This window comes from Microcoleus sp. MON1_C5 (assembly GCF_036701875.1).
In the GTDB taxonomy this organism is placed as follows: domain Bacteria; phylum Cyanobacteriota; class Cyanobacteriia; order Cyanobacteriales; family Microcoleaceae; genus Microcoleus.
In genome coordinates, this window is the sequence record NZ_JAUBRN010000021.1 from 1 (window position 1) to 57,671 (window position 57,671).

Consider the following 57,671-nt stretch of genomic DNA (forward strand, 5'->3'; position numbering starts at 1 on the left):
AGACATAGCAGCTCCCGGGCATGAGTACGATACTTTACTACTATATCCACTACTCAAATAGAATGAAATAGCCCTGGGCATAATAGCGTGTTTTTACGATTTAAAACTCAATATGATCGCCCCGTCAAGCGATAATAAATATTCAGAAAACCCACAATATATTTCAAGCATCAATAAAGGGCAGCTCCATTACTATGCAGAGTACGGTCAATTTAGCGATTCCATTGCAGAATTGGGTCTTGGAATGAAAGAACACACCAAGAACTATCATTACACGATCGTCTCATCAATGGGCCCGGTTCAAACTAGGCACAATCACCGCGAACCAGCACAATTTGAAAGCGCGATCGCGATCGCGATCGCCAAACCTACTGACAGGAGCCCCCCCGGGAAATCCTACACTGGCGCAGTATTTGCTTACAAAGAAAAGGGTAGCAATCTAATAGAATTGATTAGTGCTATATGCGAGAGCGATCGGAAGAACGCAAGTTATGCAGAAATTTGGAGTTCGCCAACTTTTGACGGAAAAAAAATTCACTGCCAGCCCGGAACAACGTTATGGCCAAGAAAATTCACTGCGAGCCCGGAACAAGGTTAAGGTAAGACCTTGAAACTATTTTGCGTCACTTTTTGACCGTCTAAGTAAAATTGAAACTGCCAATTGCCAGGTTTGTCATCTTGTTTAAAATTGTACCAGCACCAAGTATTTAATCGATCGCCCGTCGTTTTTAAATAAGATTGACTCTGGGCTGCGAATAGTCCTTGAGGGTTGACAACCTTACAATAACTTCTATATTCTCCTTCTGGCAAGTTAGCAGCACTTACAGCAAAATAGACTTTTTTGTTTTGCTTCAAAGACCAAAAATCTCTAGTTTTTGTCGATTCTAGTTCGTCAGTTAACATCACTTGAGTCTGAGGATTTAACTTTACTTGGTTGATTACTGGTTTGATATTGACTGCTGTTTGAGGTTCGGGAAAATTCCCGAGCAAAGGAATAAAAATAGCAGCAATTGCTGTTAATAATCCGACTGATATCAGTGCGAGTTTTGACTTGTTACGCTGCTGAACTACCTCTAGGGGAATCAAAGCATTGAGGGCAGCATCCGCCGAAGGATAGCGGTGTTTGAAATTAGGTTCCACCATTTTTTGCAGCCAGTCAAGAAACTCGGGAGTTAGCTGCGGCAAGCGATGTTTAAAATTAATCCGCCCGGTATCGTCCATCAAGCTGCCAACTTCGGTAGAATTGATGCCGATTAGCAAGCAAATTAGCGTCGCGCCGAGACTGTATAAATCCGATGCAACAGTTAGCTGCCGATTGAACATTTGTTCTGGCGGCATAAAGCCCAAAGTGCCTTTAACAACGCTGCTGGCGGCCACTTCTCCCCCGCCGATTCTAGCAAATCCGAAATCGACAAGGCTGACATTCATCCGGTCATTTACTAAAATATTTTCGGGTTTTAAATCTCTGTGGATGACTGGCGGAACCCGATTTTGCAGGTATTTGAGTATTTCTAACACAGAGATAGCAATTTGCTTGATTTGTTCGGGCTTCCAGCGGTTAGAATTTGCCAAGGAAGGGGCATTTTTGTATTCTTGCACCATGCAGAAACCCGATGCAGTTGGGAAGGAATCTAAATAGCGGGGAATGCTAGGATAGTCGAGTTCTCGCAAAATCTGAATTTCTTGTTCGCAAGCTTGATATTGATCCCAATTAGCGCCTGTTTGGGCAAATTGAAATTGTTTGACGACGACGGAACGTTTGGTATTAATTTCGGTAGCGAGATAAGTAACTCTACCGCCAGCGCGATTGTGTCCGAGTTCGCGGGTTATTTGATAGCCGTAGTTGGAAAAGTCAGGAAAAGCATTCATAGGTAAATAGTTGATAGTTAGTAGTTGAGAGTTGTGAGAGTTAATAGCGAGGTTTTTAAGAGTTGGATTTAAAGCGAACTCTCGAAACAATCCGCCAACAACAGGCAGGAATGCAGACTCTTAATGTTTGGTAAAGTTTTTAGTGAGGACTTCAGTCATTGAGGTGGAAAGTCCTTGCTGCGAACATTTTTTTACGGTTTAATTAAATTTGGTCGGGATTTGCGATAGTTGGCAAGCATTCTTTTTGGTTTAAAAACGATCGAGTCAATTAACGGAATTCCAGTGACGGCTAGAGATGTCATTATCGTTCCTCCTACAACTAATATTTCTCTGGGTTCAACCCATTCTAAGTGAAATTTTAAATTTAAAAAGTTTATAAATGCTACTGACAAACTCATACAAAATCCGGCAGTAAGAAAAGCTCTTTTGGTAGCATCTACTTCAAAAATTTGTCTGGCTATCTGCTGGTCAATCAGCTTGTTAAATACCGAATGGACTATCTTGCCAATCAGGGATGCCAGCGTTATAATCAAGACGACTATAAAGCTCTTCGCATACAATGTAAATAATAAAAGTAGCATAATAACTACTGCTACTATCGTAATATTTTTGATCGTAACATTCGTAATCGTTCCTACTATTAAGGCGGCAAGTAAAGTTACTGCGAGCGAAACCAGCACTGACCCAGCATACACAAAATTCCTTAATTGATAATCGATCGTACCCTTCGCGATATCAAAAAGAATACTGGTTAATATGCTGCTAATAAAACTAGAAAAAATCACTCCTGTTAACCCTCCACATAAAGCTAGAAACCCATTAAAATCATATTTGTTTAATTTGGCTGTAATGGCGATTTCGGCGACTAAAAATCCCAAAAAGCCACTCGTACAACAGATGGGAAGCATGATAGTAGTAGTCCCCGGATACAAAAAGATGTCAACCTCCAGATAGGGGTAACTAGCATAATCAATCCAGTAAAATATCCAAACTATTAACAGCAAACCGCACATACAAGTTGCTAAAATCAAACACCACATAAAAGTCAGCATGAATACAGACAAAGAATTAGTTTTTTGCGGTACGGGCAGCGGGGCTGTTGTAGCTTGCAATTCTATTGTATGAGTTTCGGGTTCAGAATTTGCGCGCAAGATGATTTGGCGGTTGTAAGTTTGACTTGCCAGCAATTTACTCGTATCGACTGCGATTTTGCACTCGATATTATTGCTTTCAAATGCCTGCGGTTCAAAGGATATCCAAGAGTGGTCGTAGGGCGTGTGGGGCGGATCGTTCGGATGCGGCGCGACTTCCCACCTGCCACAAAGTATTGTATCGGGAATTGGGTTGCTAATGGCAATCGTCCCTGTTAAGATTTTTCCATATTCTGTGGCGGTGAATTGAATGCGATCGCGCTCAATTCTCACTTTCGGCAAGCTGCGGACATCCAAAGATTCTAGCGCAGTTAAAGCATCAGCCGCCGACTGATATCTATCTTGAATTCTCGGCGCTACCATCCTTTCCAGCCAGTTCATCCAACCTTGCTGCAACGGCGGTACTAAATGCCGAAAATGAATGCCATAATTAGCATCAATTAAATTACCGACATCCCCTGATTTTGTCCCTGTTAACAAACAAATCAGCGTTATCCCCAAGCCGTAAAGATCCGAGGCTTTGGTTAATTCTCGGTTGAACATTTGTTCCGGTGGCATGAATCCCATCGTGCCTTTGACAACGCTGCTGGCGGCAATGTTTCCGCCTCCTAACCGCGCAAAACCGAAGTCTACTAAGTAAACATTTAACTGTGCGTCGATTAACAAGTTTTCCGGTTTGATGTCGCGGTGAATTATCGGCGGTTTCTGAGCTTGCAGGTAAACTAAAATCTCTAAAGTGGCGATCGCAATTTGTTTGATATCCGGCGGCGAAAAAGTCCGCGCGACAGCAGATTCGGCATTTTTGTATTCCTGCACCATGCAGAAACCGCTGTCAGTTTGAAAAGAATCGAGATAGCGTGGAATGCCAGGACGATCCAGATTTTGCAAAACTTTAATTTCTTGTTCGTAAGCTTCGTATTCTGCCCAGCTAGCACCTAATTGGGCAAATTGAAATTGCTTAATTACAACGGATTTTTTTGTGTTAATTTTTGTGGCGAGATAGGTGACGCGGCCGCCCAAACTGTTGTATCCGAGTTCGCGACTTATTTGATAGCCATGTTGGGAAAAGTCAGGAAAAGCGTTCATAGGTAATTACTATGGTTTGTAGTAAGGACTTTAGTCCTGAAGCCGTTATCTTATAAGGACTAAAGTCCTTACTAAGAACGAAACGATCGCTATTACTAACATAACTTTTTTGAAAAAAGGCGGCAAGTGTGATAGGATTTGATTTCGCGATCGGTTCTAGCGGGGAGCAGTCGCTAGAGGAAACGGGGAAAGTTCGGTGCAAGTCCGGCGCTGTCCCGCAACTGTAATGAAACCCTAAGGGTTTTTCAAGTCAGAATGCCCGCCGATATCTAACTCACTTTTGAACGCATCTGCGAGGTACGGATGATGGATGGAATTAACACGGCTGTACGCACCAAGCACAGTCTACTTGTTTGCACTGCTTGCGCTAGTGTTTGGAAAAACGGCAAGCGCGAAGGCAAAAGCGGCGGTCAACAATTCATGGAAAATTTGTCGCAACTCGCTAAAGATTGGGAGTTTTCTGATAAGTTTGAGATTCAAGAGGTTGAGTGCATGAGTGCTTGCAGTCACTCTTGTGCGGTGTGTTTTGCTGCTGTGGGGAAGTACACTTATCTGTTTGGCGATTTACCAGCAAATGAGTCGGAAAGCGTCGAGGCTGTACTCGAATGCGCGGGTCAATACTATGCTAAACCGGACGGTTTGTTGCCTTGGTCTGAGCGTCCTCAAGCTCTGAAAAAAGGCGTTTTAGCAAAGATTCCACCACTACCAAATTAGATAGGTTGGTAGTAAGAAATTTAGTTTTTTCCCTTTCGTTCCTAGGCTTTGCCTGGTAACGCATACGCAGAGGCTCTGCCTCGTATTAAAAGCGCTCCTTTATTCCAGCGAGGCAGAGCCTCTAGATCGGTATTCCCAGGCAGAGCATCGGCACAAGATATCCCACTACCAAATAAGCACAAAATTATCAATGCACAAAATCCCTGTTACTGTCATCACTGGTTTTCTCGGTAGCGGCAAAACTACCTTAATTCGCCACTTATTGCAAAATAATCAAGGTCGCCGCATTGCTGTTCTGGTTAACGAATTTGGCGAAATTGGAATTGACGGAGAATTGCTGCGCGATTGCCAAGTTTGCGACGAAGAAGAAGATGTCAGCAGCAATATTGTAGAACTAACAAATGGTTGTCTTTGCTGCACTGTTCAAGAGGAATTCTTGCCGACTATGCAGGAATTGTTGAAACGCAGAGAACAAATTGATTGTATCTTAATTGAGACTTCTGGCCTCGCACTTCCTAAACCTTTGATTCAAGCTTTTCGCTGGCCGGAAATTCGCACGGGTGCTACTGTAGACGGTGTTGTTGCTGTTGTCGATTGCGAAGCTATTGCTAGCGGTTCTTTTGTCGGTGATATTGATGCTTTGATGGCACAGCGGCAAGCTGATTCTAGTTTAGATCACGAAACTCCGATCGAGGAATTGTTTGAAGACCAGTTAGCCTGTGCCGATATGGTACTTTTAACGAAGGTCGATCGCGTAGATGCTGAAACTCACAAGAAAGTCCAAAGCTGGTTGCAACAAGAGTTGCGTCCGAGTGTGAAAATTGTTCCGTGCAAAGGTGGCGAAATTAACCCTGATGTGCTAATGGGATTTAATGCGGCGGTTGAGGATGATTTGGAGTCTCGTCCGAGTCACCACGACACTGAGGAGGAACACGAACATGATGATGATATTAACTCGACTTTCTTTATTGCCGATCGCGAATTTGAACCTGAAGCATTGGTGAAAAAACTGCAATCCTTGATGCAGCAGGAGGAAATATATCGGATTAAAGGGTTTGTGGCGGTTCCCAAGAAACCGATGAGGATGGTGTTGCAAGGTGTGGGATCGCGGATAGAATATTTTTACGATCGCCCCTGGCAACCTTCCGAACTCCGCCAAACCAAATTAGTCCTGATCGGTCGAGAGTTAGAGCGCGATCGAATTGCAGCTATGATTAACAATTAATTGTCATCTGAGAGGGGCGGGTTGATCGATATTTGGAATTGCAGCAAATATTATTGGTCAAACTCGCCCCTACAAGCTCTCACGAACAATTTATTAACATTATTTAATATTGTGACCACTGCCAGCAAGTCTAGTGTAAAATAGCGATAATGGTTATCATTGTACAATAATCGAGGTCAAGTATGGTGACTGCTGGGGCGATCGAATCAGTTCCTGTTACCGTTCTCACGGGTTATCTCGGCGCAGGCAAAACTACGCTACTGAACCGCATTTTAACACAGGAACACGGCAAAAAAGTTGCAGTCATCGTCAACGAATTTGGCGAAGTAGGCATCGACAACCAACTGATAATTGATGCCGATGAAGAAATTTTCGAGATGAACAACGGCTGCATTTGCTGTACAGTCCGAGGTGATTTAATTCGGATTATCGGTAACTTAATGAAGCGGCGAGACAAATTCGATCACATAGTCATCGAAACCACAGGTTTAGCCGACCCCGCACCCGTAATTCAAACATTTTTTGTAGACGAAGATATGCGGGACAAATTGCTGCTAGACGCAGTTGTCACCGTAGTCGATGCCAAGCACATCTGGCAGCACTGGGACGCAGACGAAGCTCAAGAACAAATTGCCTTTGCTGATGTAGTTTTGCTCAACAAAACTGATTTAGTGAGTGAGGAAGAGTTGGCAGAATTAGAAAAGCGGATTCGCGCCATGAATGCAATGGCAAAAATTCACCGCACCCGCAACGCTGAATTAGCAATGGATGCTTTGTTGGGCGTTAAAGCATTTGATTTGAACCGGGCATTAGAAATCGAACCCGACTTTTTGGGCGAACACACTCACGAACACGACGAAAGTGTTACCTCAGTAGCCATAGTAGAATCCGGCGCCATTGACCGCAACAAATTTAGCGATTGGATGGAGGAATTGTTGCGAACTCAAGGTCCGAATATCTTTCGGACAAAAGGCATTTTGAATGTCGCCGAAGACAACCAGCGATTTGTTTTCCAAGGAGTACATATGGTGTTTGATGGCCGACCAGATAGACCTTGGAAAGCTACAGAAACTCCGAAAAATGAACTCGTCTTCATTGGTCGCAATTTAAACGAAAATCAATTGCGAGACGATTTTCGGAAATGTCTGGTTTAACTGACATATTGAAGCATTTTTAATAAGCCTTTTAGGAACAGGTAAGATGCCTGTTTCACAGGAATAAAATTCATCTCTTGTGGAAGGGAACAGGCAAGATGCCTGTTCCACAGGAATAAAATTAATTTCTTGTGGAACGGGCATCTTGCCCGTTCTTAAGAAGATTGCAACATCTCAGATTCAATAAATATGGCTAACAAAAAGACAAGTAAAAGTGAACAAACCCTGCAATTTCACGCTAAAGAAATGCTGTCTGACTACGTAACTTCTGTTACTTGGTCGCCGGATGGTACAACTTTAGCAGTCTGTTCTGCTGCGGGCGAAGTGATGCTGGCGGGAGTAGGGGCCGTTAATGAATTGTCCTTGCAAACGCTACAAAGTGCTACGGGTAAATCAGCCGATTGCTTGTCTTTTTCCCGCGACAGTCAATTCCTAGCTGCTGGCGGACAAGATGGAAAAGTGCGAATTTGGCGCGTTAATTCTGGGGAATTAATTGCTGATTTGGATAACCAGCGCGTCTGGGTTGACAAATTAGCTTGGAGTCCCAACTGCAACCAGTTAGCTTTCAGTATGGGCCGCTACGTTCAAGTATGGAATGCTGAGGATAAGGTTGTTGAAGTAACGCTGAATTTCGATTCATCATCTATCTTAGATTTAGCATGGCATCCTATGGTTCAATATCTGGCAGTTAGCGGCTATCAAGGTGTCAAAGTTTGGCATGGCGAAGACTGGGACGAAGACCCGGAAATTTTATCAGTACCCTCCGCAACAGGTGCAGTTTCTTGGTCGCCACAAGGGGAATATTTAGCTTGCGGCAATATGGACAATACTCTAATTGTTAATGAATGGGGCAATTTTGAACCGTGGGTAATGCAGGGTTTTCCGGGGAAAGTTCGAGAGTTAGCTTGGTCGGATAAAACTAATTCCTTGGGTGCGCCTTTGTTAGCTGCTGCGAGTTCGGAAGGCATTTCAGTGTGGGAAAAACACGCTGATGAAAGTGTCGGTTGGGATTCTTGGGGGTTAGAAGTTCATGAAAAAGTTGTAAATGCGATCGCGTTTCAACCTAACACATTTTTATTAGCTTCCGCCGCCGCAGACGGTCAAGTTTGTTTGTGGTCTGAAGCAGAACAATTGCTGCAAATTCTAGAAGGTGCAGAGGGCGGTTTTTCCTGTCTGGCATGGCATCCCGAAGGCCAGTTTCTCGCCGCTGGCGGATGCGGTGGCGAATTGCTGGTTTGGTCATAAATCTATGCGCGGCAAAGAGTTCGGGCTGAGCAAGCTGTTATAAGTAGGGCGTTAAATTACTTTTTGCGTAAGTAAGCGTAAAAAACGTACAACAGATAGAGCCTCTGCGTCCTGGACTGTTATCCTCTCTTTCTTGTCAAAATTCCTTGACTGGGACTGAACAGCAAAGCCCCTAAAAATAACCCAAAAATAACTAATACAATTGCCGCCCCAGACGGCATATTCAAATAATAGCTGAGATACATACCAGTCACGCTAGCTGTAATCCCAATAATTGCTCCCAATCCCATCATTAAATGTAGCTCTTTTACCAACAAATACGCCGTTATTCCGGGTCCGATTAACAGAGAAATTACTAACAGCGCCCCCACAGTTTGCAAACTCGCAACAATCGTCAGTGTAATCGCCGAAATCATCCCCAAATAAATCCAATTTACAGGCAAACCGGACGCTTGCGCCCCCAGCGGGTCAAAAGTATAGAATAGCAGTTCTTTGTAAAGGAGTTTAACCGCTACCAAAATAATCAAAGTTATGACAAAAGTCTGCTGCACGTCAGCAGGTGCAACTGACAAGATATTCCCGAACAAAAAACCGTCTAAATCTAATTTGGTTGTCCGCAACAGGCTAATTAGCGTAACGCTAATTGCTAAGAATGTAGATAAAATTAATGCCATTACAGCATCAATTTTTAGACGAGATTGAGATTGAATCCACGCCATAATTACCGCGCTGATAATTCCCGATATAAACGCGCCGAGAGAAATATTGAAACCTAAAGAAAAAGCTACTGGCAATCCTGCTAATACTGAATGGGCAATCATGTCAACCATCATTCCCATTTGCTGTACAATTAAATAGGAGCCCACAACGGCGCAGAGAATTCCTAGCAAAATGCCGACGGCGATCGCATTTCGCATGAACTCGAATTTGAGGGGCTCAATTAGTAGGTTTAACATTGAATTAGGTCAATAATAGGATTTTTTCAACTACAATCAACTGCACAGGCGGGCCGCCCGTGCCACAATCAACTGCACAGGCGGGACGCCCGTGTCACAATCAACTGCACAGGCGGGACGCCCGTCCCGCCATCAACTGCACAGGCGGGACGCCCGTGCCACAATCAATTTTAAAGATAAATCTTTTTTTGCTTACGCTGAAACTAAACTTAAATCGTATCCATAGGCTTTTTGAATATTGGCTGCCGTGAGCACTTCCCGGCAGGAACCAGTTGCAATTAACTGCTTATTTAGCAACAATAAATTGTCGTACTGTTTTAAAGTTTCCCCTAAATCGTGGCTGATTACTAGCAATGTTTTATTTTCAGATTTTAGTTCGGCAAAAATATCGAAAATAATTTCTTCGGTTGCTTTGTCGATCGCGTTAAAAGGCTCGTCGAAAAAGAATAAATCGGCTTGTTGGGCGATCGACCTTGCTAAGAAAATCCGCTGCTGCTGCCCGCCAGACAGTTCGCCAATTTGTCGATCGCGCAAATCCCACATTCCCACCCGCAGCAAAGCAGCTTTGACCAATTCTTGCGACTGCTTCGAGGGCGATCGAAACCAACCAGTCTTGACAGTTCGCGCCATCATCACCGCATTCCACACCGTAATCGGATAATCCCAGTCAATTTGCGATCGCTGCGGCACGTAAGCCACCCGCGACAACTGTTCCTTCAGCAGTCGCCCCTGATATTTCACCAAACCCCGACAGGCCGGGATCAATCCCAGCATCGCTTTCACCATCGTGCTTTTCCCTGCGCCGTTGGGGCCGAACACACCGGTTAATTGTCCGGGATCTAACTGGAAATTCACGCTGTTGAGGGCCGCAATTCCGCGATAATTGACAGCCAAGTCTTGCACTTCTAGCATAATTAGAGATTTTGAGAACGATTCTTGTTCGTAGCTACTAGAATAGGATAACTCGAAAAAGCAATAACGATTATCGTTCCAAAGGTGAAAATGTTAAAGAACTTGGCTGGAAAAACCCGCAGATTGTGGGGTACGGCTGTTTTGGCAATTGGCTGCGGAGTGGTTGCGTGCAGTGGAGGACAGAACGCAAGCAATCGGGCGCCAGAGAGTCCCGCCGCGACTCAAACTCCAGCCAGTCGGGCGGCCAACTTGCCAAAAGTCGTGGCCACGACGGGCGTTATCTGCAACCTAACTAAAGAAATCGCTCAAAGTTCGATCGACACCACCTGTCTGATAGAGCCGGGAGACGACCCTCACGCCTATCAAACCAAGCCGGAAGACCGCAAAGCGATTGAAACAGCAAATCTGATTTTATACGGTGGCTACAACCACGAACCCAGCATCATTAAATTAATTCAATCCAGCAGTAATCCAGCGCCCAAAATCGCCGTCCACGAAGTCGCCGTTCCCAAACCGCTGATGAGTCAACACGAGCACGAACACGGTGAAGAGAAAGCGGAAAACCAACCCCACGCAGAAGGCGAAAAAGTCCCTGACCCTCACGTTTGGCATAATCCTCAAAATGGTCGGCGCATGGTAGAAACAATTCGCGATGAATTGATCAAAGTTTCCCCCACCAATGCTCAACTTTATACAAAAAATGCAGCAAGCTTAACAGATGAGTTGCAAAAAATAGATACTTGGATAAAAGCTCAGATTGCGACTATTCCAGCCCAAAAACGCAAGTTAGTAACAACTCACGATGCTTTGAGTTACTATGCCGATGCTTACGGTTTGGAGATTGCTGGAGCTTTGCAGGGTGTGACAACAGAGGAACAGCCCACCGCAGCAAGAATTGCCGAATTGTCCTCAGAAATTAAGACCGCAGGAGTGCCGACAATTTTTGCCGAAACTACAACTAATCCGAAGTTGATGGAGACTGTGGCGAGGGAGGCTAATGTCGAAATTTCCGACAAGGAACTTTACAGCGACGAGTTGGGCGGCCCGGGCACTGGTGCTGATACATATCAGGGAATGCTGAAAAATAATACTTGCGCGATTATTTCGGGCCTCGGTGGTAATTGTACTTCCTTTGCAGGAGAAACTGCACCAAATCCCAAACCATAGAATTTCTAAAGTGCGCCTCGCAAGCACCTTACATTTGCTCGGTACACAGCAAAACGCAGCGTTTGCACTCGCAGGGGTTTTCTATTGCAAACGCAGCGTTTGCAGCGATGACTTTAAGGTGAATTTTGCTCCTCGGTACTGGGGGGTTTTTGGCCAATTCCCAATTGCTTCTTAGAGGATTTTAAGTCTTTCCAAAGCGCCTTAATATCTTTATAGGCTTTCTCAGCGCTAATTTTTCCCCCAGTTTCGAGCGAGCAAATATAAGTTATTTTCTGAGCAAACTCCTGCAAGTTGGCATTAAACGCCAAGTTTTCTGGCGTGAAATCGCCGTAGTAGCGATTGCGAGGATGTAAAAAATCTTCCCGCTCTTTCATTGCCCCCTCCTAATTCAACTTTTGGTTCGGTCTCTGTTTTTAATAGCACTATTGGTACTCAGTATCGCGGCGCTAACTTGCTTCTATTGTATTGCGTAAGTAGCAATTGTGCTTTTTCGCTCTGTATTGAGTCTATTAATGCAATTTTAACCTTAGTTTAGCTTTATGTTAACTTTTCTTTAACCTAAAAGCAAAAAAATGGGAAATGCGCTGTTCGCATCTCCCTTTCGATAGATTTTAGAGTAGTTGATTAATCTTTTTTGAAGCCGAATATTTATTTGTGGCATTCGCAGCCGGTGTGGCCGCAGCCGCTGCCGTTGGGGTGGCCGTCAGCGCAAGCGCTGGAACAGTATGTTTTGCCGTCTTTTTCAATGGCTTCACTGAGGCTGACAACGCACGAGCATGAAGGACAGGCACATTTTGTTTGGGTGGCGGTAGTCATTTTAAATTCTCCTGGTGGGGTTGTTTGTCTCTACTAATATCTGAACACATATTCAGATATTAGTCAAGGGAATGTAAAAGTTTTGTTACAAAAGGTTTGTCGATCGCACTAAAATGAAAATGAGAATTAAAACCAGGCGGGAAAAGATGTCACCCAACTCTGCTGTTAATGGAGCGATAAGTCAGCCTCGCGAACAAAACGATACACCAACGTGCGATCCATCGCACCTAGTTGACTGTTTGCGGGCCGGGGACATCCAAACACAAGTTCTCAACACCGCAAAAGCGCAGCGGATGGCAGAGTTTTTCAGTCTTTTGGGAGATGCGAACCGCCTGCGGCTGCTGTCGGTTTTGGCAAAACAAGAACTGTGCGTGTGTGACTTGGCTGCGGCGTTGAGTATGAGCGAATCAGCAGTATCGCACCAGTTGCGGGCATTGCGGGCGATGCGGTTGGTAAGTTACCGCAAGGTTGGGAGACAAGTTTTTTATAGTTTACTCGATCGCCACGTTTTGGAACTTTACCAAGCAGTCGCCGAACACTTAGACGAAGCCGATTAAGCTTTTGGGCGTGTGGCAGTGGCCAAACAGGGCATTGAGAATGGATTTAAAATTGTGTAGGGGCGGCTTTTACCAATAATTTCGGCCTAAGACCAATAATCTCGTAAACCCGCCCTCACCAAACTCAATATCAATCTTGGACGGTGTGGCCCGTAGCAACAACGGCCTGTGAAATTGATTCTTCAGAAGCTTGAGCTTCAACTGTAACAGTCTTAGCTGCGACATCCACATTGACAGTAGCATCGGAGTCAACAGTTTTGATGGCTTTGGTAATTGTATCAGCGCAGCCAGAGCAGACGATCGAGGGAACGTTAAGTAGTATTGCCATAATTCAGCCAGATTTCGTAGATGACAGTATTATTTTTTATTTTAATCTAAATTCGTGAAACACGCGCTTTTCCCGATTGCGGCAGGGGTTTAAGCCCCCTGCCTCAAAGCTCAATTCGCTTAAAACCGACTGTAGAGTTTGACATTAAAAGTTATCATTTAGGACTAATGCCAACTGGCAGATTAAACAAAGGTATGTAGTTGCACTTGGGCGCTCTTTCCTAAGCTAAGAGCCCCCAAGCGCAACTACGTACCTAACAGTTAACGCCTAGTTGTGACGGTTGGCATTAGTCCTAACAATATCACTTCAAACTTAATACCTTTGAATGTAAATTAGTATCCGGTATGCACCGCCCAACGGCGGCGGCTACAGGACGTAAACTGGCAACTAAATCTACCATATCTGGCAAAGAAAGAGCTTGCCGCGCGTCAGAAACGGATTTTTCTGGTTGCGGGTGACACTCAATAATCAATCCGTCTGCACCGCAAGCAACCGCTGCTTTGGCTAGTGGTGCGACTAATTCTCGCTTGCCGACGGCGTGAGAAGGGTCTACAATTACTGGCAAATGAGTTAACTGTTTCAGCGCTACGACTGCACCTAAATCTAATACATTGCGGGTGTAATTATCGAAGCTGCGGATGCCTCTTTCGCAGAGAACTACATGAGGATTTCCGTGACTGAGAATGTATTCGGCGGCCATCACAAATTCTTCGATTGTGGCTGACAAGCCGCGTTTTAGCAGCACTGGTTTTCCGGCTTGACCGATCGCCTTTAGTAACTCGAAGTTTTGCATATTCCGACTGCCTAGTTGCAGCATATCAGCATAGGTGACAACTGGCTCGATTTGGGCGATCGACATTACCTCTGTCACGACGGGCAAACCGTAACGCCGGCTGACATCGGCTAAAATTTCGAGTCCCTCAATTCCCATCCCTTGGAAAGCATAGGGAGATGTGCGGGGTTTGTAGACTCCGCCCCGCAAAGCTTGCACGGAGGTGGCGGATAGTTGGCGGGCGACTGTTTCCATTTGTGCGGAACTTTCGACGGTACAGGGGCCGCCGATGATTAATAATTCTTCGCCGCCGACTGAGACTGTTTCTGAGAGTTTGACAATTGTTTGGTGTTCGGGATGAGATTTGGTTACGAGTTTGGCTTCTAACATGATGGTATTTTCCTGGAAATTTATGTGGGTGGTTGACAACAAAAAACCCGGAACTTTTAGGAGTTCCGGGTTGGTGCGAAAAGACAGCGCGACAATTTACCCAGAACTTTGGTTGGGCCAAAAATAAAAGCTGTAGTACCAGTTACTGAATAATGTCATTGCTGTTTTCGCTTGTACTGGATTGGTTGTTGGGAAAAGAAGTAGAAAAAACAAAACCGCAGGTGTTAATCTGCGGTTCGCCCGGATGTTCACAGTGAATTGCCAATTCACTCCGGGCGAACTTGGCTGTACCAAAAATAAAAATAGCTGCTGGCTGTGAACATAGTTGAGGTGCTGCGATTTGTGGATTAAACACAATACTATTGGACAAGCTAGCACAGGGAGAGGGGGATGTCAAGTTATTTTTTCCAAAAGTTTTGTAGAGTGGGCGCTCTTGTCCCCCCCTTGTGTTTTGGGGGGCTAGGGGGGATCGAGGGGCTAAGTAGTAAGGTGGAGTTCGATCGCTCTTTTCGCCCCTTAATCAGGAATATGTCTTGTTTATAGCTTCGTTTCAATAGTCCCTAACGGCTCTTATTAAGGGGGGCATGAGTATTTAAAGTCCTCATCTATATCTCGTTTCTAGCGCAGTTTAGATCCCCCCTAACCCCCCTTAATAAGGGGGGAACAAGAAGCACTCAAATTTAACCCGTTATCCCCTTATTAAGGGAGATGGGAGGGGGAACGATACTTTGATGCAAGGGAGAGAGATTGATTAATCCCAGCCGAAATCTCGATCGCACAATTCGGCTAGTCTTTGGTTGTGCGATCGAAAATATGCTCTCAATTGGTCGTATACTGTCTCGCTGATGGGGGGATATTGGGTGGCGTTGTACTTTTCGTAGGTTTGTAGTTGGTGGGGCGGTAAGTCTAAAAATTCGAGGACGGTGTTGAGGATTTCCGATGGATTGCTATACAAGTCTTCGCTTTTGAGGATTAAAAGTTGTGATTTGGGAAAAAGTTTCATCCAGGCTGGGAGTTGATCCGCGTAAATGCCGCGGGTTAGATAGCTGTGGTGTTGGTGTTCGTAACTATAATATTTGGGGTTGGCTAGGAGTTTTTCTATTTCGCCTTTGAGTCTTTCGGGTTCGGCGGCGATCGCGTCTTCTAATGAGAGAGTTTCGTAGCCTATTTTGATATAGTAATAATAGTGGGAAATCGCCCGCTCTACGGGGTTTCTCAGCAGGGCGATTATTTTAACTTTGGGACATAAATCATAAATTCGCTGGGGAACTTGGGGGTGACAGATGTAGTAGGGGCTGGCTTCTCCGGTTAGTAGGTTTTCGCCTGTTGGGGGCTGGGGAAATTGGGAACAGTACCACTCCCAGCTTTTATCGAATTTCAAGTCGAAGTAATGAATTTCTTTTTCGGCGGCGGGGGCGATTTGGGGATGTTGGATTAGGTAATTGTACAGAGATGTTGTGCCGCCTTTTTGGGCACCGATGATGATGAAGTCGGGGGGGTTGGGAGTTTGTTTCATGGGTTGTATGTTTTATATTTTGCACTTGTACTGACAGTGCGCCGGAGGGTAAAATGGAAATGCGATCGCACTTGGACGCATTACGTAAATTCGATCGCACTTGGAGCCATTACGGAAATTCGATCGCCCGATTTAGACTCGATCGCACTGACAAGCCTAACCGCTCGATCGCCGGATCTTGATTGTAGATTCCGGTGGTTGAAACAGCTAGCAAGGCGAGCACACAAACAAAGCCGACAAGATAAGGGCTGGGAAATACATAGGATACGATCGCGATCGCTGTTTTGTGGTGATCGAATTCACTCTCGCTCTGACCGCTGACATTTCTATTTAACTAGATTAGAGTGGAGTTAGGGAGTTCTAATCCCTGCGGCGCAAATCCTTCGCTGAAAAATCTATTATCGGCGGCGATTGTGGTTGCCGGTTTGGGGGTTTTATTTTTCAGCCAAAGTACAGATTTAAATTTGTGCAACAGGGTGATATGCAAGTTGCAAAAAATGGGAACAATAAAGATGGGATTGTACTGTCGAGCAGTAACTACCTGCAATACCATCTCTGAAATTATTCAGGAAGGCGTCAATGTTTAAGAGCAAATTATCCAAAGTTATCGTGTCCCTGCTGCGGCGGATTGCTGGTGTTACCAGATCCGGGGCGAAGCGGCTGATGAGAGCAATGCTGCAAGCGCTGATGGCTATGGGCCGCAGGGCGCAACTACCGATGGCGGGGTTTGTGCTGCCGACGGTGACGATGGTGTTGCTGGTAGTCATATTGTTGACTGTGGCGATTACGCTGCGATCGTTCGATCGGGCTAATACGGCGCGTAACGTGCGCGTGAACCAGCAGGTGCTGGCGGCCGCCACTCCCGCGCTCGATCGGGCGAAAGCGAAAATTCAGTTCGTGCTGTACGAAGATCCGCAAAGACCGACATCAACTCCCTCCGATGCAGAATTGTACCGGATGATGTCAGAAAACACTGCAAATAGCGATTTGTATAAGTTTGGTGACGAGGAGCGTTTGATACTTAAGTATCCAGTCAACGGTACAAGCCTGACTAACGCAAACGATCCTAAAAAACCACCTGTTCAAAAGATCGGAACCGGAATCGTAGAAAGCGAAGCGATCAATACAGCTTGGAGATATCCCGTCGATACAAATAACGACGGCAAGTTTGACACTTTTACCCTCTACGGAATATTTTTTCGCAATCCTCCTATTGATGCAACATCTCTAGAAGTCGCAAGGGCGAGAAAGCCGCTGGACGCCAGAACGCCGCCGATGTCTTTGGGAGTTTTAGAACCCGCTTGCGCGGCGGCCGGGGCAGGCGATAACGTCGCTACGTTGGTGGGAGACTCCGGCTGGTACAAGCTAGACGGTAAGCTGAGCAAAAGTTTCTATGTTTACACAGTAAACGTACCCATTAAAGATGCAGAAGTTGCTGCTTTGGGTGCTAAATATCAAGCCTTCACGGGAACTTCCAGCATATCCGCACTAGAATACCAGCAAGACCAAAGTCGCATTCCCCTCAGCAACAATGCGGTAGTTTATGAAGACGACTTAGACATATCCCCTGGCGTTTCTCTGAATTTAAACGGGCGGATTTTGACAAATAGCAATTTATTAGTAACAGGGGTGAATAATCCAAGAGACGTTAAATTATTTGAAGTTAGCAGCAAAGGATCTTGTTTCTACGACCAAGAAAATAGCCGAATTCAGGTGGCAGGTAACGTAGTCAATGGTTGGGCCGGTAACACCAATAGTAACCCTGCAGTAGTACATCTTTTCAAAGCTCAAGCGAGCACCGATCGACCCGACACCCCAGAACAACTAATTAACCCCACAAATCAATCAGCTCCTAGCAATACCAGCCTTGATGTACTTTACAACGGCAACGCATACTCGCGGCGGTTAAATGCGCTAGTAGAGGGGCAAATGTCAAAGCCTGAAACCGATGATCCAGTTTCAGTTTATCTATTGGTGCATCCCCCAGCCGGTAGCACCCAACAGCCCCAAAGCCGCTCTAATGCACTGGAATCTTATTTCAAAGAAAGGCTGCGGAAAGTGCCTTTCAAAGAAGTACCACGGGGAAATGAAACTGTAGACGTACCGGATAATGCGACAAGACCTTACATTACTTACATTCAAGAAAGTGGCGATCGCCTCAGACCCATAGACGCTTGGAGTCTTCCTACAACTGGGAATGCACAGGTAGGGAGTGCCACCGGGCCGACAGGGCTTACCCTCGATCTCACTAAACTGCCGTCCAGAAACCCGGAAAAGATAAAACCTACTGAAAGCGAAGAAAATTTGGGCGAGAGGGTATTAGTAGGCAACAACTTACCAGCCCAGCGATGGGACGCCACCCAATCCAAATTCGTTGGGGCGGCAGACCCACAAGATGTTGGTGGCCCTACCCCCTGGACAGGTGGAGAGGCTGGTCGCACCCGCAAGTCGCAGGTGACAAAGCTCGCTGACGTGGGAGCAACCGCCCGCGGTAATGGTTGGGGAGAAACCCCCGGTTCTGCCACTCCGCCATTTAGAGATGGTTTCTGGGAAGCAGCAGCAGCTCAAACACCGAGAAATCCCCTTGAGGGAACAGGCGGTTTGCGGGTAATTACCAGTGGTGGCGTGTACGATCGCACTAACTCCTTCTTGCCACCCCCCAGATGGAACGATGGAACCAGCAAAACAGGCCCCGCACGTTTCGTTCCTGCCCCTGGAACCGCAAATACTTACAACGACCCAGCAACGACGGCTGTTGAAGAATACCCCGTAGTTTGGCCGGATACTATGCCGATGTCGCCGCTGGGACCTGGTTCTCAGGTATACGACAATACTTTGGGTGCGATAGATCCGAAAGATAATTGGATATCGTTCCCGACTGATATATCTACAGCAACAGCAGCAGCCTCTGCACTAACCGGAATTACTGAAGATGCCAGCGCTCGGAAGTTTGCCAAAGGCGACTTGCGGATGCGAGCAACGGCTGTTTATCATTACAAATTCGACGGCTACAACCCAGACGCGATTACTGGTACTGTCCAACCAAAGCAAAAACTGTATGCCTGTGTTAGCAGTTACTACGACCCCAGCAATGCTTCTACCGCCAGAAATATTACCGAGGGTCTAGGCACTAATCTCGTTACTGATGTCAGCGGGCAGGGTGAGAGAGCACCACATGTAGCAAGACGCGCACCAACACTTGGAAGTCGGCAGCAATTTATTGGCTCTAATAATGGCATCACCTACAACCCCACGCTAAAAAACAGACCAGGCCGATCGAATGTAGGTCCTAACGGCGTGCTGACGGGTGGCGACCCAGTTTTGGATATGCAAGCCAGCTTAGTCTTCCCCGACGGTCGGTTTGCCAACGGACCATTGAGAACAGCCCTACAAGTGCCAGAAGACGCTCGCACATTAGCACAACAAGCTGCGATCGACTCAACATACTGTGCACTCGACATTCTCAGGGGGGCGATTACTCCCAATCCCGGCTTGATTCCCCACGGATCAATTGAAGAGGTAGCATTTTTGAGTGGCAGAGAAATTAAGGCGATCGAACGTGACAACTTTGCTACCCCCAATGTTAACGAAGCCTTTACGCTTAGCGGCCCTGTTCCTCTAACCAACACCACAAGATTAAGAGTCAATTACAATCAGCCCCTAGAAGAACGGCAACCCCTAGAAATTCGTGCGACTCAGCTAAATATCAACGACCTGCGGGGAACAGCCAAACCTGCTGGGGAGTGGTTGCTGCCCAACAGCGGGATTATCTACGCCAGCCGGGACGACGCCCTGCCCGATCGTAGCGATCGAACGGGCACTCCAGCCACTGGGCTTGATGAAGCCACAAGCAAAAGAGTCAGTCCATCAGACTCCACCCTCGACCCCACTCGCAAGCCAAACGGCATTGTCCTGATTAACGGCGACTTTCTATTTCGGGGCGGCAACACTCCCGCAGGTGTAACTACCGTAGCAGATGTAGTGAAGGAAAAAGGTCTGACCTTAGTATCCAACTTGCCAGTCTACATCCAAGGCAGATTTAATGCCCACGGCCGTATCCCCCCCGCACCTGTTGGTGGGCCACCGCCAGCTTTTACCGAAGTTGAAGAATTTACGACGACTGTAAATTCAACTTGGGGCAACTTTTACGATCGCACTAAAGATCAACTCGATTCCAACTTTGCTTGTCGCCAGGGCGACCCCAGGCTCCCCTCATGTGGTGGGGACTACTGGAGACCGGCCAATGTTCTGGCAGATGCTGTCACCCTCCTATCAGCAAAATATCGTTTTGGCTTCCGCAACGAAGGAGATTTTGACCTGCGAAATAATGCGGGTGCTGAGGCCGTACTGCGTCGCAGACAAAGAGGATTTTTCAACAACAACTTTGTCACTAACGGACTTTCCAGCGGGGCGTTTAAAGCTGATGGCACTTTAAAGGCAGCAACAGATCCGATAACGGTGACAGACGCTACCTACAGAAGTACCACCACTCCTCCCCCCGTTGCAATTACAAGTTCTTACTTCAACAACTTTGTGACTCCCGTTCAACGGCGCGCGCTTTTGCCAGAGTATCTGATGGAAGTTTGTAAGAAACTACCCGTTTCTGAGTGTGGGGATGCTGACTGGTTTGTGGATCTAACACCTGGCAATGAGCGGACGGCATTCCAGGCGGTTCCGGCGGGGCCTCCGACGACTTATGTCGCACCTGCTGCTGGCGCTTCTTTTCAAGCTGGTTCAACATTCGATCCCCCGCTTCCGGCATTACAAAGATTCCCGCGTCGCGTCGCTTTTGCAAGAAATAGTAGTAATCAGTTGTTAACGCCCGCAACTCCACAGCCTTTGGCGATCACGGGAGGGGCTACTATTGCGCCTGTTGCGCCAGGAACTAATCCTCCCGCTCCCATTGCAGCCAGAGCTAATTCTCTGTGGTTTGCGGGTGGGGCGGGCACGCCAGTTTACAATAATAGCAGCCCCCTCTATATGGTAAATACCGGCGTCGCTAACGCCAGAGACGGCAGCAATACACCACTACCAGCCTTACTAGCGGGAGCAACACCAGAGCCCCCAGTCCTACCTTTACAGGGAACGCAGCCCTTATTGTTGCCGTTCTCGCAGATCCGAGATGTGGTAGCTACTCCGCCCGCAACTGCGGGTGGAACAACTGCGAGAAACACGGGATGGATAGCGCGAGCTGAAAATACAACTTTCAATCTCGTCATCGCAGCGGGCGACACTCCCTCTCAAAACCTCAACGGCGCAGTCGGCGACTTTAACGGCGGCTTACAAAATTTGCCCAGATTCTTGGAAAGCTGGAATGCTGGCCAAGAGGCTACTAATATCAAGGGTTCTTTTATCCAGCTAAACCGCAGCGCCTTTAGCACAGCACCCTATCTGTCAATCCTAGGAGGAACTCCTTTAGGTTCAACTGCAGCCGATAAGATAGTAAGCGTGTTCGATCGGTTAAATCCAACTACTCCTTCACTGGGAATTCCCGTCATATATAACGTTGATGGCGCAGGAGATATTCCCTACTTCAGCCCGCCCAAGAGGAACTGGGGTTATGACGTGGGCTTGTTACCTCAGCCGCCGGATTTATTCACTCAAAAGTTCACTACTCCTCCCTCAACGAGTCAACCGGCCGAGTTTTTCCGGGAAGTTCCTCGAAACGACCCCTGGGTAAAAACTTTGATGTGTGGAGTCAAGGCAGACGATGGTAGCCCCGCTACTTCTTCCATTACCCCCACAGAATGTGCTAGTTTCCCTTACTAACCTTCCGCCGCGCAATTACTGGAGTCCTAATTTATGAGCAAGCAAAGACAAGAGCAAAATTTACCTCAGTCACGAGACAGCGGCTACACGATTATCGAGTCATTGATAGCGATGATTGTGGTTTCGGTGCTGATGATTGCGATAGCGCCGGTGATGGCTTACTCAGTAGCGACTCGCGTACAAGCGCGGCGGATGGAACTCGCCACGCAGGCGGCGAGAGCTTACATAGACGCTCTGAGGACAGGGGCGATTAAGCGGAACGATCCGACAAACCCAGGGTTTCCTATCCAAGATATGTCTGCTGCTCCTGCTTTTGCTCCTCCTCCTGCTTCTACAAACCCTCAGAATAATTTGTACTGCGTTAACTTCGATGAAACGGCAGGTTGTGCTGGCAGCAAAGAGTTTTTTGTTCAAGGTGCTTGGCGAAATCCAGCTAATCCCACCGATCCGACACAAACAGGCTACGAACTTACTGTGCGGGTTTACCGCGCGGATGGGTTTACCGGAGGTACGATGAAAACTGAACAGCAATCAGTTGCTAATTCCGCTCTTGGCGACCCTAAAGCGCCTTTGGTGGTAATGAAAACAGAAATCCCTGCTTCTACAGTACCGGGTTCTTATGGATCGCTTTGTTCACGCATCCGAGATCCTAAAACTGGCCAGATTAGCACCACTGCGTGTAAATAATTAATCAAAATCCTTGTTAATCAAAAATGTTTCCTACCAATTGGCAAAGGAAGAAGTCAAAATGAAAAATTTACTCAGGTTGCTTCTCAAAAGTCAGCATCAGCGAAACCGCTCTGAGCTAGCTCAAACTGAAAAGGGCATGACTCTGGTCGAGCTATTAGTCGGAGTAATTATGGCGTTTTTAATCATTACGCCGATGCTCGGCTTTGTAGTCGATATGCTGAATACCGACAGGAGGGAACAAGTCAAGTCAAACACCGAGCAAGACCTTCAGGCGGCCGTTGATTTCATCGCCCAAGATTTGAGCCAAGCTATTTATATTTACGATAATAGTGCAAATGGTGTCCCCGGACTCATAGCGGGAAATTTCATCCCCTCTGCTGCTGCAACAAATGGAACTCCTATTCTGGTATTTTGGAAGCGCCAGCAGCTCAATAATTCTCTTCCTATAGTGCCGGGTGATAAACCAAGTAGTTGCGCTCAAAATACACTGAAAGGCGCAGGTGCGTGCAACGATACTTATGTTTTATCATTAGTTGCGTACTACCAAGTTAGGGGTGGCCCTGGCATTTGGTGTCAGCCTTCAGGAGGTACGTGTCCTACCCGTATTGTTCGGTATCAAATTCAGGACGGACTGCGAGATCCTACTAGATCGACAGATCCTGATCCAGCAAACCGCTACTTTGCTGATGGTGATCTAAAAAATCCCGACGGGCAAAAGCGGAGTCTTGCCTTTAACATAGGTACTCCCACTGTGGCAGGTTTTGACATCAATAAGCCAACGGAAAAGGTGACGAACCCAAACGTTGCTTGGGACCGCGCTGATGTATTAGTTAATTACATCGACCATGGCACCCTCCCGATATTTACAGGGAATGAATGTACGACCGCTCTGGGGAATCCCACTACCCAAATTGGAATTACAAGACCCCCAATCCCAGAAGACACTCTAAAAGTAACAGATAGAACAACAAATATAAACAGCTTCTACGCTTGTGTTGATACACAAAGAAATTTAGCCAGAGTTACTATCAGAGGAAATAGTCTGCGCCGCCTTCAAGCTAACGGTGCTGATTATGATGCTAACAGAGCGGCATATTTCCCAACAGCAAGCGTTCAAGTACAAGGTCTAGGTGCGCGAGGAAATTAACTTATGTGTGAAACACATTTCCGCATCGCCCCCCGCTGATAAACAATAGGATAATACCATGAAAACCCCACCAATATTATTAAAACTTTTGCATAACTCTGCTGCCAAGCCCAGCCCTAATTTCCACAAAATTGCATCCAGAAAGGGCGATCAGGGATTCACCCTTCTAGAAGTGCTGGTGATAGCGTTAATCGTAGGTATATTAAGCTCGATCGCCGCTCCCGGTTGGCTGGCATTCATCAACAGACAAAGAGTTCGCACTGTGAACGATCGCGTTTTCCAATCATTACGCCTTGCACAAAGCGAAGCCAAACGAACTAAGAGCGATAGAGTAGTTACATTAAATCCATTGGTTGACCCACCAACAGCTACAATTAAGACAGATCCAGCCCAAAATCCTCCGCTACAAACAGTGAATTTCGACGCTGGAGGGGAAATTAAACCTAAACAAGTTAAACTTTCTGTTGCTAGCTGTCCTCCTAATAGTGCGTGCACTGCTGCTACACAACTTACTTTTAATTATAACGGTGTAGTCGATGCCAACAATTCAAACAATCCAAAATTACCTTTTGTGGTAACAGTGGCTCCTGCTGGTGGCGGTACAAAGCAGTGCGTAATTGTAGAAACTCTTCTAGGAGGAATGCGAACTGCTGAGGGAGAATACAATTCTTCTACAAAAGAGGGTTGTCCAGTAATCCCCTAGATATTTTTTAACATCTAACAGCAATTCCGCCTAAGTGCAGAATTGCTAAAAAATATTAACTTAAATTATTTTATATTTCAACTCCTATTAAAACAGTCAAAATATGCAGCTAGAACTAAAACAAATAATCATCCAGCCAGGAAATCAACTATTACTCAAAGACATAACCTGGCCGATGTTTGAAACCCTACTAACAGAATGGGGAGAAAGTCGCGCATCCAGACTTTCATACAGCAAAGGAACCTTAGAAATCATGGTTCCGCTAATGGAACACGAAGTTACCAAAGTCCTGATTAGCGACTGAGTAAAAATTCTGCTTGAAGAACTAGACATCGAATTTTGGCCTCTGGGTTCCACCACCTTCAAAAATGAAAACATCGCTCAAGGAGTAGAACCAGACGCCTGTTTTTACATCCAAAACGAAGCCGCAGTCAGAGGCAAAAATCGCATCGACTTAGAAACAGATCCACCTCCCGATTTAGCCATAGAAATCGACCTCACCTCCCGCACTCAGTTCAACAACTACGAAGCATTAGGAGTTCCCGAATTGTGGCGCTACAACGGCCGCAACCTGCAAATGGGCGTATTGCAAAATGGAAAATACATACAGTCCGATCGCAGTCTCCAGTTTCCCAACTTCCCCATCACCGAGCTCATCCCCCAGTATTTAGAACAAAGCAAAACAGCCGGCAGAAACGTCGCCATGAAAGCCTTTCGATATTGGGTAAAAGCGCAAATTTAGCGGGGCGATGACAAAATTGCAGTAGCGAAACCGCACAACCGTTTCCTTACCCGCTTTTTGAAATTGGTGAGGAGGAAGACCAACAGTCACAAATAAAAGTTAAATTTTAGATGTAGTTGCGCTCGATTCGCTCTTTTCTAAGATTAAGACCGAATCGAGCGCAACAACATACCTTTGGGCGATTTATGCGATCCGGCGATTTATGCGCTCGGGCGATTTATGCGCTCGGGCGATCGACAAAACTGCAGTAGGGAAACCGCACAACCGTTTCCTGACAACCGTTTCCTTACCCGCTTTGTTAAATTTGCATAAATTTTCCGTAAATACCGATCTATACACTCCCCAAACCCAAAAGTTAAAATATAGCCAATAAAAAATAGCTCCTCCTAGCTGTTTTTTTTGCCAGCTAAATATCAGGGAGTGCATCTACGTGTCAATAAATAAAACGCTCAAAGGCAGAGCCACTACACCTGCCGCAGGTTTTACAATGCTTGAGCTATTGATAATTATTTTAATCATAGGAATATTTAGTGCGATCGTCACCCCCTCCTGGCTGATGTTCATCAACAACCAGCGTTTAAAAGCATCGCTCGATCGAGCTTATTCGGCAATGGAACTTGCACACAGCAACGCCAAACGTGACAAAATTTCATGGCAAGCCAGCTTCAAACAAGTCGGAGAAAATGTACAAATAGCAGTTCACCCAGCCGACATTTCCCCAGCCCAAGTACCAGCCAGTCAATGGAAAAACCTAGAACCGCAAATTCAAATAGATCCAGGTGAAACAACCGTGCTCCAAGTAAATGAAAACAACGAGCAAAAAGAAAACGGCACAATCCGGCGAGTCATGTTCAACCATCGAGGTTGCCCCGTATCTCGAAGCGACCACGACTGCACCCTAACGAGTATAAGAGCCAAAGGAACCCTAACCCTATATCATCCCAACTTAAGAAACAGCCAACGCTGCATCATCATTTCCACCCTCCTAGGCCATAAACGCACCTCCCAAAGACAATCAAAACCCAACGAAAACAAAAGATATTGTTACTGAGTCACTGATGTAGGGTGCGTCAGGGAAAACGATATTACCCGAAATCAGAGCACGGCAGTGCCCAAGGCGTGTCAACCTCAGCCAACCATCTGCCAGTCCGCGAGTCCGCCAGGGAATGAATTCCACGGGGCTTATAGCTAAAGTCCTCTCAAAGAGGACTGAAAAACTCATTAGTCGTCTTCAGACGACTTTAGCTTTGAGGCAGGGGTTTCAACCCCTGCCGGACTATTGGTTGTACGTTAATTTGACAGCAATGGGCATTGCCGTGTCGTCAATAGTCCTGTTGTCGATCGCGTTATCTTCCAGGTCAATTCCTGACGGCACATCTCAGACATAATCAACTACTTCTTACTCGGCGCAATCTTCTCAATAGAAATCAGCGACTCCATCACCGACTCCACAATCGGCGCCGCCACCGTCCCCCCCGAACCGTCCTTCGGCTCATCAATCACCGCCAAAACCACATACCGAGGAGCCTCCACAGGCATAATTCCCACAAAGCTAGTAATAATCGCCTTGTCAGAATAACCCCCACCAGCATTAGCTTTTTGAGCCGTACCCGTTTTTCCAGCAATCCGATACCCAGGAATTTGTGCAGCTTTCCCCGTACCACCATCAACCACAGTTTCCATCATTTCTAACACCTGCTTAGTAGTTTCCGGCGAAAAAACCTGCTTCGGAACCGGCCTCGGAAGCTTCCAATAAGCTTCACCGTCCCTATCAAAAAGTCCCCGCACAACGTGAGGAGTCACCAACTTGCCACCGTTAGCCAAAGCCCCGTTAAGCTGGACCAACTGCATCGGAGTAATCGAAAAACCTTGGCCAAAAGCCGTAGTAGCAACTTCCACCGGAGAGTTAATAAATTGCTCTCGATTTTTAAGCTGACTGGTTACTTCAAAAGGCAAATCTGTTCCCGCAGTTTGTCCCAGTCCGAGTTTTTCTAAAGCTTGATAGTAAAGAGAAGCTTTCATACTTCTCATTACGTGCACCATCCCCACATTACTAGAATGTTTCAAAATCTCAGTAACAGTCGAAGGGCCGCGCGCCCCTGCTTGTTTGTAATCGGAATTTTGGATAGTCCAGCCATCCATGAAAATCCGACCTTCGTCCTTAAATACGCTATTAGGTTTCACCGCACCCGCTTCCAGAGCGATCGCCACATTAATCGCCTTAAAAGTCGAACCAGGCTCATAAACATCAGTTACAGCCCAATTTTTATAGCGCGACAAATCGAAATTAAAATATTGATTCGGGTCATAAGAAGGTTCCGCTACAACTGACAGCAATTCCCCGTTACGGGCATCCATCACAATCACCGTGCCCCGCTTCGCATCGTGTTCCTTCATTTTTTCCTTAAGCGCAGTTCGGGCAGCCCGCTGCAAGCGAGTGTCGATCGTCAATTGCAATTTCAAGTCATCAAGCTGCACAAATCCCGCCGTCAGCCGATCGGGAACCCAACTCCCATTGCTCGACCTGCTAAACTGAATCGACGGCATCGATCGTTCCAACAAATTCTGCTGGCTGTATTCCACCCCGGCTTGTCCCTTCCGTTCCCCGTCCACATAACCGAGGATATCCGCCGCCAACTCCTGCTGCGGGTAAAAACGCTGCTGGTGCCGCAGCAACTCCAAGCCATCCACCAGACTATCTTTAATTTGCATCTGAGCGACGCGATCGGCAACCTCTTGAGGCAGAGACTCCGCAATAGTAATACCGCTTTCACCAAGATTAAACCTGCGTATCAATTCAGTTTCCGACGTAGTGCCCGGACTCAGTTCGAGCGCCAGCATCGGAGCCAATGTAGCAGCAATTTCCGCCTTCGAGTGGTTAAACAACTTCGGGTGAGCGTAGAGCGTGTACACCTCTCTGTCGATCGCCAAAACATTCCCTGCGCGGTCAACTATCGGGCGTCTCGGTACAAACGGCTTCGTTTTGAGAGTTTGCTGCTGCTCGGCCTGTTTACGCAGCGCCGGAGCTCGCGTCACCTGCAAATAAAACAAATTCACAGCCAGCCCCAGCCCCCCCAGCATCAACACCGCCCACACCGCCCACAAACGGAACTTGCTGCGCTTTAAACGCTCCACCGGCCGCCCCCAAGATGCAGCCGTCTGTTGTGGCGATCGGCCGAAACTGCCCGAAGATCTAGGTTTGGCTGGTTTTTCCCACCCTGTGCGAGCGCCTGCCTGTTTTGTGCGTTTGAAATTCGGCGATCTGTAGCGGTCAAAACGGGGGTCGTAGCTCATGGCATTAAAAATTCAATAGCAAGTTAGAGCGTTTTAGAATCTATAATTTATAACTTAAATATTAAAATATAAAATTCACAACTTGGGAATGAGCACTCCCTATCAAGGTTGGGCTCACACCTACAGTTGCATTCTGTTTTTTGAAGTGGTGTTAATTATTTTTAATTTGTAACTTCCCGTTGGAAGCAGAAAATCGATCGCGACTTGCAAAAAAGTCAAAAAGGAAATTAGAGCCTCGAATTTGCAGGCCCTCGGACACTCAGGCCCTCGGGCGCTCTACGCTTTGACACAGGCTTAATAGCCCAGCGGTGTTTCCACACCGCCTCCCTTCTTGAGAGCGGGTTCAGAATTTGGTGCCGCAACGGGCGATCGAGTTTCAGGGGCCGGCTGCAAGAAAATCGAGTTCCCAGGATTCTGCGGAGCCAAACCGGTTTCGGGATTTTGGGCTTCTTTAGCAAGTTGGTGTTTCAAAACTTCACTAGAAGCACTCAATTGCTGTTCCCGGAGGCGCAGAGTTTCCAGTTTTTGATACTCCTGGCTCCAGCGCTGCTCGCCGTAAACAGTCAAGCCGTAGAGACTCAGAGCACCGCCCAAAAGCATAAGTGCTGCCACTGAGGAGGCGCGCTGTGCCTGCAGGAGCGATCGCAACCACACTGGCTGCTGCTGGCGAGCTGGCATGACTTTCAGCACCGATGCGGACTGCCGAACCTGAGCCTGTTCGTCTGCTGGCGAGTAGTTGGGCAATACCGGCCCTGTCTTCGCCCGCCTAGCCCGGGCAATAGAAGTAACTTTGCTTTTGGCTGGGCCAGCAGAGGGCTTGCGGGTCGATCGGGAGCGGGGAGAATCCGGGGATCTGATAGCAGCGGTCATAGAGTTCACCAATACGTAAAGTGGGGTAGCTTCAGCTTGATTGAGGTTAAGAGTTTTTTGTCTCCAGAGCGCCAGTTGTGGCAATCTGGGCTCGATCGGTTATCCTTACCAAAGATACCTCACAAGCCAACCAACCCATCCTACCACTGGTCTCTTTGACTTCAGGATTTGCCAAAAAAAAAGAAATCTTTGCTGGTTAGCGATAATCTATGTGAAATTTATGAATAAATGCAGTATTGTAATCAACGAGCGAATCGTTGAGCTATTCGTGCCAGCATTGTTTCTGAAGTACACTATTCCCTTCCTTGCGATGGGTTTTCAGTCTTAAGGAGTTTTTATGAACAAGGGATTAATTCGTTTGACTTTGGTAGTGGGCTTGGCAGTAGCCCTCGGCGCCTGCGGAGATACCGGCAGCAACAACCCTAGCCCCTCTCCGAGCGGCCCTGGCAGCACTGGTAACACTGGCACTACTACTACTTCTCCTACTTCTTCTCCATCTCCAAAGTCCACTCCTGGGACTGGTGCACCTGGGGCTAGTGGAACTGGGGCTGGTGGAACAGCTTCTCCTTCTCCTAAAAAGTCTCCCTAACTAGGGCGATCCGAGAGTGTTTGCCCAACGAGCCTAGCCTCCAGGTGAAAAATCGTTCGCTCCTCGCATTTTTTCATCTCAGAGGTCTAGGTCTCAAGTTGGGTGTTAGTTGTAGTCTGATGCTTTTACTAAAGTTTCAGTAGATCCCCTTAGTGGCGCAAAGTCCGCTTGGCGCTGGGTTACAAGGGCATTAGCTTTCAAGTGGAAAATTTGACTCCCGGGATGCAGGTTATGAAACTCAAGCCTCTGACGGGAAGCTTGAGGAGAGTGCCAGTGCTTCTGCCTCAACTCGAAGGTCAACCGGAGGCGATCGCAGAATCGAGGTAAATTTTGCACTGTCGATCGAGTCTCGCTTTCTTTCCCCGCCACTGTTCCCAGAGACGAGAGGAAAGCAAGCTGAGCTTTGGATGCTCGTCGAAGACTTCCTCGATGAGAGCATCCGCATGGCTACTCGATTTGTTTACTAAGAGTTTCGCATCGGTGCGGGCAAGCAAATCGACCCGTCTGTTTAGAGCCAGTTTAGTGATTCAATTGGCGCCGCGCCACTTCGGTATTAACCCTGCCTCGGCAAAACTCGCTCCAGTTGCGCCTGAGTGCTGCTTTAAACCTATTGCACCGTCGCTGGTAGGATGGTGCTAGTTTGCTAGGCGATGCCTTGAGCATGGCTGATATTCCTTGCTGCTGTCGCCATGCTGAGTCCTTTAGCTTTAATTCCTCAATACCGAGTTGAGCATCCTTCGCTGTTTCAGCGTATTGCCCAAATTCACCGAATTTGTGGGGAAACCCAGCCTCCGGGAGGTGAAATTCTACTGATCGGGCGATCGTGCCTGCCTGAAAATTCCCGGTAAACTATTAACTGCTGCCCAACACTTACAGTGTTGACCCTCCTGCAGTGGCAAACAGACAATAGTTTAAAAAAATTTCATATCACATTTTAAATAAGAAGTCAAGGACATTTGGGAGATAAGATAAATTTTTCAATTTGTTTTAATATTTCTATACGATGTTAGCAGTAAAACCCCAGCTCGGCGGCCGGCAAGGCAACAGCCTGCTGTGTGTGCAAGGGCGCGCGCTGGAGCTGCAGCAGGCAAGATCGTGCTAATCAGTGGTAGGATCAGCGATCAAAAATGTATCGAAATGTAAAGTGCATTGCCACTCTAGGTTTTGAAAGCCATTTAGTTAAAAGATTGAGGTAAGTAGTTTTATGCCCGCGACCGTCCCCTTTGAACAGATTGACCGCATTGTTGGGAATCAGCACCACGATCCATTTGAAGTGCTAGGCCCTCACGCGATCGAAGAAAATGGCAAAAAAGTCTGGGTCGTCCGAGCTTATCTGCCGAATGCGGATGCGGTATCGGTAGTTGTGCCGGAGGCCAGGGCCGAATACCCGATGAAATCAGAGCATCACCCTCACTTTTTTGAATGTACGATCGAAACCCCAGAACTAGCAAACTATCAACTGCGGGTCAAAGAAGGAGAACACGATCGCTTTATCTACGACCCCTACGCCTTTCGATCGCCCAAACTCACAGAATTTGACATTCACTTATTCTCAGAAGGCAACCACCACCGGATTTACGAAAAACTGGGGGCACACCTCACCGAAGTAGACGGCATCACAGGAGTATATTTTGCCGTTTGGGCCCCGAATGCCCGAAATGTATCAGTTTTAGGAGATTTCAACTATTGGGACGGCCGCAAACATCAAATGCGGAAATCGCAAAACGGCATCTGGGAATTATTTATTCCGGGACTATCCGTGGGAACTTCCTACAAATACGAAGTGAAAAACCAAGACGGACATCCCTACGAAAAGTCCGATCCTTACGGTTTCCAGCAAGAAGTGCGGCCGAAAACAGCATCAATTGTCACCGACTTAAACACCTACAATTGGAACGACAGCGCTTGGATCGAAAAGCGGCGGCACACAGACCAACTGACGCAGCCGGTTTCGGTTTACGAATGCCACATCGGTTCTTGGCTGCACGCCGCTACTGACGAACCCGCCGTGCTACCAAATGGGGAAATACAACCCGCCGTGCAAGTTTCGGAACTGAATCTCGGGGCGCGCTTTCTGACTTACCGGGAATTGGCCGATCGGCTGATACCCTACGTCAAAGATTTGGGATTCACTCACATCGAAATGCTGCCGATCGCCGAACATCCTTTCGACGGTTCTTGGGGCTATCAAGTCACCGGTTATTTCGCCCCAACTTCCCGCTACGGCACACCTGAAGATTTCATGTATTTTGTTGACCAGTGCCACGCCAACGGCATTGGCGTACTGGTGGACTGGGTACCGGGACATTTCCCCAAAGACGGCCACGGTTTGGCTTTCTTTGACGGAACTCACTTGTACGAACACGCCGACCCCCGCAAGGGCGAACACAAAGAGTGGGGAACCCTAGTATTTAACTACGGCCGCAACGAAGTGCGGAATTTCCTAGTATCAAACGCTCTGTTTTGGTTTGACAAGTACCACATCGACGGGATTCGCGTAGATGCGGTAGCCTCGATGCTTTATTTGGATTACTGCCGCGAACCCGGAGAATGGCTGACCAACCAATACGGAGGGCGTGAAAATATCGAGGCAGCGGATTTTCTGCGTCAGGCGAATCACGTCATTTTTAGCTATTTCCCAGGTGCGCTGTCGATCGCCGAAGAATCTACCTCTTGGCCGATGGTATCTTGGCCGACCTATGTAGGCGGCTTAGGCTTCAACCTGAAGTGGAACATGGGTTGGATGCACGATATGCTCGACTATTTCCACATGGACCCGTGGTTCCGCCAGTTCCACCAGAACAACATAACTTTCAGTATGTGGTACAACCACAGCGAGAATTTCATGCTGGCTTTGTCCCACGATGAAGTCGTCCACGGCAAGGCTCACATCATCGGGAAAATGCCAGGGGACGAATGGCAAAAGTTTGCAAACGTGCGCTGTTTGTTTACTTTTATGTTTGCTCATCCCGGAAAGAAAACGATCTTTATGGGCATGGAGTTCGGCCAGTGGCACGAGTGGAACGTGTGGGGGGATTTGCAGTGGCAATTGCTGCAATTCGAGCCGCACCAAAAGTTGAAGCTGTTTTTTAAAGATTTGAACAATTTGTACCGCAGCGAAACGGCACTTTACAGTCAAGATTTTGCTGAGGATGGGTTTGAGTGGATTGATTGCAGCGACAACCGGCACAGTGTCGTGGCATTTGTGCGCCGAGAGAAGGATGGCGACGAGTTTGTGGTGATCGTGTGCAATTTTACGCCCCAGCCGCACTCTCACTATCGCGTAGGAGTGCCGGAACCAGGTTTCTATACGGAGTTGTTTAACAGCGACGCCCGGGAATACGGCGGCAGCAATATGGGGAATTTGGGGGGCAAGTGGACTGAGGAGTGGTGGTTCCACAACAGTGCTTATTCGATCGACTTGTGTTTGCCGCCTCTGGGTGTGTTGATTTTAAAGCTTGATCGGGCAAAAACAACGGCCAAATCTCAAGAGTTTTAAGTTGTGAGTCGTGGGAGTTTTGAGTTAAGAAGAATCAAAACTTGATTAAACCTAAAAATTGGAGGGTATTCAGAAACCCGGTTTCTCCAAGAAATCGGGTTTTTTTTGTTTTGTTGTTGTGGTGAATATCTCGACGGGGCGACAAACCCGTCAAAAGACCTACTGAGGGCGGAGCGTTGCATAATAGCGGGAGGATTTTGATTTTTTTTGTAGGTGTGGCCATACCCCCGAAGGCGTGTATTTTCACAGCAGGCGGGACGCTTAACCCATACTCCCCACAAGAATCATCCTCCAATTGGGCCAAGCCGAATTAATGATAATTAGGCGCAATAAACTACCCTTTTTTCAGATGTGTATCAGGGCTATGTTCTTGATTATATCTATGTTCGGACGGGGTTGTCATCTAGGGAAGTGCGTAAATCATGTTCTTTTTTAAGTGGTATTAATTACCAATGCCAATTTTTCATGCCCAATTTTTAATTCTCAAATTTTAATTTCGAGTATCGGAAGCGCCAAGATTATAAGAAACTTTTGACGGCTCAACTGTTACAACTTCCGAAATAGATTGTTCTGCCACTGCCTCTAAAGTTGGCAGTGGTAGATGCTTCATTTCCCAAACTTTCAGCAAAATTAGATATTCATAAAAAGCTTGCAGCGTGCACCAAGCCAATCCCGCTTGGCCGTCAAGAAATCCGCCCAGTAAAATATACATATAGAAAAAGCGAACCACAGGCCGCAAAGGCAAGCGCAAAGAAAAATCTTTCAAAGCGCGGCGCCTTTCCACCTCCGAGGCGCCAAACAATAAATCCCACCAATTTACTTGGCCCGCTTCTAATTGACGGAGAGTTTCAGCCGCCTCGTCAGTCGAGTAGCGGTTGTGCTTTTCAATCCAGCGGGAAAGACCTTTGCTGCAAGTATAGTGAGGGTAAGTTTCCTTCAAAAAGTGAGTAGGCCCGTTGCAGACTTCCCGTTCAGTGTGACCGTAGTCAGTAAACCACACTCGGTCTTTGCGAAAGAGACGCATTTGATAACGGGGATATTGAGTGCTGCGGCGAATCCAGCGCTCCATAAATATTACTTTTTCAGCTACGTAATAGCCGATATATTCTTGACTTTCGATCGCCTTTAAGCATTCAGCAAACAGTGCAGGCGTCATCCGCTCGTCTGCTTCGAGGATGTAAACCCATTCGTACTTGCACGGGACTTCTTGCAGCATCCAAGTCCGCTGGCGTCCGTGAGTTTCAAAGCGGTGCTGCACTGTTTGCACGGCATAGTTCTGAACAATCTCAAGGGTGCGATCGGTGCTGAAAGAATCAACTACAATGATATCGTCACAAAGCAGTGCCGATTCAATGCAAGCGGCGATATCAATCTCTTCGTTGTAAGTCAGAATATAAATTGAGAACATTCCCAGCTTTCAGTAAGGGCAAACTATTGGGTAAACAAACTATTTCTCAGGGATGTCTCGACCAGCGCGATCCCTGCCAGCGCCGGTCAATTTTTGCGGCGGCCGAACCGCATAATTCCCATACTTCTCAATCCCGTCCAACCAACAGTAATGTAGCCGATCGCTAACAGCAAACTGGTGATTCCCGTCTGCAAACTCGAATTTCTCGATCGAGTTCTTAACTCTTTCTCTTTTTGTTGCTTGCGGGTGCGAATCTCGTTGCGAGCTTGAGTGGGAAGTTCTTGAGCTTGCTGTTCCAGGAACTTGTCGAGGGCTTTCGGGTCATTTTTCGACTGCTCAAGCACACCTTTCAATTCCTTGGGAACATCTGGACTCTTGAGTGCTTGTTGCAGCTTCCCGTTGTCTTCCAGCAGCGCGGCTATCTGGGTGCGACGCTGGCTTTTGAGCTGTTCTACCTGAGCTTTAAATTGAGGGCTTTTAAGTTGTGCCTCAAGTTGACCTTCCGCTTGTCCGGCTTCTTGATCTACTTGAGCCAGAGCATCCTTGAGTTCCAAACGAGTATTGTTGAGGTGAACGGGAACCAGAGATAGGTAAACTAGACCTAACAAGCTGGAAATCAACAGCGCCCAGAATCGCAAGTCCAGCCAGACCTGGCGTCGCTCAATAGAGACTCCACTGCTGCTGTCAACCCAAAAGCCAGTCATCAGGAGGGCGATACCGATCAAAGGAATAATGCCCCTGTCAACTATCTGAGTTGCAGCAGCCAACTGCCAGCCTCGATTGAGAAGGTCTGAACTTTCTCCCGGCAGCGACAGAACAATGCAGTCAAGCAAAGCAGAGAGAATTAAGATAATCCCGACTACTTTTAGAGTTCGAGCAGCTACTGAAGAAAATTGACGGCTATTACTTGCTTTCATAATTCGTGTTAGATAATTCTACACCTTTAGATTCAAGGGGGTAGTTGAGTGGATTTTGTTGAAGGAGTTAAGCTATTTTCCACCAAAATAGCTGCTTCGGGTACCGAACTCGACTTTCCTCTGGGTTTTCACAGACTGCAGTTGCGAGCCAAAAGGTCGAGTTTCTGAGCAGCTATGCAGAGTGGGACACAGGAGGCTGTAGGCTTCTGGGCTGGCTGTAAAGCTTGGTCAAGATAGCGTCCAGAAACTCCAGCAAGCAACTGCTGGCTTCTTCTATAGTCTGACGAATCCAGCGTAAAGATGAGCTCTACACACTTGGGTTCCTGGTTTTAACTAGCTTTCGCTCGCGCGGCCGTGCCCGAAATAAGAGACACAGGAGGAGCGCGTTTCGTTGGGTTTCACCCCCTAGGGCTCCCACCACCCGATCGCCTGCCCGAGGGGGTGGAACTACATCCCTTGTCTTATAGTAATTGATATAAGAGAGGGCGGGAATAAATAATTGTTTACCAACCTTTTTAACCTCCAATTACCAACAGCACGATACGGCAGTCACAAATACACGACTAGCGTTTTTTTACTTGGGAATTCTGTTTACTATATCACGTTGTTGCAGGTAATTTTTACTTATCCCTTCTTGCTTAAGAGTCACAAATTACTAATCACTATTTACTCACCGGCAACTATTAATTATGGTCAGGTTGAAGAATTTATTATTCAATAGTAAAAGTGCAAAGCTTCACATTTTTTGGTAGGATAATTTTGACCGCTGTTCAAATTTGGTGGTAATGACTGCAATGATTTCTGATGTTTACACGTTGAGAGAACTGGAAAGATCGATCGCATCCGATCCGGACAAGTGGCGTCCGATGGTGTTTACTAACGGCTGCTTCGATATCCTGCACTGCGGTCACGTCCGCTATTTGCAGGCGGCAAAAAATTTGGGGCGATCGCTCGTTGTGGGCTTGAATAGCGACGCCAGCGTGCAAGCTATCAAACCGCAGCAGCCGGGATTGCCACCCCGTCCGATCGTACCGGAAAATCAGCGAGCCGAAGTGTTAGCGGCTCTCAAACCAGTAGACGCCGTAGTAATTTTTTCGGAGATTACAGCAACTAAACTGATAAATATCCTGAAGCCTGATATATACGTTAAAGGAGGCGACTATCAAGTCGAAACTCTGCCGGAAGCACCGGCCGTTATCGCCGGAGGTGGCAAGATTTCCTTGATCGAAATAGAAGTTCCCAGTTCTACCAGTGCGATCGTCAAACGCATTTTACAATTAGGTACTTAACCCTTGATCGCAAACAGCAAACAGTGAGCTAAACTCAGAAGTTGCCCCATCAAAAAACACGCTTGGTGCGATATCTCGTACAACTTCATCCCAATTGCTAAGCAGGAGATAATTTTAATGGAACTCACAAGCAATAACACGATCGCGGAAATCATACAAAGACACAAAGCAGAGTTACTAGCAGACTGGCTCAAAGAACTGCAAAATACCGGGCTGCGGCGGGACGACTTGATGAGAGCCAAAGAATTGCGCTCTGAGTGTCAAGAGTTCTTGCAATTGCTCCACATTGCAGTCGGACACGGTAACTTTAGCGACATCCAGACACCCGAATGGGAAAATATGCGGGTGTTGCTAGCAGAAGTTTCGCGATCGCGCGTTCAGAGAGGCTTTACTCCCTCAGAGATAGCGAGTTTCATTTTATGCTTCAAAAAGCCATTGTTCGATCGGCTTTGTCATGAACTGACAGAAAACCGCGACGCACTTGTCGAGCAACTTTGGCTTTCCACCAGTTTATTAGACCAGCTTGGCCTTTGGGTGACAGAAATCTTTCTCAAAGCTCGCGAAGAAGTCATCGAACGCCAGCAGCAAGAAATGCTGGAATTGTCAACACCCGTAGTCAAACTTTGGCAAGGCATTCTCGCTTTACCTATGATCGGGACTCTCGACAGTGCCCGCACTCAAATAGTAATGGAAACTCTGTTGCAAGAAATCATGGAAACCGGCTCAGAATTTGCGATTTTAGACATTACAGGCGTGCCGACTGTAGACACTTTAGTTGCTCAACATTTATTAAAAACTGTAGCAGCCGCCCGTTTAATGGGTACTGAGTGCATCATCAGTGGCATTCGCCCGCAAATAGCTCAAACCATAGTTCACTTGGGAGTTGACTTGCAGGATATTCTCACAAAAGCTACTTTAGCAGATGCTTTTAAAGTCGCGTTGCAGCGCCAAGGTTTAATTATAAAAAATCTTAAAGAGGAAAAGTAAAAATATTGCTATCTGACATGATAACTCAAGTAAATGTTAGCAAGTAGGTGAATTTATGGAACGAATACCGATTCTTCAAATGGGAGAATTTTTGCTAGTAACAATTCAAGTAGATATGCACGATCGCTTAGCAATGACGCTGCAAGATGACCTGACGAACCGCATCGTCAAAACAGGTGTCAAAGGTGTGTTAATAGAAATTTCTTCCCTCGAAATTGTTGATTCTTTTATCGGTCGCATTATCAACAATATCGCTAGTATGTCGCGAATTTTAGATGCGGAAACAGTTGTGGTCGGGATGCAGCCAGCGGTTGCTATTACCCTCGTTGAGTTGGGGCTTTCCCTGACAGGAGTTCGCACAGCTTTAAGCGTTGAAAAGGGCATGATTTTGTTAAGAAAATCCTTGGGTTGGTCTCTTGACGAGCAAGGGTAAGCAATCGATTAATTTTCCCCTGACCGAGGCACAGGCAGTCAATAAACCTAGTTTGTTTGTAGATACCTTGTTGACAAACAGAAGATTTCTTAGGAAAGGGCTTACGCACTCAAGGGGGTTAAATCAAGGGTTTAAGATTCCTGCACTATGTTCTATTTTGAGAGAAAATCGTAGTAAGTGCGTAAGTCCTATTAGGAGAAACTAAGTTGATGAGCGTAAGTCCTATATTTTGGGGAGAAGTTCTATTTTGGTACAGTAGCCGCCATGTCAAAACGTGAGATACTAGAAATCCGATCGTCATCCGATATAGTCCACGTCCGACAGCAAGTGCGAGCTTGGGCTGTAGCAATGGGATTCGGTTTATTAGACCAAACGAAAATCGTTACCGCAGCCAGCGAACTCGCCCGCAATACTGTAGACTACGGCAAAGGGGGAACTGTAACTCTCGAAACGCTCCAATTAGGAACCCGCAAAGGGCTGAGGCTGATATTTGAAGACAAGGGCCCGGGAATTCCAGACATCGAATTGGCAATGACTGACGGTTATACTTCTAATCACGGTTTGGGTTTGGGACTCAGTGGTTCTAAACGGTTGATGCACGAATTTGAGATTGTTTCCAAAGTGGGTAAGGGAACTAAAATTGCGATCGTCCGCTGGCGCTGAAGAAGTAATACGATTTGAGAGTTGAGATTTTAGATTAAAAAATTGGGAATGAGTGAGGACGATCGGGGTTTGGAGCTTGCGTATAGTTGTATTATTTTTTAAATTGGTATAAAGAGTAACCAGCAAAGCCAAGAAGTGATTCTTGGAATCCCACACCATACCCGCAGAGGGTTGGCGTATGGAGGATTTCATTATGAGAACTGATAAAAAATGATAGATGCCGTAGCCTTGCCCGTAACAGAAGAAAGTCAAGTCGGAGAAGCGCGGCGAATCGCAGTCGCCCTGGCGGCCGAAGTCGAATTTAACGAGACCGATCGCGGTAAAGTCGCAATTGTTACCACCGAAGCAGCAAAAAACGTGGTCAAGCACGCCCGCGAAGGAGAACTTTTGCTGCGAACATTAAAAACAACGGCAGGATATAGCATTGAAATAGTAGCGCTAGACCGGGGGCAGGGCATGGCAAATGTCGCGCTGTGTCTGCGGGACGGTTTTTCTACAGCGGGAAGCCCTGGAACAGGACTGGGGGCAATTAAACGCCTCTCTAATTTTTTTGATATTCATTCTGTACCAAAACTCGGGACAGCCTTATTAGCGCGGCTGGAACCGACCCAAAATAGCCGGGAAGCCTTCCAAAACAGCAATTACTTGGAATTTGGGGTGATCCACTTGCCGAAAGTAGGAGAGCAAATTTGCGGGGATTCGTGGGCGACAGAAAATCACCTTGACAAAAACCTGATTTTAGTTGCAGACGGGCTCGGCTACGGGGATTTGGCGGAGGAAGCGTCTCGCGAAGCAGTGCGCGTATTTCAAGAAAACGCCAAACTCGGGCCGAAAGCAATTTTAGAGAAGGCGCACGCTGCTTTAAAAAATACCAGAGGAGCGGCTGCGGCGATCGCCCAAATAGATCCTACCCAACAAACAATTTGTTTTGCCGGAATTGGCAACATCAGCGGTGTAGTTGTCACAGATAACCAAAGCCGCAGCATGGTTTCCTACAACGGCACAGTTGGACATATGATGCGAAAAGTAGCAGAATTTGTCTATCCTTGGTCGCAGCAGTCCCTACTCATCATGCACTCTGACGGTTTGGCGGCGCAGTGGAATTTAAACCGCTACCCGGGTTTAGCCTCCAGACATCCTGCTTTAATCGCAGCCGTGCTCTACCGGGATTTCAAACGCACTCGCGATGACATGACAGTTATAGTAGCCAAGATGAGAGAAGCAGCGTGAGTTACCCAATCCTGACGACGGAAGTCCGCTTTGAACAAGACATCGTACAAGTACGCCAAAGAGCTCGCCAAATTGCTAAAGGGCTGGGATTCGATTCCCAAGTACAAACCCGCATCGCCACAGCAGTTTCCGAAATTGCCCGCAATGCTTTCAAATATGCCGGCGGTGGCAAAGTAGAATTCATTGTGGAAGGGGAATCGCCCCAAATTTTTCGGACTCGGATTTCCGACACCGGGCCGGGAATTGCTGATTTACCCGCTGTGTTAAGCCCCAATTTTCGATCGCAAACCGGCGCGGGACTCGGTTTAGCAGCAGCGAAACGGTTGATGGACGAAGTGAAAATCGACTCTGCGCCCGCTCGCGGAACGGCTGTACAATTAATTAAACAGTTTTCCAAACATATGCCCGCGCTGAGTGCGATCGAACTAAATCAATTAGTTGACAAACTAGCGCGCCAAATTCCCGAAGATCCCTATGCCGAAATTCAGCAGCAAAATCAAGAATTACTACGCACTTTAGACGAACTCCGCCAGCGTCAAGAAGAACTCGTACAATTAAATCAACAACTAGAAGATACCAATCGCGGAGTTCTGGCACTTTACGCTGAATTGAACGACAAAGCCGAATCTCTCCGGCGCGCCAGCGAACTCAAAACCAGCTTTCTCTCTAATATGAGCCACGAGTTTCGCACTCCGCTAACGGCCATTATGAGCCTTTCGGAAATATTGTTACATCGCCTCGACGGAGAACTTTCCCCCGAACAGGACAAGCAAGTAAATTACATTTACAAATCCGCCGAGTCTCTCGCAGAACTTGTCAACGACTCGTTAGATTTAGCCAAAGTAGAAGCCGGAAAACTAACTGTTCGCGTGGCTGATTTTGAAGTCGAAGATTTGTTCAGCGCGCTGCGAGGAATGATGCGCCCCCTGGTTCCCCAAAACTCTGCCGTTTCTATAATTTTTGAAGATCCTCTCGAACTTCCAATCCTTACAACCGACGAGGGCAAAGTTTCTCAGATTTTGCGAAATCTGATTTCTAATGCCCTCAAATTTACCGAAGCAGGTGAAGTTCGAGTTGCTGCGGAAATAGGAGAAGAGGGAACAGTTACTTTTTCAGTAGCAGATACGGGCATCGGCATTCCCCCAGCCGATCAAAGGCGGATTTTTGAAGAATTTGTCCAACTCGAAAACCCCTTGCAGAAGGGCGTCAAAGGCACGGGATTGGGATTGTCTCTGTGTAAAAAACTGGCCGAATTTCTGGGGGGAAGCATTGAAATGACAAGTTCACCCGGAGTGGGTTCGACTTTTTTTGTAACACTGCCGATTCTGTATCCTGGAGAGGAAGAAAACCCTTTGGAAATGTCCCCTGCTAAGGGAGATGAAATATCGCTGGCAAGCGCAAATTCTCGTAGCTTGCGGGGTTCCGGGGCATCGCCAGCGGCGGATTCAGCAGCCAAAGTTTTGATTGGGGAGGATGAAGATAATTTTTCGGTATTTGCTGAAAAAATTGCCACCAATTCATTGTACTGCGATATAGGTCGCCAACGGCGCTGAAGGTGGGTTCGGCTGCTCTTTGAGCAACCGCAAGCAATTTTTACCGACATTGTGATACCGGATCTGACCGAATTTGAGGTTTGGGAAGGGTTGAAATGCGATCGGACTACTTGTCAAATACCTGCTATCGTGATGAATTCAAAACATTTTGGGTTACATCACTTTTTTGCTGTGCGGAATGCTAAAAGTGCACGGTGAAAAATATTATTCCGATGCAAAGGGAAACAATATCAGGCCTTGTAGCTTTTGAGAACTGAAGTCCGATGCTGCGAACCTAATTATATTTTTTTCAGCGCATTTTATATTGTTCGTAAGAGAATTAATTTATTGCAGGCAAGATTTATTTAATTTGCAACAGCATATAACCTTTGTGCTGTAAAATGTAGCAGTTCTCAGTGGCCGACTGTATAGTAGGGACTTACCGAGGGCCTATTTTCGTGTCGGCGATCGGCTAAAATCCATGATAAATCTTGTTCTTAGCAAAGTCTCGATTAATAAAAAGAATGCAACTGTAGGCGCGTAATCCAAACCCATACAAAAAAAGCCATTCCCAATTCCCAATTCCCAATTCTAAAATCTAAAATCTAAAATGGTATGACTTTCATCTCCCTTCAATATGCCCTGTTTTTGTTAGTTTTGTTCGCGGCTTACTGGTTGGTTCCGCTGCGGTGGTGGCGGCTGTTCATCATGTTGGCGGGTAGTTTAATTTTTTACGCTTCGCTGCAAATTTGGTACATTCCTCTGCTGTTAGTCGGTGCTTTGTTTAATTACTGCTTGGCGATGGCGATTGGGGAACCTCTGGATTGGCGGATTGCTAATGAATCTTGGAACCGCCGCCGTTTGTTGCTGCTGTGGATAGGCATCTGCCTGAATGTGTTGCTGCTTCTGGGCTTTAAGTATGTGCCTTTTTTATTGAGTTCGATCGGCACTTTGTTCAATTGGCCTTTAGCGATCGACGGGGCTGACTGGGTGAAAAGTCACGTCATCGCACCTTTGGGATTGAGTTTCTTTTGCTTTGAGTGCATTGCTTATTTGATTGACGTGTACCGAGGCGCGCCTGCTGCTACTTCGCTGCTGCACTTTGCTGCTTACAAGTTGTTTTTTCCAAAACTGATTTCTGGCCCGATTACTCGGTATCACAACTTGATCTATCAACTGAAAACCCAGGAATTTCCGACGCCCGATCGCATTTCTGAGGGACTTTGGACGATCGCCTTTGGTGCAGTAAAAAAAGGTCTTTTCGCAGATAACTTGGGAATTTATGTCGATTTAAGCTTTACCAACTTGCAGCGGGCGGGTAGCGAGGATTTGTGGCTGGCTATTTTTGCTTACGGGCTGCAACTTTATCTCGATTTTAGTGGCTATGTTGACATGGCGCGGGGTACTGCTTTGCTGCTGGGTTGGTATTTGCCACCAAATTTTGATTTTCCTTATTTTAGTGCCAGCATAGCTGATTTTTGGCGGCGCTGGCACATGACTTTAGGCGATTGGCTACGCAATTATTTGTATTTTCCTGTGGGCGGTTCGCGAGTCGGTTTGTGGCGCACTTGTCTGAATTTGTCGATCGTCATGTTAATTGCGGGAATTTGGCACGGGGCAGCTTGGGGATTTATTGTGTGGGGAGGTTTACACGGTTTGGCTTTGGCGGTTCACAGGCTGACTGATGTGCTGTTTAAGCGGTTGCGGATCGAGTTTTTGTGGGAAAATCCGATCGGGATTGCGATCGGTTGGCTGTTGACTCAGGCGATGGTTTTTGCTAGTTGGATATTTTTCCGCCTTCCCGATTTAAAGGATTCGGGATGGGTGATTTCGCATTTGTGGGGACACACTGCTGACGTGCAGTTTGCTGAGAAAGTTTATGGCGAAGCTTTGGGTTTGGAAAGAGTGCATTTAACTTGGATGTTGGCGGCTTTGGCGGCGGCGATGGTGGGGAATTATGCGTTGAGTCGGGGTTTGAAATTGGAGTTAAATTGGCCGCTGAAATTGGTGTTAGTGCCGCTTTGTTTGTATGCGGTTTGGGTGTTGGCTCCCGAAGGGGGTTTGCCTTATATTTATTTTGATTTTTAGGGTATTATAGCCGAAGGAAGAAGGAAGAAGGAAGAAGGAAGAAGGAAGAAGGAAGAAGCAATAAAATCAATCGTTTCAGCCATTAACAACGTCCTAACGGTCTTGGCGGTTGCTATATTTGATTTTCCTTTTATTGCCCGTAAGGTGCGCTAGGCGCACCATACAACTACATTGAGGTGCGCCGAAGTGATTCCCCGCTTTGGTGCTCGGTGTCCACCCTACAACTCACAGTCAACAGTCAACAGTCAACAGTCAACAGTCAACAATCATTTCGCTCCTGGGCCCTACAACTGATAAGAACACCAGTCACTCCAACTACCGACATAAAGTTTAGCATCGGGAATTCCGGCGATTTCTAAAGACAGTAAATTAACGCAAGCCGTCACCCCGGAACCGCAATAAACAATAATTTCTTCGGCGTTTTCTAATTCCGTCCACCGCTGTTTTTGTTCGGATGCCGATCGCACTTTTCCAGTTTCATCCGTCACCCCTTGCCAAGGATAGTTAACCGCACCCGGAATGTGACCTGCAATGGGGTCAATCGGCTCCCGCAAACCTTCATATCTCTCGCTTTCTCGCGAATCAACCAAAACCTTTCCCGGCAAGTCTTTACGCTCTTTTACCGCCTCAATATCTACCGCCAAATCCTGCTGCAAGTGGGTCACAAATTTACCCTCCCGGGGTTCTGGCAAAATATTTGTTACCGGATAGCCCGCCGCTTTCCAGCCGCTGAAACCGCCGTCTAACAAAGCCACTTTGCTGTGTCCCATATATCGCAGCAGCCACCACAAACGAGCGGCAAAAGCCAGCCGTGAATCGTCATAGGCGACGACTAAAGTTTCAGGTGAATTAATGCCGATCGCGCTCAACTTCTCAGCTAATTCTTCAATATTTGGCAGCGGATGTCTACCGCCGTGTTTGCCCACTGAACTCGCGAGATCGCGGTTTAAATCTAAATAGAAAGCTCCCGGGATGTGACTTTCTTGATATTGTTTTTGTCCCAATTCCGGGTCGGCAAGGGAAAACCGACAGTCAATGATTACAACTTGCGGATTGTCGGTATTGGTGGCTAACCATTCAGGAGAAACGATTAAAGTGTTGTCTGTCATAATTTTTCCCATCTATATTTTAACATTATCTCGCAGGAGATTTTTTCTCGGGTTCTGCTTTGTCGGAAGGAGATTTCTCTGAAGCTCTATTTTCAGAATTTGATTTTTTAGGAGTTGCTTTTTCCGGAGTTTCTTTGGGCGAATTGGATTTTTTAGGAGTTGCTTTTTCCGCAGGTGATTTTTCGGCTGGTGCGGGAGTTGGAGTTGGCAGAGGGGGAGTTACTGCTGCTTCTTGAGCGTAAAGCAGATATTTCTGATACTCGATTACTTTTGCTTGAGCTAGTTGATGGTTGGGGCTAGAGACTGGTACTCTTCTCATTAATGAGACCGCTTCCTGCCAACGATCGGTAACTGTAGTCCAATCTTCCTTGGTTTTTGCCGCTCGGCCTAATTCTGCTGCTTTGAGTGCGCTGTTAACGGCTTCTCGAAAAGTATCTGGTGCAGTTGCTAAATTTGCTGTTTCATCGGGATTCTCCCCCGCAGTTGCTGCTGGCTGGTTCAAAATTTTACCGACAAACGCCACCACGGCGATCGCCAACATACCCGTTACTAGCCCGACTACAATGAAAGTCGATCGCAGCCGATTCTCAAATGCAGCAAGTTCCGGCGGTTTTTCCTCCTCCTCAAAATTGTTCTCCATCTCTGTGCGATCGTCCATATTAGCAACCGCAGTATTTGGCACAGATTCTCCCCCAAAGCTCTGTGGGTCAAAATTGCTGTTCTCCAAACTAAACTCTTGACTCCAAGCAGCAGAAATCTGACCGCTTTCTCGGCCCTCAACCTTCACTTTGCGAATCGAATCCGGCTGCAAATTCGTCAGCTCGGTGCGGACAAAATCAACTAATGTATTTTCTATGGGTACCTGCTCGGCCTCAAGAATTACATCCAAACAGTCGCCGTCGAGATTCGCGGAGGCGGTGATGCCTTCAGATTGCAACTGGCTGTTTAGCCAAGATGCGATCGCCTCCGGGTTTCCCTGCTTGGCAAGTTCCTGAAAATTAAGCTCTGTCATAGCTAGACACCTGATAATGCAGAATGTAGAAGGCTGAAGGAAGTTCGGTAACGGATTACGTAACAGATGTAACGGATGGAAGAAGTCAGAAGGCTTTAGTTATTTAGCACAGAAGTCAGAAGCAATATGATAGCTCATGTTTCAGCAATTAAGAACGTCTTAACCTTCGGGCGCGGTTGCTATAGAAGGCAGAATTAATGAAAAAGTCAGAAATAATTTTTTTACAGTTGAAAACACCCTCATTGAAATTCAACAAATAGTATAATGTATCGTGGCAAATCCCAGCCCAAAGACGCAAATTATCACTCTCGCTCCGCCTCCGAGCCCTTGGGAAAAGACTCGCAGTCCTGACTCCCAAACGAACTCAGGTTTGTAGTGAGGAATGCAAGCCGTCTTGCTCAGCCGCCAAATACTGCTGCTGCAACCAGGTTTTTGATACCGGGCGCGCCAGTCGAGATATTGCAAGCATCGCCCCTAAAACCAGCATCCGCCTGGAAAAATCCTCGATCGCGCGGATGCCAGATGAGAAATTTTAGAGGAAAAATTTGTGCGATCGCAGTGCCATCGGCGGACAGCGAGTGATATCATCAGTTAGTCAATATTCAAGTTTTTATAGCAAATAACTCGATCGCACAATGGTAGCAATAGCAATTTTAGCGGCGGGACGCGGCACGCGCATGAAATCTGACTTGCCCAAAGTTCTACACGAATTAGGCGGTCGATCGCTAGTTGAGCGAGTCCTCCAAAGTTGTCAAGAAATTCAAATTACCAGGCGACTTGTCATCGTCGGTTATCGAGGCGAACTCGTTAAAGAATCTCTGATTCGAGGTCAAGAAATATCAGGGAAAAATCTTCAGTCTCCTCCCCTAGAATTTGTAGAACAAACTGAACAATTGGGCACCGGTCATGCCATCCAACAATTGCTGCCTCACTTAGAGGGATTTCAAGGAGACTTGCTGGTCTTAAATGGGGATGTACCTTTGCTGAGGGCAGAAACTATCAAACAATTGATGGCAATTCACAAACAGCACCAAAACTCTGCTACTTTATTGACAGCTAATTTACCTAATCCTCAAGGGTACGGCCGAGTATTTACCGACAGTCAAAACTTAGTCCAGCAAATTGTCGAAGACCGCGACTGCACACAAGCTCAAAAGCAAAATCACCGCATTAATGCAGGTGTTTACTGCTTTCATTGGCCGGATTTAGAGAAAATTTTGCCAGAATTGAAGGCAGATAATGACCAAAAAGAATATTACCTAACTGATACGGTAAATTTCCTCAGTCCGGTGATGGCGGTAGATGTGGAAGATTATCAAGAAATATTGGGAATTAACGATCGCAAACATTTAGCCACAGCTTGCGATATTTTGCAAACGCGGGTAAAGGACAAGTGGATGACGGCGGGAGTGACGCTGCTCGATCCCAACAGCATCACCATTGACGATACAGTAGAGTTGCAGCCGGATGTGGTAATTGAACCGCAAACTCACTTGCGGGGAAACACTTCGATCGCCTCTGGGAGTCGCATCGGCCCCGGCAGTTTGATCGAAAACAGTCAGATTGGGGAAAATGTGACTGTGCTTTATTCGGTGGTTTCTGACAGTATGGTTGCTGAAAATTCGCGGATTGGCCCTTACGCCCACTTGCGGGGACACGCAGAAATTGGGGCGAACTGCCGCGTCGGCAATTTTGTAGAATTGAAAAATACTCAAATAGGCGATCGAACTAATGTCGCTCACTTGTCTTATTTAGGCGACGCGACTTTGGGAGAAAAAGTCAACATCGGTGCTGGGACAATTACGGCAAATTATGACGGAAAAAACAAGCACAAAACTCAAATAGGCGATCGGAGTAAAACGGGTTCTAACAGCGTGCTGGTTGCACCGGTAACTTTGGGGGAAGATGTTACTGTAGCGGCGGGTTCTGTGGTGACAGAAGATGTGCCGAATGATTGTTTAGTAATTGCCCGTTCCCGGCAAGTTGTCAAACCAGGTTGGAAGTTGAAAGAACCTAAAAAGTGAACGAGTGTTCAGTTTTTAGATGATGAGTTTCCACCCGCGAGTTTCGCATTCGATACCACAGAAACGGGGTTTTTATAACGGGGGCGATCGCGCTCTAGAAGAGATTTTGGTAAAAAACTCCGTTTCTGGGTAAGTCGGCAAGCTTGAGAAATCGGGCTGATGGCGATCGGCTATTTTTTGTTATTTTTGCTGGTGCAGATAGTTGTTAATCGCTTTGGCGATTTTTTCTTGCTCGTAGAGACTCATAGTGCGGGGTAGGGAGATGCGAGAACCTCCACAAACTAACAGTCTGACTTCGTACCAAATGTCCTTATCCAGATCTTTTGTTCGATCGACTTCCACGCCATAAATCTCGCACAGAGAGTATTCAATTACTTTACGTGCCAACAAACCCTGCTGTTTAACAGTCAAGGTGTTTAAATTTCCATCGAAGCTGTAGATTTCATTATTTCTCAAGACGATCACTGCGGCTGCTGCGAGCAAAAATATGCCTCCTGTCCATCCCAACCAGCGATCTTCTTGGCTTAAGCGCAGCAATCGATCTTTGGCATTTTTCACAAAAAAATTGATGTCAGAAGCAACAGCGTCTTGGCTTCCCCAATTAGTCGAGTTAGCAGTGAAAGGAACATTGCCAACAGAAGTCAGAAGTACAACTCTGGTTTTATACCCGCATCTTTGAACTTTAGCTCCCCGCAAAGAAGCCAGCTCAATTTCTTGGATTTTTGAACCCAGTAAATTCGATCGCACAATCTGGCAACTGCCTTGTTTTGCCTGCAATCGCTGGCAGCTCAGGGTTGCTTTATGATAATCAAAAGCCAGCCCGAACAGTCCAAGGGCTATGAATAAACAACTAGCCAACCAAAAATCAAATATGCTTTGAGTCTGAATTATTAATTCACTTGCTGTTTGCTTGATTATTTTCATTTATCTCGCCTTAAATTCCAAAAATGATGTTACAGATGCCTTACTAACCCCGAGCGACCGAATTGTTAACTTATATATTATTTGAAGTCGTCCCCTGCGATGACCCCTTTTATTTTGGTAATAGGTTACCAATAAAATTTCTGACAGACACCAAATGTCGCGAGTTTACCTGCTGCTGGGTTTAAGATAGCTTTCCATTATTTAAAATAGATGAATCTTAAAAATATATTAATTATGTTATGGGGAATAAAACCTTAGTTTCGCGCTCCGTAGGAAAGTAATCACCCAGGTGAGTACAGGTTTACATTTTTTCACATTGTCAGGTTTATTTGCGCCTACTTAATTATCGTTAGTTATTAACTTGGGGGATTCCCTACAGGATAGCTACGATTCACGGACTTGCAGGGCAAATACATTGCTAAGCGTGCGATTATCGCTCATCGATATATAGCTGCGAATCAAGTCAGCCATTTTGTGTTGTTCTGTTAGTGAATAGCTTCTTAAACAGATGATATCGCCCCCTAACATCCACAAATCAACATAATAGCTACGATTTCCCTCGCTATCTCCTATTTCCTCTAATTCTACCGCAGAAATCTCGCGAGTTGGGCATTCGGTAACATCATGAAGCCATACACCCCGTCGTTTAATGGTCATTTTGCTAAAAGTTTTATCAAAAATGTATGTTTCATCTATCGCGCCGTCCAACAAAGGCAGCGAAAATAACAGAAATATGCCTCCACCTATCCAATTTGAAGCTAAAATAATCTGCAATAGTCCAATGACGATGAAGGGAGAAATTAATAGCAAACCATCCCGGGCGCTGGAAGTTTGAATTGTTAGTTGAGTTGGTGTTTGCGTGAGAATTTTCATCAGTTTATTTGGGATTTTCACAAACAAGGTGAATTACTTATCTATCCGCTGTATGCAATTTTTCATGCACGGATTATTATTTGACAATGCTTTGGACGATCGCACTTTTGGTGTTGTCAACAGCCTTGACAGCATAAGCGTCGCCCGGACGTAGCTGTAAAGCTCTGTTAAAATTGATTAAAGCCGTTTGATAGTCTCCCTGCCCGTAGTAAATATAACCGAGTTTCATCGATTGTTTGAAGTCATCTTTTTGAGCAGCAACACGTGCTGCGGAAGCAGGAGATGACTCGGCAGCAGGAAATGGCTCGAAAGCAGGAGATAACTCTTGATATGGTGATGGAGAAGTATTGAAATCAGAAGGAAAAGAAGAGGGCGATTGCTCGTTATACCCCTGCTCTACATTAGGCCCAGAGTCAGAAATTTTTACAAAATTTTTGCCATAAAATACTGAAGTAGTAATGCCTCCCAATAAAAGCATTAGCAATCCAGCACATTGAATTAAGAATGTTTTTCGGATTTTTTTATTGCTCCAATTTTTGATATAAAAAACCAATGAGGCAAATGGGACAAGCAAGTAAAGCACTCCCCAAAGAGTTTCCTGTCCAAAAGCTTGAACTAATCCCCAAAAATAGCCAACAAAACTTAAAACTAAACCTAGGATGAAAAATAAGGCGATCGCAATACCAGGCATTTTCTATTTCTCCGATTGATGTATAGTTATTTTGCAAACTGTAAAGGAGCGGATTTTCTACCTGAAACTCTTTCCCCTGTTTGCTGTGTTAAAAATAGATTAGCGGTGAAAACAGTTCGATCGCGCACAGCGAATGTTAGGATTTTGGTTAGGAATTTGACTAGGAACTCGATCGCGACTGCCGCAAATGATACCCTCTACACTCGATCCGCCAGAAGAACCATTTGCACGCGCAAGCAACGGCTGGGACATCCAAAAGCTTTACACCGACTTGTCAAAGGCCAAACAAGAATTCGCCCCCCACGCCAGAAGAGGGCTGACACCCGTAGAAAAGCGACACCTCTGCGGCTTGCTGTGCGGCTACAGCCCAGCCGAAATTGCGGTTTTTCTCAACAAACAAATCAAAGGTGTCGAAGTTGATTTGTCAAAAAGTTTGTACCGATACATAGAATTATTGACAAATCGGCCGCGAAATGCGCTCAAAAATTGGAGAGATACGATCGACTGGCTGGAAATAGCGGGGTATAACACGCAGCCAAAAACCTCAACTGGCGCCATCTTAAAAGCCACTCTCCACCATTCAGACAGGATTTTGTCTGCAGCTATCAGTCCCGACGGACAATTCCTCGCAACGGGTTCTGAGGACAGTACAGTGAAAATTTGGAGTTTGCACAGCGGGGAACTGCGGCAGACGATTTTCGGACATTCAACAGCCGTGTTGCTAGTGGCTTTCAGTCCCGCCAGCAAAACGCTGCTGACACGATCGCGCGCGGGCACAGTCAAACTCTGGAACCTGCAAAACGGCCAACTGCTGAAGCGTTTGGCAGACGTGCACCGCCACGAATCTGTCGCCGTTACGCCATGCCTATGGGTTTTATCTAGCATCTATTGGTCATGACACCAGAGCTATTCAGGCTTATCTGGGACACAAGAATATTCAACACACTATTGGCTACACGGAGTTATCGCCAGACTGCTTCCAGAATTTCTGGCTCGACTGAAACTATTTTTGGTTCAAAATCTCTACAAATCAATGGTTTCAACTGCCTTGCTTTACAAAATTTTACAACCTGTCCTCTTTTGCGCGTATCCCGGCTGAACCCCATTGAGACTGTGGTTTAATTAATGTCTAAAAAGTTACACAAAATTTTTTTGGTTCTAAAAAGCTTTCACAGCAATGGTTTTAGCCTATCTTGCCTCTGGTAACAGCTTCGCTAGCTTCTCGCCACCCTGCAATTTTCTTGACATCTTCCTTAAGGAGGAAGTATATTTATTTATGTTGTAGTAAGTCTACTTCGGTTTTTGCTCATATCCCTAACTAGGCTCTGATGATGAAAAATCTATACAGCTTCCCTTCCTTGACAATGAATTATTCAGTTCCAATGGCTAAAATCCTTCAGAGTTTAATGGTTGCTACGGCCTTAGCCTTACCACTATCCGTAATGACAGCAAAAAGTGTTTTAGCTGAAGCTTTGGGGTTTAATATTATTAACAAGACGCGTACTAATATAACACAATTTTATACCAATCCCACAGGAATAGATAGTTGGGGGGAAGACATTCTTGGTATAGATATACTTAGACCTGGAGAATCTGCACTCATAACTATTCGAGACAGTCAGAATGTCTGTACTTACGATATCAAAGCTGTTTTTGATGATGGGGAAGAAAGTATAAAATATAAAGTTAATCTTTGTACATTAGAAAACTATACGTTCACCGACTAATAACGCAAGTTGCTAGTTATGCGAAGCGGTTTCCGAGCGCGTAGGGCCTGTCGTCGGGCGCTACGCGCTGTCAAGCTGTTCAATAAATCGCGATAAGATGCTTCCATTGAGTCATTTAAGCAATACAATTGGAGCTATGAATAGAATTTGGATAGTTAAAGGCTGGCTGAAAAAATTGCTATTTATGCGATCGTACTCCCTTCCCGCTGTAAGATTATAGAATCAGGTTGTATATCTGCTGAATTGTCTTTGCGATGTGACTTTGTGTCGGCAATTGTCCCGTTTCAAATAATTATTTTATTCGTTTTTTTACCTTTTATATGCTGGTTCCCACTGGCAAATGGTGTAGTAGCCTCAGTCTTAGTAAATGAATTAGATATTCTGCTAGATTGAAGTTCGGTGAGTAGGTTGGTGTATAAATTAACTCTACTGTGAGATTTTATTCTATCTCTGATGCTATTTGTTCAGCTATTAAATATTTCTTGATCTTCTTTCTCTGGGTCGAATTATTATCCAACAATATCGTTATATGATGCGCTTTTTATTTGATACTTTGTGGGCACAATTCTCCTATATATAATGCTATATCTTCGGTTTTGGCTGTGGGTGATATAGCGTTTCTCAGAAAGATGGAGTACGTCGAAACCCTGTGTTGTCAAGCTTTTGAAGTTGAATTGTGTACCTCATGTACCCAAGAACCGCTATAGTCTGACAAACTTTTTTCCACTTATAGCATCTACCGCTAAAAGTCCATTCAGCTTCTCTCTTTTTTTCCCTTCATTTGATGCCACTTCTGGTCGCGTATTTTTTTCTGCCCATCCATAGTATAGGCTTGGTCGATTCGTGACTGCAAATTCATCCAAAAATACTATTCTATTCCCACTCTTTCTCTCTGCTATTTTTTTTAGGACTTCCACATACTCCTTCTGTTTCTCTGGCGATGCCTTTGCCTAATCTCGATGCGCTTTTTGGTGAGATATATTTATATCGGCTAAAATTTCCGAGATTCTCGACGTTTTTAGGTCTACTTTCCACCGTTGCTTTATTACCGCCGCCATGATTTTTCCTGTCCAAATTTCTCTGTCTATCCCATACTTTGTTGGTTTCTCCTCTAAAATCATTCTCTTTAATTCTTGCCGTTTTTCTTGATCCAGTCTTGATTTTACCTGGTGCTTGATTGGTTAGACTATTCCCTATAACCCGATTTCTAAGTAGGGTTTGACCCATCTTGCCAATGTTAGATCTGTGCAGCCTAGTAGCTTGGTCACTTCTGTACGACTTTTTCCTTCACTTAGATGCCTAATTGCGGATAACCTTTGCCTGATAGAGGATTGCTGATTATTGTAGTACAGTCGTTGCCACTGCTTTTTCTCTAGCCTTACCAACCGCAATTGTTGGCTCAGATTCATTTCTATTACTCCCTTTTTTTCATTTTACCTCTATCTATATTCTTTGGGCGGGAAGGGAGTAAGCATCGCCAGATGAATTGTAGGGAAACGGCACAGCGCCGTGTCCTGACTGTGGATAATATCCATTCTGATGCCACCAGATTTGATATAAAACTAACGCCGATCGAGATACCCGAATTCTTCAAAAAGTCGGGTATCTGAACCGCCTACTGACAATTTATATCGCTTTTTTAAGCAATAAAAATCAGCTTTCCCTTGCCCATTTCCAAAGTATCGCCCATTTGCATACCGTTGTGAAAAGCACCCAAAATCACCTCGCTAGTTTTGCCGAAAGCGATCGCCCCGCTAGCATCAATTCCAATTGCGCCAAAATCCCGTTGACGCTCGTCAGCTTCAGTAAAAGAACGCTCAAAAGCAGCTTTCAAACTTAAACCATCTGTCACCCGAACCACAATTCGCGCGGCCAAACACTCGTCCATAATGTGCTCGCCAATTCCCGTACAGCTTACCGCCGCACTTTCAGCCGCGTAATTTCCCGCCGGCATCGCCGAGTCACTAACCCGCCCAATCCGCTCAAAACCCTTGCCGCCAGTCGAAGTCCCAGCAGCCAAGCGCCCATGCACATCCAAAGCTACGACTCCGATCGTACCCATACCGGCCGGTTCCGCCACCACGTCAGCCATTGCTTTGCTAAAATTGCCTTGGCGTTCCTGCATCCACTCGTGCAAACGCAAATCCGTCATCGGATCGTAAATCGGCAATTGAAGTTCTCGCAGCAATTCCGCCGAACCAAAATCAGAGAGAACCCGATCGTCCGAATGCTGCAAAAATTGAGCAAGTTCGATCGGATGTTGAACGCGAGAAACATTAATCGCCCCGCTGAAACGCTGCATCAAACCGTCCATCAGCGAAGCACTCATCCGAATTTGACCGTCCGACTGCACCACAGAACCAGTACCAGCATTGAATCGCGGGTCATCTTCCAACAATTGGCAGCCCCGCACCACTGCATCTACGGCACTTGCACCGTCTTTCAGCAGCGGATAAACTTCCTCCAAAACATCGTAAAGCGATTTCCGCACCGCCTCAATTCCGCCTTTACTATGTAGAGAACTGCCCGCACCGCCGTGAATAACTAACTTTGGTTGCACTTGTTGCGATGCCATAATTTATAACCTAATACCTAAAATTTTTCCTTTGCAATCTTAGCTTTGATCGAGCAACTTGCCCTAAATTCTTAATCTTGAGCCGCCCAACGGCGGCGGCGACAACGTTCGGAGCAGTATTTGACCTCATCCCAGCAGTCAGCCCATTTTTTGCGCCAAGTAAAAGGTCGATCGCACACGGGACACATTTTTGTCGGTAAATCAGATTTCGATCGTTGCTTGGCCATGCTAATTTGGACATTACATTAGTTAGTGATTAAATTTTAATCAAAACAAACAAAACAACCAATTTCTGCCTAACACCTCCCCAAATAAAAATGCTCGAAACGGCCGACGCCAACATCCGAATCGTCTTAGTCGAACCTGCAGGCCCATTGAATGTTGGTTCTGTTGCCCGCGTCATGAAAAATATGGGTTTGCACCAATTAGTTTTGGTAAATCCTCAGTGCGATCATTTAGGGGAAGAAGCCCGACTGATGGCTGTTCGCGCCGCCGACATATTGGAAACTACCAAAGTAGTCGAGAGTTTGCCCGCTGCTTTGGTAGGGTGTGTCAGAGCGATCGCAACTACAGGGGATGATTGTCGATCGTTGCCAACACAACTAGAAGAACCCGCAGATGCCTTGCCTTGGCTCCTTGAAGCCCCCAGCGCCCTAATTTTCGGCCGAGAAGACTGCGGCTTGACCAATGCCGAATTAAACCGCGCTCAACGCCTGATCCGCATTCCCAGCAGCGATGCCTACACTTCCCTAAATCTCGCCCAAGCAGTCGCTATCTGCTGTTACGAACTATACAAGTCAGTTGTCAGTTGTCAGTTGTCAGTTGTCAGTGGCCAGAAGGAATCGGCTCCCTTGGAAAATTTAGAGGGATATTACCAGCAACTAAAAACGCTGTTACTCAAAATAGGATATTTGCAGCAGCACACAGCAGCAAGCCGGATGGAAAAATTTCGGCGTTTGTACAACAGAGCCTATCCAACAATTGATGAAGTCGCCATGCTGCGGGGCGTCCTCCGCCAAACAGAATGGGCAATCAAAACTTACCCACGAGAGGCAAATTCTGATACTCTGGATGGGGCGTTGCCGGAAAATCCAACGGATAGCTAGGAGAAATGCTGATAATTGGGGATGTGAGATTGAGGATTTTTTTCACAGAGAACTTTCCTGCCCCCACTTGTCACCTTCATAACAGGGTTTCTTGACTAAAAACCTAAGCTTTGCGATAATTTGCGAGCAATAAACTTGGTTGCTGATACCATGCAGCCTCTGGGGCAAATCTAAAATCTAAAATCTAAAATTGATTGGCTGGCAAGCTGAAAAATCTTAAACTTGAAATTTACAGTAGTGATGAAGGAGTAAGACGTGGCAGAGCGGTTTCCCAAAGGATCGATATTATCGGTGATATCTTCGTCGATATCCTCTCCCAACTCCGGCTCAAAGCAGCCTAAGTCCGGCAAAGCAAGCCAGTCTGGCAACTCGGGCCGCCGTCGCCCTCCGCAACCGCAAAACGGCAATTCAGAAATTCGATCGCCCGAACCTGCGACTTTGCCACTGCAACAGGGCCGCGGCAGCAGAATTGGAGCCAATTCTCCCACATCTTCGGAAGAATTTACTACACAAGACTTTTTATCCGATCCCCGATCGGCAATTAACCCCAGAAAACCCAGAACCAGCAAAACTCCGCAGTCGAAGACTCGCCAACCAGGGAAAAAAGGCCTCGCTGCTGTCGATATGTTCGAGTTTCCGAACCCGAATCTGGAACGGGAAAATGTGAGTTCGATCGCCAGCAATCCCAACACCCAGCTCCCAACTGCCACTCGCCCTGCAACCCGTGGGAGTCGTCCCACTTCGCCCCCAGTTCGCATTTCAGACACGGTAATCCCCGCAGATGCCAAAAAACCCCCCGTGCCTAAACCGCGCCCACAAGCGAGTCCGAGACCGGGTAAACGCTCTGCACCTCGGAGCGTACCGCCGTTGGTGTATGCTACTCGCTTGCTGATTTTGGGAGTTGGGATAGCGGTGATTTGCGGTACGCTGCTGTCTGTGGTGAATGCTGTGAGTCGAGCATCGACTGTAGCGACAGAAGAACAAACCACCGCAGGGCAGAACAACCCAGCCGATAGCGCATCTGCGGCACCCGCAGCCCCAGAAGTGCTGCAACTGAATCAAGAATTAGGAGCTTTGAAAACGCAAGTTCAGGTTTTAGCAACAGAAAATCCTACTTTGACAGCCGGAATATTTCTAGTCGATTTAGATACGGGAAGCTACCTAAATTTTAATGGCGATACTGCTTTTGCTTCAGCTAGCACAATTAAAGTGCCAATTTTAGTAGCTTTTTTCCAAGCAGTAGATGAGGGCAAAGTACAGTTAGATCAGATGCTGACCCTGAAGCCCGAACACATTGTCGGCGGTTCTGGGGAGATGCAAGATCAGGCTCCTGGCAAGAAGTATTCGGCTTTGGAAGTTGCCCAAAATATGATTGTTGTCAGCGACAATACGGCGACAAATATGATGATTGAGTTGTTGGGAGGTGCTGAGGTGTTGAATCAGCATTTTGCAAATTGGGGTTTGAGTACCACGGTTCTGCGTAATAATTTGCCAGATTTGGAGGGAACTAATACTACCAGTCCGAAGGATTTGATTAATATCATAGCCCAGGTCGATCGGGGGAATTTGGTTTCGGTGAAATCGCGCGATCGTATTTTGCAAATCATGCGCCAAACTCAAAACGCTTCTTTGCTGCCGAAAGGTTTAGGCGAAGGTTCAGTTATTGCTCACAAAACCGGCAACATTGATACAATGCTAGCGGATGCGGGGATGGTAGATTTGCCGAACGGTAAGCGTTATTTAGTGGCGGTGATGGTGAAGCATTCACCGGAAACGGAGAAGCCAGCTCAAACATTGATTCGGGAGATTTCTCGGATTAGTTACCGCTATTTGAACGGTGAGGAAACCCCAGACGATTCACAAGTGAAAATTAAAAATTGAAAATTCAACCGGGTTTTTTCGGACAAGTCTCGTAGACTTTA

Annotated in this window: 54 protein-coding genes, 1 pseudogene and 1 riboswitch; of the genes and pseudogenes, 32 read left to right on the top strand and 23 right to left on the bottom strand. The window is 46.4% G+C overall.

Annotated elements, in window-relative coordinates:
- The first annotated feature begins 112 nt into the window (after positions 1-112).
- Positions 113-598 (top strand): type IV pilin-like G/H family protein, encoded by a 486-nt coding sequence (locus QUA71_RS12480; protein WP_333285283.1) that lies wholly within the window; start codon positions 113-115, stop codon positions 596-598.
- Here the strand turns inward: QUA71_RS12480 and QUA71_RS12485 are convergent.
- Both QUA71_RS12485 and QUA71_RS12490 read right to left on the bottom strand, forming a co-directional pair.
- Positions 595-1,869: a serine/threonine-protein kinase gene (locus QUA71_RS12485; protein ID WP_333285286.1), complete on the bottom strand. Its 1,275-nt coding sequence runs from the start codon at positions 1,867-1,869 to the stop codon at positions 595-597. The two genes, QUA71_RS12480 and QUA71_RS12485, sit on opposite strands and share 4 nt — an antisense overlap.
- A 191-nt stretch (positions 1,870-2,060) precedes the next feature.
- Positions 2,061-4,106 carry a serine/threonine-protein kinase gene (locus tag QUA71_RS12490; RefSeq protein ID WP_333285287.1) on the bottom strand — a complete coding sequence of 682 codons (2,046 nt, stop codon included), beginning with the start codon at positions 4,104-4,106 and terminating at the stop codon, positions 2,061-2,063.
- A gap of 134 nt (positions 4,107-4,240) precedes the next feature.
- Positions 4,241-4,387, top strand: a riboswitch (cobalamin riboswitch).
- Between the two features lie 22 nt (positions 4,388-4,409).
- Here QUA71_RS12490 and QUA71_RS12495 point away from each other — a divergent pair.
- From QUA71_RS12495 to QUA71_RS12510, 4 genes are all read left to right on the top strand, one after another.
- Positions 4,410-4,820: a DUF1636 domain-containing protein gene (locus tag QUA71_RS12495; protein WP_333285289.1), complete on the top strand. Its 411-nt coding sequence runs from the start codon at positions 4,410-4,412 to the stop codon at positions 4,818-4,820.
- A gap of 190 nt (positions 4,821-5,010) precedes the next feature.
- Entirely contained in the window at positions 5,011-6,045 is a 1,035-nt protein-coding gene (cobW, locus tag QUA71_RS12500; protein WP_333285291.1) for a cobalamin biosynthesis protein CobW, read from the top strand.
- A 182-nt stretch (positions 6,046-6,227) separates the two neighbouring features.
- Positions 6,228-7,199, top strand: a complete 972-nt coding sequence (locus QUA71_RS12505) for a GTP-binding protein (protein ID WP_333285293.1) — start codon at positions 6,228-6,230, stop codon at positions 7,197-7,199.
- 189 nt (positions 7,200-7,388) lie between these two features.
- Positions 7,389-8,444 carry a WD40 repeat domain-containing protein gene (locus tag QUA71_RS12510; protein ID WP_333285295.1) on the top strand — a complete coding sequence of 352 codons (1,056 nt, stop codon included), beginning with the start codon at positions 7,389-7,391 and terminating at the stop codon, positions 8,442-8,444.
- Positions 8,445-8,563: 119 nt separating this feature from the next.
- Here QUA71_RS12510 and QUA71_RS12515 read toward each other — a convergent pair whose 3' ends face one another.
- Together QUA71_RS12515 and QUA71_RS12520 are read right to left on the bottom strand one after the other, a co-directional pair.
- Entirely contained in the window at positions 8,564-9,400 is an 837-nt protein-coding gene (locus tag QUA71_RS12515) for a metal ABC transporter permease (protein WP_333285297.1), read from the bottom strand.
- A gap of 192 nt (positions 9,401-9,592) precedes the next feature.
- Complete coding sequence (locus QUA71_RS12520; RefSeq protein WP_333285299.1) at positions 9,593-10,312, bottom strand: metal ABC transporter ATP-binding protein; 720 nt, start codon at positions 10,310-10,312, stop codon at positions 9,593-9,595.
- A 90-nt stretch (positions 10,313-10,402) separates the two neighbouring features.
- Here QUA71_RS12520 and QUA71_RS12525 point away from each other — a divergent pair, with 90 nt between their 5' ends.
- Positions 10,403-11,479 (top strand): metal ABC transporter solute-binding protein, Zn/Mn family, encoded by a 1,077-nt coding sequence (locus tag QUA71_RS12525; RefSeq protein ID WP_333285301.1) that lies wholly within the window; start codon positions 10,403-10,405, stop codon positions 11,477-11,479.
- A 113-nt stretch (positions 11,480-11,592) separates the two neighbouring features.
- Here the strand turns inward: QUA71_RS12525 and QUA71_RS12530 are convergent, their stop codons facing one another.
- Both QUA71_RS12530 and QUA71_RS12535 read right to left on the bottom strand, forming a co-directional pair.
- Positions 11,593-11,853 carry a DUF7219 family protein gene (locus QUA71_RS12530; protein ID WP_333285303.1) on the bottom strand — a complete coding sequence of 87 codons (261 nt, stop codon included), beginning with the start codon at positions 11,851-11,853 and terminating at the stop codon, positions 11,593-11,595.
- Positions 11,854-12,127: 274 nt separating this feature from the next.
- Positions 12,128-12,295: a metallothionein gene (locus QUA71_RS12535; protein ID WP_333285305.1), complete on the bottom strand. Its 168-nt coding sequence runs from the start codon at positions 12,293-12,295 to the stop codon at positions 12,128-12,130.
- Positions 12,296-12,441: 146 nt separating this feature from the next.
- On the opposite strand from QUA71_RS12535, the gene QUA71_RS12540 reads away from it, so the two are divergent.
- On the top strand, positions 12,442-12,852 hold the full coding sequence (locus QUA71_RS12540) for a metalloregulator ArsR/SmtB family transcription factor (protein WP_333285307.1): 411 nt from the start codon (positions 12,442-12,444) through the stop codon (positions 12,850-12,852).
- A gap of 130 nt (positions 12,853-12,982) precedes the next feature.
- On the opposite strand, the gene QUA71_RS12545 is transcribed toward QUA71_RS12540, so the two are convergent.
- The 4 genes from QUA71_RS12545 to QUA71_RS12560 form a co-directional block, all read right to left on the bottom strand.
- On the bottom strand, positions 12,983-13,180 hold the full coding sequence (locus tag QUA71_RS12545; RefSeq protein ID WP_190693645.1) for a heavy-metal-associated domain-containing protein: 198 nt from the start codon (positions 13,178-13,180) through the stop codon (positions 12,983-12,985).
- A 301-nt stretch (positions 13,181-13,481) separates the two neighbouring features.
- Complete coding sequence (gene aroF, locus QUA71_RS12550) at positions 13,482-14,342, bottom strand: 3-deoxy-7-phosphoheptulonate synthase (RefSeq protein WP_333218456.1); 861 nt, start codon at positions 14,340-14,342, stop codon at positions 13,482-13,484.
- Positions 14,343-14,484: 142 nt separating this feature from the next.
- A complete protein-coding gene (locus tag QUA71_RS12555; RefSeq protein ID WP_333285310.1) occupies positions 14,485-14,697 on the bottom strand; it encodes a hypothetical protein in 213 nt (70 codons plus the stop codon).
- Positions 14,698-15,093: 396 nt separating this feature from the next.
- Positions 15,094-15,858 carry a sulfotransferase domain-containing protein gene (locus QUA71_RS12560; RefSeq protein WP_333285312.1) on the bottom strand — a complete coding sequence of 255 codons (765 nt, stop codon included), beginning with the start codon at positions 15,856-15,858 and terminating at the stop codon, positions 15,094-15,096.
- A gap of 53 nt (positions 15,859-15,911) precedes the next feature.
- Between QUA71_RS12560 and QUA71_RS12565 the strand changes: the two genes are divergently transcribed.
- The 7 genes and pseudogenes from QUA71_RS12565 (at position 15,912) to QUA71_RS12595 (ending at position 25,960) form a co-directional block, all read left to right on the top strand.
- Complete coding sequence (locus QUA71_RS12565; protein ID WP_333285314.1) at positions 15,912-16,040, top strand: hypothetical protein; 129 nt, start codon at positions 15,912-15,914, stop codon at positions 16,038-16,040.
- Between the two features lie 397 nt (positions 16,041-16,437).
- On the top strand, positions 16,438-21,627 hold the full coding sequence (gene hpsA / locus QUA71_RS12570) for a hormogonium polysaccharide biosynthesis protein HpsA (protein ID WP_333285316.1): 5,190 nt from the start codon (positions 16,438-16,440) through the stop codon (positions 21,625-21,627).
- A 33-nt stretch (positions 21,628-21,660) separates the two neighbouring features.
- The gene (gene hpsB / locus QUA71_RS12575) at positions 21,661-22,314 is read left to right on the top strand and encodes a hormogonium polysaccharide secretion pseudopilin HpsB (RefSeq protein ID WP_333285318.1); all 654 of its coding nucleotides are present in this window, start codon (positions 21,661-21,663) and stop codon (positions 22,312-22,314) included.
- 61 nt (positions 22,315-22,375) lie between these two features.
- On the top strand, positions 22,376-23,464 hold the full coding sequence (hpsC, locus tag QUA71_RS12580; RefSeq protein ID WP_333285320.1) for a hormogonium polysaccharide secretion pseudopilin HpsC: 1,089 nt from the start codon (positions 22,376-22,378) through the stop codon (positions 23,462-23,464).
- Between the two features lie 58 nt (positions 23,465-23,522).
- Positions 23,523-24,167: a prepilin-type N-terminal cleavage/methylation domain-containing protein gene (locus tag QUA71_RS12585; protein ID WP_333285322.1), complete on the top strand. Its 645-nt coding sequence runs from the start codon at positions 23,523-23,525 to the stop codon at positions 24,165-24,167.
- Positions 24,168-24,270: 103 nt separating this feature from the next.
- A pseudogene (locus QUA71_RS12590) lies at positions 24,271-24,909 on the top strand (Uma2 family endonuclease).
- A gap of 487 nt (positions 24,910-25,396) precedes the next feature.
- Positions 25,397-25,960 (top strand): transcriptional regulator, encoded by a 564-nt coding sequence (locus QUA71_RS12595; RefSeq protein WP_333285324.1) that lies wholly within the window; start codon positions 25,397-25,399, stop codon positions 25,958-25,960.
- Positions 25,961-26,301: 341 nt separating this feature from the next.
- Here the strand turns inward: QUA71_RS12595 and QUA71_RS12600 are convergent, their stop codons facing one another.
- The gene (locus QUA71_RS12600; protein ID WP_333285326.1) at positions 26,302-28,203 is read right to left on the bottom strand and encodes a penicillin-binding protein 2; all 1,902 of its coding nucleotides are present in this window, start codon (positions 28,201-28,203) and stop codon (positions 26,302-26,304) included.
- A gap of 294 nt (positions 28,204-28,497) precedes the next feature.
- Positions 28,498-29,073 (bottom strand): hypothetical protein, encoded by a 576-nt coding sequence (locus QUA71_RS12605; RefSeq protein ID WP_333285328.1) that lies wholly within the window; start codon positions 29,071-29,073, stop codon positions 28,498-28,500.
- 337 nt (positions 29,074-29,410) lie between these two features.
- Between QUA71_RS12605 and QUA71_RS12610 the strand changes: the two genes are divergently transcribed.
- The 4 genes from QUA71_RS12610 (at position 29,411) to glgB (ending at position 33,161) form a co-directional block, all read left to right on the top strand.
- Positions 29,411-29,662 (top strand): serine protease, encoded by a 252-nt coding sequence (locus QUA71_RS12610; RefSeq protein ID WP_333285330.1) that lies wholly within the window; start codon positions 29,411-29,413, stop codon positions 29,660-29,662.
- Positions 29,663-29,863: 201 nt separating this feature from the next.
- Positions 29,864-29,989, top strand: a complete 126-nt coding sequence (locus QUA71_RS12615; RefSeq protein WP_333285442.1) for a hypothetical protein — start codon at positions 29,864-29,866, stop codon at positions 29,987-29,989.
- Between the two features lie 362 nt (positions 29,990-30,351).
- Entirely contained in the window at positions 30,352-30,510 is a 159-nt protein-coding gene (locus QUA71_RS12620; RefSeq protein WP_333285332.1) for a hypothetical protein, read from the top strand.
- Between the two features lie 356 nt (positions 30,511-30,866).
- Positions 30,867-33,161: a 1,4-alpha-glucan branching enzyme gene (gene glgB / locus QUA71_RS12625; RefSeq protein ID WP_333285334.1), complete on the top strand. Its 2,295-nt coding sequence runs from the start codon at positions 30,867-30,869 to the stop codon at positions 33,159-33,161.
- Positions 33,162-33,651: 490 nt separating this feature from the next.
- Here the strand turns inward: glgB and QUA71_RS12630 are convergent, their stop codons facing one another.
- On the bottom strand, positions 33,652-34,569 hold the full coding sequence (locus tag QUA71_RS12630; RefSeq protein WP_015177708.1) for a glycosyltransferase family 2 protein: 918 nt from the start codon (positions 34,567-34,569) through the stop codon (positions 33,652-33,654).
- 86 nt (positions 34,570-34,655) lie between these two features.
- Positions 34,656-35,486 (bottom strand): hormogonium polysaccharide biosynthesis protein HpsJ, encoded by an 831-nt coding sequence (gene hpsJ-B, locus QUA71_RS12635; RefSeq protein ID WP_333285336.1) that lies wholly within the window; start codon positions 35,484-35,486, stop codon positions 34,656-34,658.
- Positions 35,487-36,280: 794 nt separating this feature from the next.
- On the opposite strand from hpsJ-B, the gene rfaE2 reads away from it, so the two are divergent.
- From rfaE2 to QUA71_RS12670, 7 genes are all read left to right on the top strand, one after another.
- On the top strand, positions 36,281-36,775 hold the full coding sequence (gene rfaE2 / locus QUA71_RS12640) for a D-glycero-beta-D-manno-heptose 1-phosphate adenylyltransferase (protein WP_190662508.1): 495 nt from the start codon (positions 36,281-36,283) through the stop codon (positions 36,773-36,775).
- A 117-nt stretch (positions 36,776-36,892) separates the two neighbouring features.
- Positions 36,893-37,762, top strand: coding sequence for an STAS domain-containing protein (locus QUA71_RS12645; RefSeq protein ID WP_190662403.1), 870 nt, complete (start codon positions 36,893-36,895; stop codon positions 37,760-37,762).
- A gap of 55 nt (positions 37,763-37,817) precedes the next feature.
- Positions 37,818-38,195, top strand: a complete 378-nt coding sequence (locus QUA71_RS12650) for an STAS domain-containing protein (protein ID WP_190662402.1) — start codon at positions 37,818-37,820, stop codon at positions 38,193-38,195.
- Positions 38,196-38,459: 264 nt separating this feature from the next.
- Positions 38,460-38,858 (top strand): anti-sigma regulatory factor, encoded by a 399-nt coding sequence (locus tag QUA71_RS12655; RefSeq protein ID WP_333285341.1) that lies wholly within the window; start codon positions 38,460-38,462, stop codon positions 38,856-38,858.
- A 210-nt stretch (positions 38,859-39,068) separates the two neighbouring features.
- Positions 39,069-40,088, top strand: coding sequence for an ATP-binding SpoIIE family protein phosphatase (locus QUA71_RS12660; protein WP_333285343.1), 1,020 nt, complete (start codon positions 39,069-39,071; stop codon positions 40,086-40,088).
- A complete protein-coding gene (locus QUA71_RS12665; protein WP_333285345.1) occupies positions 40,085-41,641 on the top strand; it encodes an ATP-binding protein in 1,557 nt (518 codons plus the stop codon). Before QUA71_RS12660 ends, QUA71_RS12665 begins: the two co-directional genes overlap by 4 nt.
- Positions 41,642-42,235: 594 nt before the next feature.
- Positions 42,236-43,708: an MBOAT family protein gene (locus QUA71_RS12670; RefSeq protein WP_333285347.1), complete on the top strand. Its 1,473-nt coding sequence runs from the start codon at positions 42,236-42,238 to the stop codon at positions 43,706-43,708.
- Positions 43,709-43,992: 284 nt separating this feature from the next.
- Here QUA71_RS12670 and QUA71_RS12675 read toward each other — a convergent pair whose 3' ends face one another.
- On the bottom strand, positions 43,993-44,817 hold the full coding sequence (locus QUA71_RS12675) for a sulfurtransferase (RefSeq protein WP_333285349.1): 825 nt from the start codon (positions 44,815-44,817) through the stop codon (positions 43,993-43,995).
- Between the two features lie 25 nt (positions 44,818-44,842).
- Positions 44,843-45,829: a hypothetical protein gene (locus QUA71_RS12680; protein WP_333285351.1), complete on the bottom strand. Its 987-nt coding sequence runs from the start codon at positions 45,827-45,829 to the stop codon at positions 44,843-44,845.
- Between the two features lie 375 nt (positions 45,830-46,204).
- Between QUA71_RS12680 and QUA71_RS12685 the strand changes: the two genes are divergently transcribed.
- Positions 46,205-46,411, top strand: coding sequence for a hypothetical protein (locus tag QUA71_RS12685; RefSeq protein ID WP_333285353.1), 207 nt, complete (start codon positions 46,205-46,207; stop codon positions 46,409-46,411).
- Positions 46,412-46,464: 53 nt separating this feature from the next.
- Complete coding sequence (gene glmU / locus QUA71_RS12690) at positions 46,465-47,853, top strand: bifunctional UDP-N-acetylglucosamine diphosphorylase/glucosamine-1-phosphate N-acetyltransferase GlmU (protein ID WP_333285355.1); 1,389 nt, start codon at positions 46,465-46,467, stop codon at positions 47,851-47,853.
- 180 nt (positions 47,854-48,033) lie between these two features.
- Here the strand turns inward: glmU and QUA71_RS12695 are convergent, their stop codons facing one another.
- The 3 genes from QUA71_RS12695 to QUA71_RS12705 form a co-directional block, all read right to left on the bottom strand.
- Positions 48,034-48,777, bottom strand: a complete 744-nt coding sequence (locus QUA71_RS12695; RefSeq protein ID WP_333285357.1) for a hypothetical protein — start codon at positions 48,775-48,777, stop codon at positions 48,034-48,036.
- Between the two features lie 384 nt (positions 48,778-49,161).
- The gene (locus tag QUA71_RS12700; RefSeq protein WP_333285359.1) at positions 49,162-49,650 is read right to left on the bottom strand and encodes a hypothetical protein; all 489 of its coding nucleotides are present in this window, start codon (positions 49,648-49,650) and stop codon (positions 49,162-49,164) included.
- Between the two features lie 76 nt (positions 49,651-49,726).
- Entirely contained in the window at positions 49,727-50,341 is a 615-nt protein-coding gene (locus QUA71_RS12705) for a tetratricopeptide repeat protein (RefSeq protein ID WP_333285361.1), read from the bottom strand.
- A gap of 187 nt (positions 50,342-50,528) precedes the next feature.
- Between QUA71_RS12705 and QUA71_RS12710 the strand changes: the two genes are divergently transcribed.
- From QUA71_RS12710 to QUA71_RS12720, 3 genes are all read left to right on the top strand, one after another.
- Positions 50,529-51,239: a hypothetical protein gene (locus QUA71_RS12710; protein WP_333285363.1), complete on the top strand. Its 711-nt coding sequence runs from the start codon at positions 50,529-50,531 to the stop codon at positions 51,237-51,239.
- A 10-nt stretch (positions 51,240-51,249) separates the two neighbouring features.
- Positions 51,250-51,342, top strand: coding sequence for a hypothetical protein (locus tag QUA71_RS12715; RefSeq protein ID WP_333285444.1), 93 nt, complete (start codon positions 51,250-51,252; stop codon positions 51,340-51,342).
- A gap of 381 nt (positions 51,343-51,723) precedes the next feature.
- Positions 51,724-52,068, top strand: a complete 345-nt coding sequence (locus QUA71_RS12720) for a hypothetical protein (protein WP_333285365.1) — start codon at positions 51,724-51,726, stop codon at positions 52,066-52,068.
- A gap of 873 nt (positions 52,069-52,941) precedes the next feature.
- Here QUA71_RS12720 and QUA71_RS12725 read toward each other — a convergent pair.
- The 4 genes from QUA71_RS12725 to QUA71_RS12735 all read right to left on the bottom strand — a co-directional run bounded on the left by QUA71_RS12725 (position 52,942) and on the right by QUA71_RS12735 (position 54,870).
- On the bottom strand, positions 52,942-53,295 hold the full coding sequence (locus tag QUA71_RS12725; protein ID WP_333285367.1) for a hypothetical protein: 354 nt from the start codon (positions 53,293-53,295) through the stop codon (positions 52,942-52,944).
- Positions 53,262-53,477 (bottom strand): helix-turn-helix domain-containing protein, encoded by a 216-nt coding sequence (locus tag QUA71_RS29250; protein ID WP_445243777.1) that lies wholly within the window; start codon positions 53,475-53,477, stop codon positions 53,262-53,264. Before QUA71_RS29250 ends, QUA71_RS12725 begins: the two co-directional genes overlap by 34 nt.
- 230 nt (positions 53,478-53,707) lie before the next feature.
- A complete protein-coding gene (locus QUA71_RS12730; protein ID WP_333285369.1) occupies positions 53,708-54,643 on the bottom strand; it encodes an isoaspartyl peptidase/L-asparaginase in 936 nt (311 codons plus the stop codon).
- A gap of 71 nt (positions 54,644-54,714) precedes the next feature.
- Positions 54,715-54,870, bottom strand: coding sequence for a DUF2256 domain-containing protein (locus QUA71_RS12735; protein WP_333285370.1), 156 nt, complete (start codon positions 54,868-54,870; stop codon positions 54,715-54,717).
- Between the two features lie 90 nt (positions 54,871-54,960).
- Here QUA71_RS12735 and QUA71_RS12740 point away from each other — a divergent pair, with 90 nt between their 5' ends.
- On the top strand, positions 54,961-55,749 hold the full coding sequence (locus QUA71_RS12740; protein ID WP_333285372.1) for an RNA methyltransferase: 789 nt from the start codon (positions 54,961-54,963) through the stop codon (positions 55,747-55,749).
- 255 nt (positions 55,750-56,004) lie between these two features.
- On the top strand, positions 56,005-57,630 hold the full coding sequence (locus QUA71_RS12745) for a serine hydrolase (protein WP_333285374.1): 1,626 nt from the start codon (positions 56,005-56,007) through the stop codon (positions 57,628-57,630).
- Positions 57,631-57,671: the final 41 nt, after the last annotated feature.

Excerpts from the sequence above, each read along its gene's own strand:
- QUA71_RS12705 (WP_333285361.1), bottom strand. The coding sequence starts at position 50,341 with ATGCCTGGTATTGCGATCGCCTTATTTTTCATCCTAGGTTTAGTTTTA.
- QUA71_RS12595 (WP_333285324.1), top strand. The coding sequence starts at position 25,397 with ATGCTTGAGCTATTGATAATTATTTTAATCATAGGAATATTTAGTGCG.
- QUA71_RS12495 (WP_333285289.1), top strand. The coding sequence starts at position 4,410 with ATGATGGATGGAATTAACACGGCTGTACGCACCAAGCACAGTCTACTT.
- QUA71_RS12510 (WP_333285295.1), top strand. The coding sequence starts at position 7,389 with ATGGCTAACAAAAAGACAAGTAAAAGTGAACAAACCCTGCAATTTCAC.
- QUA71_RS12490 (WP_333285287.1), bottom strand. The coding sequence starts at position 4,106 with ATGAACGCTTTTCCTGACTTTTCCCAACATGGCTATCAAATAAGTCGC.
- QUA71_RS12540 (WP_333285307.1), top strand. The coding sequence starts at position 12,442 with ATGTCACCCAACTCTGCTGTTAATGGAGCGATAAGTCAGCCTCGCGAA.
- QUA71_RS12560 (WP_333285312.1), bottom strand. The coding sequence starts at position 15,858 with ATGAAACAAACTCCCAACCCCCCCGACTTCATCATCATCGGTGCCCAA.
- QUA71_RS12485 (WP_333285286.1), bottom strand. The coding sequence starts at position 1,869 with ATGAATGCTTTTCCTGACTTTTCCAACTACGGCTATCAAATAACCCGC.
- QUA71_RS12505 (WP_333285293.1), top strand. The coding sequence starts at position 6,228 with ATGGTGACTGCTGGGGCGATCGAATCAGTTCCTGTTACCGTTCTCACG.
- QUA71_RS12600 (WP_333285326.1), bottom strand. The coding sequence starts at position 28,203 with ATGAGCTACGACCCCCGTTTTGACCGCTACAGATCGCCGAATTTCAAA.
- QUA71_RS12520 (WP_333285299.1), bottom strand. The coding sequence starts at position 10,312 with ATGCTAGAAGTGCAAGACTTGGCTGTCAATTATCGCGGAATTGCGGCC.
- QUA71_RS12525 (WP_333285301.1), top strand. The coding sequence starts at position 10,403 with ATGTTAAAGAACTTGGCTGGAAAAACCCGCAGATTGTGGGGTACGGCT.
- QUA71_RS12720 (WP_333285365.1), top strand. The coding sequence starts at position 51,724 with ATGGCTAAAATCCTTCAGAGTTTAATGGTTGCTACGGCCTTAGCCTTA.
- QUA71_RS12655 (WP_333285341.1), top strand. The coding sequence starts at position 38,460 with ATGTCAAAACGTGAGATACTAGAAATCCGATCGTCATCCGATATAGTC.
- QUA71_RS12650 (WP_190662402.1), top strand. The coding sequence starts at position 37,818 with ATGGAACGAATACCGATTCTTCAAATGGGAGAATTTTTGCTAGTAACA.
- aroF (WP_333218456.1), bottom strand. The coding sequence starts at position 14,342 with ATGTTAGAAGCCAAACTCGTAACCAAATCTCATCCCGAACACCAAACA.
- QUA71_RS12730 (WP_333285369.1), bottom strand. The coding sequence starts at position 54,643 with ATGGCATCGCAACAAGTGCAACCAAAGTTAGTTATTCACGGCGGTGCG.
- QUA71_RS12675 (WP_333285349.1), bottom strand. The coding sequence starts at position 44,817 with ATGACAGACAACACTTTAATCGTTTCTCCTGAATGGTTAGCCACCAAT.
- rfaE2 (WP_190662508.1), top strand. The coding sequence starts at position 36,281 with ATGATTTCTGATGTTTACACGTTGAGAGAACTGGAAAGATCGATCGCA.
- QUA71_RS12605 (WP_333285328.1), bottom strand. The coding sequence starts at position 29,073 with ATGACCGCTGCTATCAGATCCCCGGATTCTCCCCGCTCCCGATCGACC.
- QUA71_RS12535 (WP_333285305.1), bottom strand. The coding sequence starts at position 12,295 with ATGACTACCGCCACCCAAACAAAATGTGCCTGTCCTTCATGCTCGTGC.
- glmU (WP_333285355.1), top strand. The coding sequence starts at position 46,465 with ATGGTAGCAATAGCAATTTTAGCGGCGGGACGCGGCACGCGCATGAAA.
- QUA71_RS12725 (WP_333285367.1), bottom strand. The coding sequence starts at position 53,295 with ATGGGTCAAACCCTACTTAGAAATCGGGTTATAGGGAATAGTCTAACC.
- cobW (WP_333285291.1), top strand. The coding sequence starts at position 5,011 with ATGCACAAAATCCCTGTTACTGTCATCACTGGTTTTCTCGGTAGCGGC.
- QUA71_RS12515 (WP_333285297.1), bottom strand. The coding sequence starts at position 9,400 with ATGTTAAACCTACTAATTGAGCCCCTCAAATTCGAGTTCATGCGAAAT.
- QUA71_RS12480 (WP_333285283.1), top strand. The coding sequence starts at position 113 with ATGATCGCCCCGTCAAGCGATAATAAATATTCAGAAAACCCACAATAT.
- QUA71_RS12530 (WP_333285303.1), bottom strand. The coding sequence starts at position 11,853 with ATGAAAGAGCGGGAAGATTTTTTACATCCTCGCAATCGCTACTACGGC.
- QUA71_RS29250 (WP_445243777.1), bottom strand. The coding sequence starts at position 53,477 with ATGAATCTGAGCCAACAATTGCGGTTGGTAAGGCTAGAGAAAAAGCAG.
- QUA71_RS12610 (WP_333285330.1), top strand. The coding sequence starts at position 29,411 with ATGAACAAGGGATTAATTCGTTTGACTTTGGTAGTGGGCTTGGCAGTA.
- QUA71_RS12670 (WP_333285347.1), top strand. The coding sequence starts at position 42,236 with ATGACTTTCATCTCCCTTCAATATGCCCTGTTTTTGTTAGTTTTGTTC.
- QUA71_RS12680 (WP_333285351.1), bottom strand. The coding sequence starts at position 45,829 with ATGACAGAGCTTAATTTTCAGGAACTTGCCAAGCAGGGAAACCCGGAG.
- hpsB (WP_333285318.1), top strand. The coding sequence starts at position 21,661 with ATGAGCAAGCAAAGACAAGAGCAAAATTTACCTCAGTCACGAGACAGC.
- QUA71_RS12620 (WP_333285332.1), top strand. The coding sequence starts at position 30,352 with ATGCTGAGTCCTTTAGCTTTAATTCCTCAATACCGAGTTGAGCATCCT.
- QUA71_RS12585 (WP_333285322.1), top strand. The coding sequence starts at position 23,523 with ATGAAAACCCCACCAATATTATTAAAACTTTTGCATAACTCTGCTGCC.
- QUA71_RS12710 (WP_333285363.1), top strand. The coding sequence starts at position 50,529 with ATGATACCCTCTACACTCGATCCGCCAGAAGAACCATTTGCACGCGCA.
- hpsC (WP_333285320.1), top strand. The coding sequence starts at position 22,376 with ATGAAAAATTTACTCAGGTTGCTTCTCAAAAGTCAGCATCAGCGAAAC.
- QUA71_RS12700 (WP_333285359.1), bottom strand. The coding sequence starts at position 49,650 with ATGAAAATTCTCACGCAAACACCAACTCAACTAACAATTCAAACTTCC.
- hpsJ-B (WP_333285336.1), bottom strand. The coding sequence starts at position 35,486 with ATGAAAGCAAGTAATAGCCGTCAATTTTCTTCAGTAGCTGCTCGAACT.
- QUA71_RS12695 (WP_333285357.1), bottom strand. The coding sequence starts at position 48,777 with ATGAAAATAATCAAGCAAACAGCAAGTGAATTAATAATTCAGACTCAA.
- QUA71_RS12735 (WP_333285370.1), bottom strand. The coding sequence starts at position 54,870 with ATGGCCAAGCAACGATCGAAATCTGATTTACCGACAAAAATGTGTCCC.
- glgB (WP_333285334.1), top strand. The coding sequence starts at position 30,867 with ATGCCCGCGACCGTCCCCTTTGAACAGATTGACCGCATTGTTGGGAAT.
- QUA71_RS12740 (WP_333285372.1), top strand. The coding sequence starts at position 54,961 with ATGCTCGAAACGGCCGACGCCAACATCCGAATCGTCTTAGTCGAACCT.
- QUA71_RS12645 (WP_190662403.1), top strand. The coding sequence starts at position 36,893 with ATGGAACTCACAAGCAATAACACGATCGCGGAAATCATACAAAGACAC.
- QUA71_RS12660 (WP_333285343.1), top strand. The coding sequence starts at position 39,069 with ATGATAGATGCCGTAGCCTTGCCCGTAACAGAAGAAAGTCAAGTCGGA.
- hpsA (WP_333285316.1), top strand. The coding sequence starts at position 16,438 with ATGTTTAAGAGCAAATTATCCAAAGTTATCGTGTCCCTGCTGCGGCGG.
- QUA71_RS12565 (WP_333285314.1), top strand. The coding sequence starts at position 15,912 with ATGGAAATGCGATCGCACTTGGACGCATTACGTAAATTCGATCGCACT.
- QUA71_RS12545 (WP_190693645.1), bottom strand. The coding sequence starts at position 13,180 with ATGGCAATACTACTTAACGTTCCCTCGATCGTCTGCTCTGGCTGCGCT.
- QUA71_RS12630 (WP_015177708.1), bottom strand. The coding sequence starts at position 34,569 with ATGTTCTCAATTTATATTCTGACTTACAACGAAGAGATTGATATCGCC.